The sequence below is a fragment of the Pseudobutyrivibrio ruminis DSM 9787 genome (genome assembly GCF_900218035.1).
GTDB lineage: Bacteria > Bacillota > Clostridia > Lachnospirales > Lachnospiraceae > Pseudobutyrivibrio > Pseudobutyrivibrio ruminis.
The window spans coordinates 1-57,671 of record NZ_OBMR01000002.1 but is presented as its reverse complement, the minus strand read 5'-3'; the positions used below and the strand labels follow the sequence as shown (position 1 = coordinate 57,671).

Genomic DNA, 57,671 nt, shown 5'->3' with positions numbered 1-57,671 from the left:
GAGAATCTAAGTACTGCAGATTGATTAAGGAAGCACATCATAAGTGCATAAAAAGCATTAGCAATGATTACAGCATAGATGTGTAATTTAAATACTTCCATCAATACAAACAAAAGTGCCACATGAGCAACAAGTGCAATAAGCGCATTTTTTACTGGAATAGTCATTTTATCAATTCCCTGAAGAATTCCATTAGAAAGAGTTGAAAGGGAATAGAAAACAACTGAGCATCCACCAATAATAAGCATTAATGCAGATGAGCTTTCAGCATCATTGAATAACAAAAGCATAATTGGTGAAGCAAGTACCATTAGACCTACAGCACATGGGAAGGCAATTACCATAACAAATCTATTAGCCGCATTAATCTGTCTTTTAACTACATCTTTATCATTTGAATTGAAAGCAGCAGTCAAACTAGGAACTGTAGATGCAGCCATTGATGATGCAATTGCTAAAGGTACATTTATAAGAACCTTATACTGACCAGTGAACACACCCCATGATTCACTGGTAACCTTTGCGTCATAGCCCTGCAACAAAGCAAGATTTTTGAAAATCCCCTGATCAATTATAGAGCTTATATTGTAAACCGTTGTACTAAGCAGTACTGGGATTATTGTCATAATTAAAACTGGGAAAATATCCCCATAGGTTTCGAAGTGCTTATGTCTATCCTTTTTAATCATTTTCTTAAGGACTTTCTTGAATGCAAAGAAAATGAACAGAATAAAACAAAGTGCAAAGAAAGCACCTGTAGATGTTCCAAGTGTTCCACCAGCCGCACCAAAAGCAGCAGCATAATCTGAAACATTGCCTAAAACACCGCCAACCTTTTTTCCGTAGCTAAATAGTATAGTTGCTGCCACTACAGAAACAACAGCGTTAACCAACTGCTCTCCTATCTGAGAAATAGCACTTGGAATCATTGTACCAAGGCCTTGGAAAAAGCCTCGAAATACACCAAGAATAGCAACTACAAGTAATGTAGGTGCTAAAACCTTTAATGCAATAGCCGCAAGAGGGGTCTTTAATACAGTGCCTGTAAAGAACTCTGCTCCAAAGAATACAACTATGGATGCAATACCACCACTTATAAACGCAAAAAGAAGGGCGCCATGTAAAACCTTAGTTGCGTCCTTAATGTGCCCTTTGGCTATTCTCGCTGAAACTAGCTTTGATACCGCGAGAGGTATGCTATAAGAAGATATAAGTAATATTATGTTGTAAATTTCATAAGCGGTACCGTAGTAATCATTTCCTGTCTTACCAATAGTAGCCGTAAGTGGGACTCTATAAATAAGTCCCACAATACGACTGATAATTGAAGCCATAGCAAGAATTGATCCCTGCATTAAAAAACCGGTATCGCTACGCCTTTTTTTAGCATTCATAAACTAATTAATTTGCCTTACTAAATTCTGATTTATCTGCATAATATACAGTTTCATCTGTGTAATCACGCTGGCATGCCTGAATCCAAGTTACACCAACATTAAGCTGAATTTCTTCACCTGAGTTTAAGTCATAATAATGTGTGATATCTGTATCACCATCTTTTGACCAAACAATATCAATCATCTTTCCGTTAGAGATGTACTTACCAGTACCTGTGTTGTATGAAAGGAGGTATCCAAGATACTGAGATCCTTCATATGTCCACCACTCTACATTCTGAATAATGATGTTCTTAGCTGTAAGCTGCTCGCCTGTAATAGCGTCAACCTGCTTCTGATTGAACTCATATCTGTAGTATAATCCATCATCCTCGTTGTAAATCCAATAAGGCTTGTTTGTGTAGTAGTAAAGCTGGATAGCCTGACAATCCTCGCCGCTTGAAAGATCATTACCATCAGCTGCGAATGTGAAATGAGGCTCATAGTTTGCTGGAAGCTCTGTGTCATATCCAAGCTTTTCAATACCCTTAGCAATACCGTCAGAATTTGTATAAAGTGTATGCTCACCCTTACCTGTTCTGAAAGCAGCTGCCTTACCCTTTGTACCTTCTACTGTAAGAGCATTGATGTTGTCTACAAGATTCTTGTCATCAATAAGCTCAAATGCTGCTGGGTTACCACCTGCATGCATGTAAATAGCATCATACTCACTTGCAAAATATACGTAATAAGGACGTGAACTACGGATATTACCAATCTGGTCTAATCCTGAATAATCATCAAAGATAGCCATCATACGTGTGATTCCACCTTCAACAACGCATTCATAGATAACGCCAGCATTACCAATACCATACTGTGGTAAACATGCCTTTGTGTTCTCAATCATGACTGCAACTGGGCGCTGTCTGCCGTATCCGGCATCAACCCAATCTCCAGTTAAGTAGCTTCGAACCTTTCCATCTTCAGAAACCTGCTCCCAAAATGCAGCAGAATCATCAACTGGTTCAACTACCTCCTGTACTGTATTGCTTGCTGTATCATCAGCCGCTGTATCGTCTGCTTCATCTTTACCGCAGGCAATCAATGATGTGCACATAGTCAAAACAAGCAATGCGGATACTAATTGTTTTTTCATAGATTAGTGTCTCCTTTTCATTAATCTCGAGAAATATTTAGTATGTTTAATATCTCCCTTTGTTTTTCTTCCATAACAGAAGCTTCCTCCTCTGTCATGTGATCAAACCCCATTAAATGTAACATACTATGGGCTATAAGAAAAGCATACTCTCTGAGATTTGAATGCTGATATTCCTCTGCTTGCGCATGAATACGAGGAATATTAAGAACTATATCTCCAAGAATTACTTCTCCTGTCTCAGGATTAAATAAATCATCATCCTCCTCGATTTTTGAAAAATCACCAGGATTTTCATACTCAATCATTGGGAATGATAATACATCGGTAGGTGAATCAATACCTCTAAATTCTTTATTGATCACCTGTATACCATCGTTGTCTGTCAGAGTGATGCTCACTTCGGTTTCGAAAGGAAATTTCATATAATCCAAAGCAGTGTTCACCACATCTTTTGCAACTTTCTCGTAATCGAAGTCGAAATCAACTTCTGTTTCGCTTTCCATTAAAATTGTCATGCTAAAATATCCTCATTTGCTAAAATCTCACGAATCTTCAAGAACTGATTCATGGTCAGTCCTGAGTTGTCGTAGAAGCCTTTTTGTGAAAGCTCATTAATAGTTTGATATATAACCATATTTTGATTCCAACTACTGCTCATTGAATCAGAATCAAAAAGCTCTACCTTTGTTACAACTGAATCCACCATATGAACAATGGCCGATTCTTTTGAGCTAGGCAAAATAACTATTCCGCCATACTCAGCCAGGATTTGAATAACCTCAGCTGGGAAACAATGATTATTTGCAATTTTGATTGCGTTATCAATCATTGGCTCACCTTCGATTTTGCCAAGGCGATAATAAAGTCCTGCACAAGCAGCAAGATTTTCGTTGGCATTAATTGCCGCGGCACACTTTCTAGATAATCTGGAAAGCCTCATTGCATGCTGGTATTCGATGTAGGATAGCTTACGGATTTCATTGCATAGAGTGTAATCCGGATCCAAGAAGGTGTCGTATATCAATACCTGTTCTCTATCCACGAATCTGCTAATTACAGGGAAGATAGTCGCTATAATTAAGCATGCCACCACGCCATCAAGCAAGCCATAAAATAACACTGAAAATGATAACTCAAGATAATTAAAGTAATAAAAAACTATAGACACTAGTGTTGTAATTGCAAAAACCATAATTAGCGCATACAACTTTTGAAGTGTCTCTCCCTTTCTAAGAAATGCGGATAGCACACCGCCAAAAAGAATCAGCGTAATATAACAAAGAATAGTGTAACTATTGTAATCCCAGCAAAGAGATGTAAGCACCACCAAATAAAGACTGAACGCATTTGAAAGACTATCCTCAAAAACACTACTGGAAATGATAGGAAGCACTATGAATGGAGCAAAAAAATCAGGTGCCCACAACGACATAGCAATAACCAAAATCCATTCTACCAAAATAACGAATGTAATTTTTCCGTATGATATATAGTTTTTTTCTGGAAGCTTTTGCTCTAAACGTCTTCTGATGATAAGTAAAAACTGTAAACAAAAGAAACAAATATTAATTGCAACTAAGCAAATATATTTGTCCATAAGTACAGAGGCAAATGAACACATTAAAGTGTTGGCAATAATAAAAACAAACGCCATGCCTATTGCATACCATAATCTTGTAGTGGAAAAACGATTAGTCCATTTCATTATTTCGCCTTTTTATTCTTGCTTTGTAATTTTTTGTCGTGTACTTCATAAGCATTTACAATCTTTTGAACAAGTGGATGTCTAACAACATCCTTTGCGTCAAGATTGCAAATCTTTATATCATCAATGTTCTTCAAAACTGCCATGGCATCATCAAGACCTGATTTAACTCCTGTAGGTAAATCCTTCTGAGTCTTATCACCTGTGATTACAGCCTTTGAACCGAAGCCAATTCTTGTAAGGAACATTTTCATTTGGGCTGGCGTAGTATTTTGTGCCTCATCCAAAATGATGAAGGCATTATCCAAAGTACGACCTCTCATATAAGCAAGAGGGGCTACTTCTATAAGTCCCTTTTCCATGTTGCGCTGAAATGCTTCGGCGCCCATTATCTGATACAGAGCATCATATAATGGTCTAAGATAAGGGTCGACCTTGCTTTGTAAATCACCAGGAAGGAAGCCTAGCTTCTCTCCTGCCTCAATAGCTGGACGAGTAAGAATGATTCTAGAAACCTCCTCATTTTTAAAGGCTGTAATAGCCTTTGCCATAGCAAGATATGTTTTACCAGTACCTGCTGGGCCCACGCCAAATACAATCATGTTGTTAGTGATTGCATCTACATATTTCTTTTGTCCTAGTGTCTTAGGAGCTACAGGCTTACCTGTGGTTGTATGGCAAATTATCTCGCCTCTAGCTTCTGAAACATCATGATTTTCTATTTTTTCCTGCTCAATTGACATAATATAATTAACATCCTGTGTAGTTATAATACTGCCCTTTTTTGAAAGGGATAAAAGCTCATCCACAACAACGATTCCATGTTCAACATGGGATTTTTCACCTACTACTTTGATAACATCATCCCTAAGAATGAAGGAAATTCCCATCCCCTTTTCTATGGTTTTGATATTTTTATCAAACTGGCCAAAAATATTGTCGATGTGCTCAGCCGGAATACTAATACTTAAAGAAAAATCGCTCATTTTATTCAACAATATCAATAATCAAGTCCATGTGGTTACATTTTTCTGGAGCAATAACTGTAGCTGAGTTAATCATCTCCATTGCATTTTTAATCTTGCTCTCGTCATTTGCGTGAATATAACAAATAGGCTCGCCCTTTTTGATTTCATCCCCAACCTTTTTGTTAAGAACAATACCAACAGCCATATCAATAACATCTTCGAATGTCTCGCGACCTCCGCCAAGAGACATAGAAGCAAGACCAAATGCCTCTGCTTTCAATGCGTGAACATATCCATCAGCCTGAGCCTCAACTGGCACTACATATTTAGCCGGCTCAAATTTACTAATATCAGTTGCAAAGCTTGAATCGCCACCTTGCGCCTGAATGAACTCTACAAATTTGTTAAATGCACTACCATCTGCTACTGCATTTTCCATAAGCTTTCTAGCTTTAGCTTTATCAGTCTCAATTTCTGAGAAAACAATCATCTGAGAACCAAGCTCATAAACAACTTCCATTAAGTCCTCTGGACCATTTCCCTTTAAGGCATTGATTGCTTCAATAACTTCGAGATTGTTTCCTACTGCAAAACCAAGTGGCTCATCCATATTTGTGAGAACTGCAGCGATTTTCTTGTCTGCACGCTTTCCAATATCAACCATAGATTTTGCAAGCTCTAAGGCCTTTTCCTTTGTCTTCATGAAGGCACCATCACCAACTGTAACATCCAGAACAATAGCATCTGTACCAGCAGCAAGCTTTTTAGACATGATAGAACCTGTGATAAGAGAAATCTCATCAACTGTGGCTGTAACGTCTCTAAGTGCATAAAGCTTTTTATCTGCAGGAGCAAGATTTTTAGACTGGCCAGTAACTGCAATTTTAATATTATTAACCTGATTTATGAAAGCCTCCTCAGAAAGAGCTCCATTAAAGCCAGGAAAAGCTTCAAGCTTATCGATTGTGCCACCAGTATGGCCTAAGCCTCTACCACTCATCTTTGCAACAGGCACACCAATAGATGCGATGATTGGTCCAAGGACAAGTGTAACCTTGTCGCCAACACCACCTGTAGAGTGTTTATCAATTTTAACACCGTCAATTGAAGACAAATCAAGGATATCGCCAGAATCACGCATAGCCATAGTAAGATCATAGCGTTCTCTAACATTCATGCCTCTGAAATAGATAGCCATAAGAAGTGCAGAAATCTGATAATCAGGTATCTCACCATTTGTATATCCATTAACAATATGATAAATCTCCTGGGTAGAAAGCTCCTCTCCAAGTTTCTTTTTTTCAATTAAGTCGTACATTCTCATAGTAACAAAACCCCTTATATTTATTGCCTATTTATGATAAGGCTCGTTATTCATAATTCGCATTCCCCGATATATCTGCTCAAGTAAAACCACACGCATTAATTGATGAGGGAAAGTCATCTCAGAAAAAGAAATTTGATAATCGCTGCGCTTCATAACTTCATCAGAAAGCCCTAAAGAGCCACCAATAACGAAAGCTATGCTGCTATGTCCAGAGATTCCAAGATTCTCTATATATTTAGAAAAAGCAACAGAATCCAGTTGCTTTCCAAGTATTGCAAGAGCTATAACAAAATCTTTTTCTTTAATGTGCTTTAAAATTCTTTCGCCTTCTTTGGATTTTACAAGTGATATTTCAGTATCAGATGCATTCTCTGATGTCTTTTCATCAGAGACCTCTATTATCTCTAAATTGCAGTATTTCGAGAGCCTCTTTGAGTACTCTGAAATTGCATCTCTAAAGAATTTCTCTTTGATTTTACCTACGCATAGAATTTTAACATTCATAGGTTATATTTTAGCCCATTTGAATGATTTAGACAACATAAAAGACACGCCTGCGGTGACGTGTCTTTCAAAGGGAGAATAATGTTATGAAAAATGTATCTCTTAATGAGATGATGTAATGATACTAATTAATTATGTAAAAAATTCGGAAATCTTGTGAACATTCTGTTAAACATAAATTAGTTAGTAACATCAATTGTCATATCCTCTCCCGTACCTTCTTCTGGTTCCTCAACTTCAGGGTAAGTAATAGTGTATGTAGCACTAACAATATCAGAATATTCTCCTGCATCGTTCTGTGCTACAGCCTTTATTTCTGTAGTTCCCTCAGTCAAAGGGATTGGTTTTGTGTATTGTTTACCTGTTGTGATTGGGCTTTTGCCATTCAAGGTATAAAAGATTTTATAATCTCCGCTAACAGTAATCTGGATAAGAAGGTCCTCCTCATAATTACCACCAGCTAAATTAAATGTAGGTGCTGAAAGGAAATATGAATTAATCATCTCTGTAATTTCATCACTAGGTGATGTCTCCAGCAAAGCAGATATACCATCCATATCACCATTTGCATATAAAGCATCCAAAAGATATGAATATATCTTTTTGTTCGTAGGATCACTATCTAAAGCAAGATACAACATCTCTATGGCATCATCATAATCCTTAACCATGTAATACATACGGCCCAAACCATAAATAACCTCAAATGATGTAGGGTCGATTTCATATGCCTCTTCATAGTAACCTAAAGCCTTTGCATATTGCTCATTAGATTCTGCTTCTACAGCTTGATTCATGATATTGTCATAAGTGTGCGTTCCCATATAAGGAATAAACATACAAACACCTATCATGGCAACAAGCAAGCACGCTACCAAAAGAAAAGCCTTTATCTTTTTGGTAAAAACCTTTGGCTCAGCCTTAGATTGAGGTTGAGTCTTGGATGGTGTATTTGCAGCAGGTGCTTCTTCTTGAATTTGATAAACACCTGTAGCAAACTTATCATCCTTTGATTTGTTTTTATCTTCTACAACTTTTGAAAGTAATTCTTCTTCTAAAACATTGTAATCAGGCACAAGCTGAATAGACTCCCCACATGATGGGCAGTACATAAGACCATTTTCAATTTCAGCTCCACATTTTTTACATTTCATTTTAGAACAATCCTGTAATTACTCCATCGTCAGTAACATCGATATTATTGGCTGCTGGCTGCTTTGGAAGTCCTGGCATTGTCATAATACTTCCTGTTACAGCAACTACAAAGCCTGCACCAGCTGAAGCGTATACTTCACGAACATTTAAAGTAAAGTCTGTAGGACGTCCAAGCTTAGTAGCATCGTCAGACAATGAATACTGAGTCTTAGCCATACAAACAGGGAAATTACCCATTCCAAGCTCTTCTATTCTCTTTAATTCGCGTTCAGCTGCAGCTGAGTATGCCACATCCTTTGCGCCGTAAATCTCTGTTGCAACGGTTTTAATTTTATCTTTAAGTGAAAGTGAATCATCGTAAAGTGGCTTGAAATTGCTTTCTTTATTTTCTAGAACATAAAGAACCTTCTTTGCAAGCTCTACGCCGCCTTGTCCACCTTTCTCCCAAACCTCAGAAAGTGCAAATTCACATCCTCGAGACTCGCAGAATTCTCTAACGAAGTTAGTCTCGGCTTCTGTATCGGTAATAAATGAGTTAAGAGTAACTACTACTGGTACATTATATTTCTGAAGGTTTTCAATATGCTTTTCAAGGTTAACAATACCCTTCTTTAAAGCATCTAAGTTTTCTGTAGTAAGCTCTGTTTTAGGAACACCACCATTATATTTTAAAGCACGAACAGTTGCTACTAAAACAACAGCATCAGGCTTCAAGCCAGCCATTCTACATTTAATATCAAAGAACTTTTCAGCACCAAGATCAGCACCAAAACCAGCCTCAGTGATTGTGATATCAGCAAGCTTCATTGAAGCCTTAGTAGCTCTAACAGAGTTACATCCATGTGCAATATTTGCAAATGGGCCACCATGAACTATAGCTGGTGTGTGCTCAAGTGTCTGAATCATATTAGGCTTTAAGGCATCCTTAAGTAGGGCTGCCATAGCACCCGTAGCCTGTAAATCATTAGCTGTAACAGGCTTTCCGTCAAAACTATAAGCAACGATGATTCTTCCAAGTCGCTCTTTCAAATCTTTCATGTCGTTTGCAAGGCAAAGAATAGCCATGATTTCTGAGGCTACAGTAATAACAAAATGATCCTCGCGAACCATTCCGTCTGCCTTTGCTCCAAGACCTACGACAATATTTCTAAGGGCTCTGTCATTCATATCAAGACATCGCTTCCATACAATCTGTCTAGGATCAATTCCTAGTGAATTTCCCTGCTGAATATGATTATCAAGCATAGCTGCAAGCAAATTATTTGCAGATGTAATAGCATGAAAATCACCAGTAAAGTGAAGGTTCAAGTCTTCCATAGGAACAACCTGAGCATATCCACCACCTGCGGCACCACCCTTGATACCAAAGCAAGGTCCAAGTGAAGGCTCTCTCAATGCAAGACATGCCTTCTTACCAAGAACTCCCATTGCCTCACCTAAGCCAACAGAAGTTGTAGTTTTTCCTTCTCCAGCTGGTGTTGGATTGATTGCAGTTACAAGCACAAGCTTGCCGTCTTTATTATCCTGAATTTCGGATAACAATTCATCGGATAATTTAGCCTTATATTTTCCATAAAACTCTAAATCATCCTCCCTAATATCAAGTGAAGCTGCTACCTCCTTGATATTGACCATTTGTGCTTCCTGAGCGATTTGAATGTCTGACTTCATTTGAAATGACTCCCTTTTAATTTGCTTTTATTAGTTCTTCAAACTCTGAAATGGACATGCGTATTTCTCTAGGTTTAGTACCCATTTCAGGACCAACAACGCCTGCTTCCGCAAGCTGATCCATGATACGTGCCGCCCTATTAAAGCCTATCCTAAAGTTTCTTTGAAGATAGCCAATAGAACCCTTTTGATTTTCTATAACAAGACGACCTGCTTCATTGAATAGTTGATCTCTAGAATTATCAGGTTCTCCAGAGATTGACACTGAACCAGATCCAGTCTCAGAGTTTTGAATTTGAGCCTCTATATTCGAATCGTATTCTGCATTTTCGTTATTATTTTTAAGGAAATCAACTACTGCACTTACTTCATCATCACTGACAAAGGCACCCTGTACACGAATAGGCTTAGAAAGATTTTGTGGAGCATAAAGCATATCACCATTTCCAAGCAAATCCTCTGCACCATTCATATCAAGAATAACTCGTGAATCTGTTCCAGATGAAACAGAAAAAGCAATTCTTGAAGGAACATTAGCCTTGATAAGACCAGTAATAACATTAACAGTAGGCTTCTGTGTAGCGATAATCAAGTGAATACCTGCTGCTCTGGCAAGCTGAGCCAATCTAACAATTGAATCTTCTACATCGGCTGCAGCAACCATCATAAGGTCCGCAACCTCATCCAGAATAATAACAAGCTGGGACATTCTCACACGCTTTTCCTCTGGTATAGACTCAGGCAATGCATCAGAATCAACCTTTTCGTTGAACCCTTCGATATTACGCACTCCTGCCGCTGCCAAAAGCTCGTATCTATCTGTCATTTCCTTTACAGCCCAATGAAGAGCTCCTGCCGCCTTTTTAGCGTCAGTAATAACAGGTAAAAGAAGGTGAGGAATTCCATTGTATACAGAAAGCTCTACCATCTTTGGATCAACCATTATCATCTTAACCTCATCAGGTGTGGCATGATAAAGAATACTCATGATGATGGTATTGATACATACTGATTTACCAGAACCTGTAGCACCTGCAATAAGAAGGTGAGGCATCTTTTCAATATTTCCAACAACTACGCTACCTGAAATATCCTTTCCAACGCAGAAGGAAATCTTTGACTTAGCATTCTTGAATTCTTTCGAAGATACAAGCTCTTTGAAAGAAACCATTGTCTTTTCTTTATTTGGAACCTCAATACCAATAGCAGATTTGCCAGGAATTGGAGCTTCTATACGAACGTCAGTAACAGCCATATTAAGCTTAATATCATCAGAAAGGTTTACAACTTTTGATACTCTAGTACCCTCTGCGATTTCAAGCTCATATCGAGTAACTGATGGTCCCAAAGTAACCTCAGTAACATTAGCCTGAACACCAAAATTGCCAAGTGTACGCTGTAGCTTACCAGCCATCTCCTGAAGATACTCTCTAGAATCCCCTGCACCCTTCTTAGCATCCTTAAGTAATGAAATAGGTGGAAGCTTAAATGGCTTCTTAGGTTTCTTTTTATCTGACTCAATAGAAGCTCTAAGAGACTCTGAAGAATCTTCGATTTCTGCCTGAGTAGAAGCCGATGGCTTAGGCTTTCTAGTAGAAGTCACTGGTTCCATAACTGCTTCTGGCTCTGATGTAGGCTCTGGAGCAGGTGTAGGAGCCGGAGTATTAATAACAGGCTCCACTGGCTTAGGTGCAACAGCAACCTTTGGCTCAACCACTACTGGCTGCTCTGGCTCAATAAATGTAGCGGTTTCGTTTGTAGCCACAAGAGGTGTAACATTTTTGAAAGAATGTGTGCTCTTAGACTTTTTATCTCCGGAACGAAGGCGATGTCTGCTTGTGTTTGTAACTTCCACATCGGACTCTCCTTCTGCCATGTTTATCTTGATTTCGTTAACACCATCTGCAGACAATGATGCTTCTGAGAAATCTGGCATAAGTGTTGTGTTGGTAGTAACGCCAGAATGCTTTCTCTCTCTTCTTGAACCACCCTTTTGATTCATCTGCTCAAGCTCGAGAGCTTTTTCCTCGTTAATTTTATCAATAATAGCCTGACGGTCAGAATTATATCTGGTCTGATTTGCTTCACGTTCCATAAGCTGACGCTCTCTTCTTGCGCGTCTTTTAGCAGCTGCCCTATCAGCATGATATCTAGAGGATTGCTGCACTCTATCGAAAGCGAAACGCTCAATAATGATGATGGTAGAAACAACCATTGCGATAATATCTATTAAGTAAGCTCCAAACAAACCGAAGCTATCATATATTCCAAAAACGATGGCACCTCCTAAAAGGCCGCCACCATTGTGGTTATCCCTTGAATATTCAAATGTAGAAAGTGGTCCTAATACATCCTGCCCATGAATGATAAGCTCCACAAATACGCTAATAAATATAAGTAAAACAGAACCTGCAATAACTTTTGCTACTGCTACCTTGTTACCATAGTTTGAAATAATGAAAAATGCAGAAAATGCAACCATAAAAGGCAAGATAAACTGAATAATGCCAAAAATACCAAACAAGAAATCGGCAATGGCATTACCTACAACTCCACCAAGCCCAAAATTGCTAATGCAAAGTAAAATGCACAGCACTAAAGAACCCCAAAGGATGATTTCCTTTGAAGAATCCTCGAAAAATGGGTCCTCAAATTCAACCTCCATAGAAGCCTTTTTAGCTCTTGTGGAAGTAGATTTGTTGTTGCTTTTTTTAGTAGTGTTTCTGCGGGAATTATTTGATTTTCTTTTAGAATTATTCGTCCCTTTTGTTGCCAATATATAACCTCTTACAATCAAAAGAGAATAGTCAAGCTATTCTCTTTTGTAAATTACTATTTGTTAACCTATCAAATAGTTGTAAATATTTTCGTATTTTTCTTTTTGTACAGCCCAAGAATAGTTCTTGTTCATGCCACGCTCAACCATTTTATTCCACTGAGTCTTTTTATCGAAAAATACAAACTTACTGTAATTTACAGTGTTAAGAAGCTCGTCACCGTTGTAATTTGCAAATGAGAAGCCATCTCCTGTCTTTTTGTACTCATCAAAAGCTTCAACTGTATCGCTAAGACCACCAGTCTCACGAACAATTGGAACTGTACCGTATCTAAATGAAATAAGCTGTGTCAAGCCACATGGCTCGAATCTTGAAGGCATCAAAAATGCGTCCGCTGCCGCATAAAGCTTATGCGCAAGATTGTCGTCATAACAAATGTTAGCAGAAATCTTCTCTGGATACTTCCATGCATAATGCCTGAACATATTCTCGTACTTTGACTCGCCTGTACCAATAACAACAAGCTGAGTAAAATCATCAACTATTCCTTCAATGCAATAATTGATAAGATCAAGGCCTTTTTGATCTGTAAGTCTAGAAATAAGGCCGATCATGTATTTCTTAGGGTCAACCTCAAGACCTAAATCAGCCTGAAGCTTTGCCTTATTAACCTTTTTGTTTTTACGGAATGTAGAAACATCAAAGTTTTTGTAGATTTTAGAGTCCTTAGCAGGATCATATACATCGTTATCAATACCATTAACAATGCCCTGCATGTCGTAGTGACGAGCACGAAGCAAGCCATCTAGCCCCTCTCCATAGTATGGGGTCTGAATCTCGTCACAGTAGGTTGCAGAAACTGTTGTGATATAGTCTGCATAAACAAGACCGCCCTTAAGCATATTTCCGCATTTTTTGTATTCAAGCTTATCTGGTGTAAATAAATTCATAGACAAGCCAGAAATACCTGCTACTGTCTTTGTGTCCCACATACCCTGGAACTTAAGGTTATGAATAGTCATGACTGATTTCATTCCCCAGAAGAACTGGTCTCCCTGGAAATCATTCTTTAAATAAACAGGAATAAAACCTGTCTGCCAATCATGACAATGAATAAGATTTGGCTGGAATCCGATAAGTGGAAGCATTGATAAAACAGCCTTATCAAAGAATATAAACTTTTCAAGATCCCATCTATCCTCAGAATAAGGATAGAAACAATCGAAATAATCATGATTATCGATGAAGTAATAAGTAACCCCATCTAACTCATATTCAAAAACGCCAACATATCTAGTACCTACAAGTGGTCCCATGTTCATTTGGAAGCTAGTTAAAAACTTGAAGTCCTTCTTGTATTTCTCTGGAATAAATGTGTAGTATGGCAAAACCACCCTTACATCAAAGTACTCCTTTGAGAATTCCTTAGGAAGTGCTCCACAAACATCTGCCAATCCGCCGGTTTTGACAAATGGTACGCACTCGCTGGCAGCGAAAAGTATCTTATTCATAATTATAAACCCCTCAATTTTTATTTACTCATTCCAGTTGTGATATACGTTCTGAACATCATCGTCATCATCAAGAAGATCAAGAATCTTATTGATTTTGTAGAGATCCTGCTCATCTGTAAGATCAACGTATGTCTGAGGAATCATTGTAACCTCAGCATCAGCCATAGGAATGTTTTCAGCCTCAAGAGCTTCTCTAACTGCTGAGAAATCCTCTGGAGCTGTATAGATTTCGAAGCAATCCTCTTCCTCAGAGAAATCTTCTGCACCTGCATCAAGTGCAATCATCATAAGATCATCAGCTTCCATAGAGCAATCCTCTTTAGAAACGATAATCTGACCCTTATTATCAAACATGAAAGATACGCAACCTGGTGTACCGATGCTTCCGCCGCCCTTTGTAAATGCTGAACGAACGTTAGCAGCTGTACGGTTACGGTTGTCTGTAAGGCAGTCAACGATAATAGCTGTACCGTTAGGACCATATCCTTCGTATGTAACAGACTCGTAATTTACAGCATCTGCGTTACCAGCAGCCTTCTTGATACCATTTTCAATTGTTGCATTTGGTACGTTGTTAGCCTTAGCCTTAGCGATAACATCACGAAGCTTAGAATTATTATTAGGGTCTGGGCCGCCTTCCTTAACTGCTACAGCGATCTCACGACCAATTATTGTAAAAATCTTACCCTTTGCAGCATCATTCTTTTCTTTTTTGTGCTTAATATTTGCGAACTTTGAATGTCCTGACATAAAATTATTTACCTCTTTTCTATTCTAAATCTCAAAAAATTATAACAAATCACGGCCTTTTATTCAACGTGCCTTTTGCGTCTAACATATACGCTATCTATGACTTTATCGGATACATTTTTAATATAAAAAACGTAATTATCATCCTCCAAAGTAAAGGAACTACCGTCTTCTGGAATCTTGCCATTTAAGGAAATTAAGTATCCATTGAGTGTTTCATAATCATCCGATAACTTTGTACCAAGAATTTCTTCAACCTCTTCAAGAGAAGTTCCTCCATCCATCACAAAGGAATCCTCTGTCTTAACCTCTATAGAGTTTTCTTCCTCATCATGCTCATCCTCAATATTTCCAACGATTTCCTCAAGAATATCCTCCATGGAAAGTAAGCCGGAAACCTGTCCATATTCGTCAACTACGATAACCATATGGCGCTTTTTGGACTGCATCTTAGCAAATAAAGTATTAATTCCATGTGTCTCTGGAACGAACTCAGCCACTGACATAAGTTCATGTAAATCCTTAACTTTCACATTATCAATATCCTTATCATAGTATGTGAGTAGATCCTTTATATGTAAAATGCCAATGATATTGTCTAAATCCTCAATATAAACCGGATAACGGCTCATATTATTCTCATTTATAAAATTTATAGCCTCACGCAAGGTACTATCACCGTTCACAGCAACGATGCTTTTTCGATGAGTCATGATATCCTTTGCATCGGTATCAGAAAACTCAAAGATATTCTGTATCATAGCTGCTTCGGAGGCCAAAATATTGCCATCCTCGTGCCCCTCATTTACAAGAGAAATAACATCTTCCTCGGTAATATTTTCTTGCTTAGACCTTCTGTACAAAATAATTAGCTCTATTGCTTCAATAACAACAATAGCCAATAAAAAAATAATTAAATAGGGATTGGACCCGTCTTCCATAAATACTCCTTTCTCGAAATACGTAAATTATCACACTAATAATGATACCATATATATAAGAAAAAGACTAAACATTATAGTGTTTAGTCTTTTAAAAAACAGTGAATTCTATTCGTCTGCGGAAGACTCAGCTTCCTCTGTATCTTCTTTTGATTCTTTAGAAACAGCTTCCAAATCTACCTCTTCAAGCTGAATATCAGATAAATCTGTTTTGTCGTTATCATCCTGCTTGTCTGCAGCTGCTTTAACTGGCTCGCCCTTGTCATCGATTGTGCCAATATAGAAATCTCCATTCTGCATATCAAATAGATTTAGCACTTCCATACCAAAAACATCATGCATATATGAATAAATCTCTTTATTGTTAATCTCACGATTATGCTTACGAATAACGTTTTTCTTAAGCTGAACCCTGACGTCCTTAATCCAGTTAGTGATTTCCTCGGCTTCTGTGGAATTAGTGCGAAGTTTGTCATAGCAATAATCCATGGTAGCCAACATCAATTCTCGATTAACATCATCTGTCTTCTGTGGAAGCTCACTAAGCTCGTCTTCATTTGACTCAATACGTTCTTTGCACTCTTCCAAAAGCCTTTTATCATCATCCAACTTCTTGGAAACCAAATCTGATGTTCCTTCCATATTGGACATGACTGAAGCCATTAAATTCTCTTTGACCTTCTTTAGGTCTTTAAGTTCCTTTTTAAGCTCAGCCTCACGTTTCAGTAAGTCATTTTCCTGCTTTTCAAGCTCTTTAACCTGTTCTGGCTTTCCACCTAAAGCAAAAAGTCTATGCCATTTCTGATCCAAAATAAGCATAGGAACCTTGATTTTGGAAATGGCAGTTGTAAAATCCCTGTCCGCCATATACATTCACCTACTTCTGTTGAGTAATGTTATAAGAAAGTTGCATCAAACTATCTGATAAATGAACATTCTCTATAATAACATCAGGAATATCATCTAAATCAACATGAGCAAAGTTCCAAATTGCATGAACACCAAGAGAAACAAGCTTTAAAGCTGTAGATCTGGCGTTTGACTTTGGCAATGTCAAAGCTGCAATCTCAACATCATTATGCTTAATGAATTCTGGAAGCTCGTCAAGCATCTGAACAGGAATGTCTCTAACCAACTTTCCTTTAAGCTCAGGATTAACATCGAATAATCCAATAATTTTGAAGCCTACACGCTCAAATTTAACATAACCTGCAATAGCCTGGCCTAAGTTACCAGCGCCGATAACGATAACATTATGTGTTTCGTTAACTCCCAAGATATTTCCTATTTCATCATGTAAGTATGCAACATTATATCCATAACCCTGCTGGCCAAAACCACCAAAGTTGTTAAGATCCTGTCTAATCTGAGATGCTGTAACATGCATTCTCTTGCTTAAATCATTTGATGAAATTCTTTCAACACCATCGTCTAAAAGTTCGCCCAAATATCTGTAGTACCTAGGAAGTCTTCTGATGACTGCTTGTGAAATCTGTTTATCCAAACCATATACCTCCTAATTACAATTTTCAATCTTAATTATAAAATCACACAAAAACTATGTCAAGATTTTAACAAAGACTTAATAAATGCTTAAGATAAACTTAACTCCTCCCACTGAGAATATAAATCTTCCAATTTTGAATCTATTTCATTCTGTTCTGCAGTTAATTCGTTGAGTTTTGCAGAATTTGTCATATTCTCTGGCTTTAAGAATTCGTCTTGAATCTTTGCCTTTTTTTCTTCTAGTTTTTCTATCTCTTCTTCAATTTTTGAGATTTTGTTTTGAAGCTTTCTCTTTTCTGCTTCAATTCTCTTTTGTTCTTTAAAATCAAGCTTTGCAGCTGTAGCGTTAGAATCAGCTACAGATTCCTGGGTTGAGACAACATTTGCTACAGAAAGCTGTTCCTTCTTTGCAATATAATCATCGTAATTGCCAAGGTACTTTGTAAAATGACCATTTGAAAGTTCAAGAATCATATTTGCAGTACGGTTAACAAAATATCTATCGTGACTTACATAAAGCAAAGTTCCATCATATTCGTTAAGTGCTTCCTCAAGCATTTCTTTCGAATCCATATCTAGATGGTTTGTAGGCTCATCAAGGATTAAAAGATTAGACTTAGAAAGCATAAGCTTTGCAAGAGAAACACGTCCGCGCTCTCCACCTGATAACTCGCTAATGCGTTTAAAAACATCATCCTCTGTAAACATAAATGCAGCTAATGTGTTTCTAACCTGTGTCTCTGTAAGATATGGATATGCATCATGAAGCTCACTAAAGATAGTGTTTGACTCAGTAAGCCCCTGTTGCTCCTGGTCATAATATCCTACAGTAACATTTGCTCCAAAGCGAATCTCTCCAGATTCAAAATCCGTGAGACCATTGATACACTTAAGGATTGTAGTCTTTCCTGTACCATTATCACCTAAAATGGCAATTCTATCCCCTTTATGAACCTCAAAGGATAAGTCTGTAAAGATATTTTTATCATCATATGATTTTGTCACATGAGAAAAATCTAAAACATCCTTGCCACTTTCCTTTTCCACCTCAAGAGTGAGTCGCATTCTAGGCATATCCTTATCGGGAGCATCCATAATATCAATCTTATCAAGCATTTTCTTTCTGCTTTCAGCTCTTTTTATGGATTTTTCTCTGTTGAAGGATTGAAGCTTTTCAATAACAGCTTTCTGGTGTTCTATTTCCTTTTGCTGCTTTTCATAACTGCGCTCATAAGTGAGCTGATATAAAGCCTTTTGCTCAGAAAAAGCTGTATAGTTTCCTGTATATACACTAGTGCGTCCGTAGGATAAATCAACAACATGATCTACAATTTTATCAAGGAAATATCGATCATGAGCAACAATTACAACTGCGCCTTTATATGAAGATAAATATCCTTCCAACCACACGATTGAATTCAAATCCAAATGGTTTATAGGCTCGTCTAATAAGAGCAAATCTGGCGATGATGCAAGAAGACGTCCCAAACTAACACGTGTCTTTTGACCTCCAGAAAGCTCATTCATGCTTTTATTCAAATCATCCCCTTCAAAACCAAGGCCTTTTAATATGCCTACAGCTTCCGAACGGAATGTATATCCACCTAATAAATCAAATTGATGCTGTAACTTATGATAATTCTCCATAAAGGCCGCAGCATCTTTACTATCAAGATTTGACATCTCCATTTCCATGTCTGAAAGACGTTTTTCCATGGAAAGCAAATCTTCACGGGCACTAAGCACTGTATCTAAAATGCTACTACCAAAGGAATCCTCCTGATACTGAGCTAAATAGCCCATTGTAGCATCTTTCTTAAGAGTAACTTCACCACTGTCCGCTGGTAAATCTCCAACTATTATTTTTAATAGGGTCGACTTTCCTGTTCCATTGTTACCAACGATAGCTACTTTAGAACCCTCATCCACAGTAAAAGTGGCATCTTTTATAATGCCATCTTCTCCAAATGATTTAAAAATATGCGAAACATTAAGTAACATAGTTTTTCCTTAAAAAATGCGCCTGACTAATGTCAGGCGCCAAATAAAATCTAATTTTACTGAACATCCTTAATAGAGAAGCTGATGCGTCCCATCTTGTCCTTGCCAAGGCATACAACCTTAACAGTATCACCAAGAGTAAGAACATCTTCCACTCTGTCAATTCTTTCCTTAGCAATCTTAGAAATGTGAACCATTCCTTCCTTGCCTGGAGCGAACTCGATAAATGCACCGAATTCCTTGATGCTTACAACCTTACCTGTAAGAATCTGGCCCTGCTCGAAATCAGTTGTAATGATTTCGATCATTCTCTTAGCCTCATCCATCTTTGCAGCATCTGTACCACAGATTGAAACATTTCCGTCATCTGTAATATCAATCTTAACATCACATCTAGCAATGATTTCGTTGATTGTCTTTCCACGCTGACCAACAACATCACCAATCTTCTCTGGATCAATTGAAAGCTGGATAATCTTTGGAGCATACTCGCCAACTTCCTTACGTGGCTCAGCGATTGCCTTGCTCATGCAGTTGTCCATGATGAAGAATCTAGCCTCGCGGCAACGTGCGATAGCACCTTCAACGATTGGACGTGTAAGACCGTGAATCTTGATATCCATCTGGATAGCTGTGATACCTTCTTTTGTACCTGTAACCTTGAAGTCCATGTCTCCGAAGAAATCTTCAAGACCCTGGATATCTGTAAGAAGAACGAAATCGTCATCTGTATCGCCTGTAACAAGACCGCAAGAAATACCAGCAACCATAGCCTTGATAGGTACACCAGCTGCCATAAGTGACATACATGAAGCACATGTTGAAGCCATTGATGTAGAACCATTTGACTCGAATGTCTCAGATACAGCACGGATTGCATATGGGAATTCTTCTGGTGTAGGAAGTACTGGAAGAAGTGCTCTCTCTGCAAGTGCACCGTGTCCAATTTCTCTACGTCCTGGTCCTCTAGAAGGCTTTGTCTCACCTACTGAGTATGCAGGGAAGTTATAGTGATGCATGTATCTCTTCTCAGTAACGAAAGCATCAAGACCATCGATCTTCTGAGCCTCTGAAAGAGGAGCAAGAGTTACAACATCGCAAATCTGTGTTTGTCCACGAGTGAACATAGATGAACCGTGAACACGTGGAATAATATCTACTTCTGCAGCAAGTGGACGAATCTGTGTGATCTCACGACCATCTGGACGCTTGTGATCCTTAAGAATCATCTTACGTACTGTCTTTTTCTCGTACTGGTAAATTGCCTCACCAAGAACAGCAAGCCATTCTTCGTTATCAGCAAATGCTTCTTCAAGACGCTCAGTAATCTGACGGATATTCTCCTCACGAACCTGCTTCTCGTCTGTGAATACAGCACCTTCCATCTCCTCAGGAGTAACGATTTCCTTCATCTTTACGAAGAGCTCCTCAGGAATTGCGCATGATGTATACTCATGCTTTGGCTTACCGCATTCCTTAACCATCTCGTCGATGAATGCGATAACTGTCTGGTTAACATCATGACACTTGTAGATAGCTTCAATCATCTTATCCTCTGGGATGATGTTTGCGCCAGCTTCAATCATAATAACCTTTTCTCTTGTAGAAGCAACTGTAAGCTTAAGGTCGCCCTTATCCCACTGCTCCTGTGAAGGGTTTACGATAAACTCTCCATCGATCATACCCATCTGTGTCATAGCGCAAGGGCCATCAAATGGGATATCTGAAATACATGTAGCAATAGCTGCACCGAGCATAGCAACAAGCTCAGGACGGCACTGTGGATCTACTGCCATAACCATGTTGTTAAGTGTTACATCATTACGATAATCCTTTGGGAAAAGTGGACGCATAGGTCTATCAATAACACGAGATGTAAGAACTGAGTTCTCAGATGCCTTACCCTCTCTCTTATTGAAACCACCAGGGATTTTACCAACAGCGTATGTCTTTTCTTCAAACTCAACAGAGAGTGGGAAGAAATCGATACCATCCCTAGGCTTGTCTGATGCAGTTGCAGTTGAAAGAACTGTAGTCTCACCATACTGAATAAATGCTGCTCCATTAGCCTGTGCAGCAACTCTGCCGATATCAACACGAAGTGTTCTACCAGCCAAATCCATTGTAAATGTCTTCATGGTTTTCTCCTTCAAATATTTTATTATTTAAGCATCAACCCGAAACTACTGAAAACGAAGAGTTATACTCTCCTAATTCAGTGGCTTCGGATCTTGCTTGAAATCGAAAAACAAATAAGAAAATGAGCGGAGTAAGCAATACTCCGCTCTTATAGATTACTTTCTTAAGCCAAGACGCTCAATGATTGAACGATATCTCTCAATGTCAGTATTCTTAAGGTATGCAAGAAGGTTTCTTCTCTTACCAACCATCTTCATCATACCACGACGTGAATGATGGTCACCTGGGTTAGCCTTAAGGTGCTCTGTGAGCTCAGAAATACGAGCTGTAAGAACAGCGATCTGAACCTCTGGAGAACCTGTGTCACCAGCTGTTCTAGCATACTCATTGATAATTGCCTGCTTCTTCTCTTTTGTAATCATTTTAACTACCTCCTAAAAACTTTTAATATGCCGTAACTAAGGAAAAGGTCGGAGTGTCCAAAACCTGAGTTACAGTAAATTTCGTACCGATATATAATAACACAGCTATAAAAATATGTAAACTATGTATAAATAGGCTTTTTAAACTGTTACTGTATTAAATCTTCGATTGCATATTTATTAACACCTGCTAGTTTTCCACTATTTACATAAACAGTAGAAAAATCATAGTTTAATGCAAAGTAAACCTGACCAGTCTTATCATCAGTTTTACCTATTGAAATAAATGTTGAATAGCCGTTTGCATCTTTTATAGTGTATACAGGTGAGTCCTGATTCAAACCATATTCATCACCATCTCCATCTTCACTATCATTAACAATTACATCCACGAATCGAACATCGGTAATATAATTTAACAGCTTTTCTATTCTTTCTTCATTTATATCAATGGTGGAATCATCTGGATAAACCCAGTCATCGCCATCTCTTTCGAAGGTCAGCATAATATTATTACTATCAGTAATCTGGAAGCTATAAACTTCTTCATTATCAAGCAATATAACATTCTCGCCTTCATCTTCTATTTCACTAGCTTCATCCAAAACTTCAGCAGTATCTTCAGAGTTATCAAGATTTTGTATCATTTTTACTGGGTTTTTAGAATACAAAGTAATAATCAAAACCACAATAAGCAAAACAATGGCCAGTGCAAGAAATATGCCTTTATAATTCTTTGAAATAAACTTCTTCATCATTTCCTCCAAGAAAATATTCTTTATTTAGTATAACAAAAAAGTATTAACAAACAAAGAAGCCAGAGCCATAAGCTCCAGCTTCGAAATAATTATCTGTAGATGATATCATCTCTTCCAGGACCGTTTGAAACCATTGTGATTGGGAATCCAATTTCTTTCTCAATAAACTCAATGTAGTTTCTGCAGTTCTCTGGGAGATCTTCGTATTTCTTAATTCCACGAATATCTGTCTTCCATCCTGGAAGTGTCTTAAGTACTGGCTTAGCCTTTTCAAGCTTGCTAGTAACAGGAAAGTCTGTAGTAACCTCACCATCGATTTCATAGCCAACGCATACAGGGATTTCATCAAGATATCCAAGCACATCAACAACTGTAAATGCTACATCTGTTGTACCCTGCATTCTACAGCCGTACTTAGACGCAACGCAATCGAACCATCCCATACGACGTGGACGACCTGTAGTAGCACCAAACTCACCGCCATCGCCACCGCGACGTCTAAGCTCATCAGCTTCATCACCGAAGATTTCAGAAACAAATGCACCTGCACCTACTGCTGAAGAGTATGCCTTACATACTGTAACAACCTGCTTAAGCTCCTGTGCTGGAATACCAGCGCCGATACAACCGTATGGAGCAAGTGTTGATGAAGATGTAACCATTGGGTAAATACCATGGTCAGGATCCTTCAAAGTACCAAGCTGGCCTTCAAGAAGGATAGTTTTATTTTCTTTAAGTGCGTTCCAAAGGAATGCTGAAGTATCGCAAACATAAGGAGCAATCATATCGCGGTATTCATGTAATGTCTCAAGGAGCTCCTCTGGATTAAGGAGTGGCTTGTGATATAAATGCTCAAGAAGAACATTCTTCTGATCACATGTACGAACAACCTTTTCCTTCAAAAGCTCATCATCAAAAAGCTCCTGAACCTGATAACCGATTTTTGCGTATTTATCTGAGTAGAAAGGAGCTATACCGCTCTTTGTTGAACCGAAAGAAGCCTTTCCAAGACGTTCTTCCTCGTATTGATCAAAAAGGATGTGATATGGCATAACAATCTGTGCTCTATCAGACACAAGAATGCGAGGTGCTGGTACTCCTTTCTCTACAATAGAGTTAATCTCTTTGATAAGGATAGGAATATTCAATGCGACGCCATTTCCAATGATGCTAGTGGTGTGATTATAGAATACACCTGAAGGTAATGTGTGAAGCGCGAACTTACCATAGTTGTTTACGATAGTGTGTCCTGCATTTGCACCACCCTGAAAACGAACAATGATATCAGCATTCGCTGCCATCATGTCTGTAATCTTTCCTTTGCCTTCATCGCCCCAATTGGCACCTACAACTGCTTTAACCATAACAATCCTCCTAAATTACAATTAAATTAATTTATATCAATCAATTTCTTAGTCACTGTACAAGCAAGTGCGCCTGGTCCAATGTGACATGAAACTGAAAGTGATAACGGATCTATCCAGATTTCTTTGCCTGGGAATTCAGCTTCTAATTCTTCTTTAAATTTTTCTGCGGCTTCCTGATTCTGTGTGTGAGCTATAGAAATCACAACATCATCAAGATTGTCTGTATGAAGGACATTTTGCATATCCTTTTTTAATGCTTCAATCATAGTCTGCTTTGCAGCCTTAACTGTACGAGCCATTGAATACTTATCAAGCTTCTCTCCGTAGATTGAAAGTACTGGCTTAATCTTTAACAATGAACCGATTGCAGCAACTGCTGGAGTAAGTCTTCCGCCCTTTTTAAGGTATTCTAGTGTATCTACAGTGATGTAGATGGTAGATAAAGACTTGATTTCCATAAGAGCATCACAGATTTCCTGTGCACTCTTTCCTAAATCTGCAAGCTTTTTAGCCTCAAGCGCTGAGAGCTTCTGTGTAACTGAGATACGCTGATTATCTACAACTACAACCTTGCCATCGTAATCCTCTGCCAGCATCTTTGCTGTAGCGCAAGATGAAGATAAACCGCTAGACATAGGAATATAAACTATTTCATCATAATCTTTAAGAAGCTTATCCCATGTATCCATAAGATTTCCTGTGATAGGCATTGAAGTAGTAATCTCGCCGCCCTGTGTAAGCTTCTCATAGAACTGTTCCTGAGTTAAATCGATATCCTCGTAATATAACTCACCATCAATATAAAAAGGCATAGGTATAACAAAAACTCCATAGTCCTTGGCCTGTGCCTGTGTAATGCCACTATTGCTATCTGTAAGAATTGCAACTTTGCTCATAAATCACCTCAAAAAATACTCTGTGTTAAACAAAAACACCGAGACTTATAATACCATAAGAAATAAATAAATTAAACAAGTATTATTAAATAAAATAGACATTAAGGCTATCTTCACATTTTTAATACTGATACTATTCTCATGACTAAAAAAGTATTCTAGATAAAATAGACATTCCTGGCTATTCTCACATGTATTCGCATTTTGAACTCTTCGAGTTCATATTTTGCGCTTGCGCACAAAATTAAATGCTCATACATGTTTGATAGCCAAATCTAATAAAAATAAAAATAAGTCCTCTTTCCAAATAAATTTGGGTCGAGGACTATATTTTTATTCTTATTGAATGTCTATTTTATTTTAGTACATTCCGCCCATGCCAGCACCTGCAGCAGCGGCAGCTGCAGCATCAGCAGCAGGATCTTTAATATCTGCAACAACAGACTCTGTTGTAAGGAGTGTTGCAGCAACAGAAGCAGCATTCAAGAGAGCTGTTCTTGTAACCTTAACAGGATCAAGGATACCAGCCTTAACCATGTTTACATACTCTTCGTTGTAAGCATCGAAACCAATACCAACTTCTGACTCACGTACCTTGTTAATAATAACAGATCCCTCAAGACCTGCATTTGCAGCAATGTAGAATAATGGAGCTTCAAGGGCCTTAACGATAACATTTGCACCTGTCTTCTCATCACCAGAAAGTGTATCAGCAAGAGCTGCAACTTCCTTCTGAACGTGGATGTAAGCAGATCCACCACCCTGGATGATACCTTCCTCTACAGCAGCACGTGTAGCATTAAGAGCATCTTCCATACGAAGCTTAGCTTCCTTCATTTCTGTTTCTGTAGCAGCACCTACACGGATAACTGCAACACCACCTGCAAGCTTAGCAAGTCTTTCCTGAAGCTTTTCTTTATCGAACTCTGATGTTGTCTCATCAATCTGTCCACGAATCTGAGATACACGAGCCTCGATTGCAGCCTTATCACCAAGACCATCAACGATAACTGTGTTCTCCTTGTTAACCTTTACAGACTTAGCACGACCAAGCTGCTCAAGAGTTGCATCCTTAAGCTCAAGACCAACTTCCTCAGAAATTACCTGACCACCTGTAAGGATTGCGATATCCTGAAGCATTTCCTTACGTCTGTCACCATATCCTGGAGCCTTAACAGCAACAACGTTGAATGTTCCACGAAGCTTGTTAAGGATAAGAGTTGTAAGAGCCTCGCCCTCGATATCCTCAGCAATGATAAGAAGTCTAGCACCTGACTGAACAACCTGCTCAAGAAGTGGAAGGAGTTCCTGAATGTTAGAAATCTTCTTGTCTGTAATAAGAATATATGGATCATCAAGGTTTGCTTCCATCTTGTCCATGTCTGTGCACATGTAAGCTGAAATATAACCTCTGTCAAACTGCATACCTTCTACAAGGTCAAGCTCTGTCTGCATTGTCTTTGATTCCTCGATTGTGATAACACCATCGTTAGAAACCTTTTCCATAGCGTCAGCTACCATCTGACCTACTTCATCATCGCCAGCTGAAATTGCAGCAACACGAGCGATCTGTTCCTTGCCATCTACAGCCTTAGACATTTCAAGAATAGCCTTAACAGCACAATCTGTAGCCTTCTTCATACCCTTTCTAAGAACGATTGGGTTTGCGCCAGCAGCAAGGTTCTTCATACCTTCCTTTACCATAGCCTGTGCTAAAACTGTAGCTGTTGTTGTACCATCACCTGCTACATCGTTTGTCTTTGTAGCAACTTCCTTTACAAGCTGAGCACCCATGTTTTCGAATGCATCCTCAAGCTCAACATCCTTTGCGATTGTAACACCATCGTTAGTGATAAGTGGAGCACCGTAAGACTTTGCAAGAACAACGTTACGTCCCTTAGGTCCAATAGTAACTCTAACTGTATTTGCTAATTTATCTACGCCTGCCTCAAGAGCCTGTCTTGCTTCAGCGCCATACTTAATTTCTTTTGCCATAATAATCTACCTCTTTTCCTAAATATTATTCTACAACTGCAAGAATATCATTCTGACGAACGATAATGTACTCCTCGCCTTCAAGCTTAACTTCTGTACCAGCGTACTTTGAATATATAACCTTCTGGCCTTCCTTAACCTGCATTGTGATTTCCTTACCGTCAACAATTCCGCCAGGGCCAACAGCTATAACCATAGCTTCCTGTGGCTTCTCCTGTGCTGCGGATGCAAGAATAATACCAGACTTTGTAGTCTCTTCTGCTTCGCACTGCTTTAATACAACGCGATCTGTTAATGGAACTAATTTCATTTTATATTACCTCCTAAATTAAGTATCAGAATCATTTATTAGCACTCCATTCAGTCGAGTGCTAACCACAAAAAGTATAATAGGATTCTCTCGAATCAGTTGCAAGTAATTAAGGTTAGTAGTTTTCGAAAGAATCCTATAAAAAGCTCTTATTTTCTCTTTATTTCTCGTTTTTTCTCATTATTAAACTTTTAGGTAGCTTAGAAAGCAGAGAATGCTTAAGACTATCGCCACCTGCAGCCACAAGTTTGCCAAATACATCCAAAATCAAAGCCTGATTCTTCGGATCAAGAGTTTGTATCTCTTTTGTTAGTGACGCAATAGACCTGACTTTGCTAGATGTAATCTGTGAAAGCCTTGTAGCCCCTGATGAGCTAATAAGCGATGAAAAGAAAACATCACCAAATGCCGCCCTGGTCTCATAATCAAATTGAACAGACCATTTCTTGATGACTTCATCAATTAAAACTGAAGACGAAGCGACTGAATCTACCTGTTCAAATTTATTGCGTTTTATCTGCCAGCTCATTGGGTCATGTTGGTTAATCCCTTTTGCATCACTGACAACGACCTGCATCTTAGCCTCTGTATACATAAGCATTCCAATAATAGATTCTTCCGGAATAAACTTATGAACTCTATTAATCATAGCTTTGTAAGCAGGCTTTTTGAGGACTTCCGGAATAAATCCAGGTCCATCAAAATTGTATACTTCTAAGATACTATCCTGTATATGACCCCTGCAGAATGTGCTTCCATAAACAGCAAAATTACCACCCTTTGAGTGGCCACCAATTCGAAGCTTTTTCATTGTCCTTGCAAAATTAGTATTGAGATAATCTGCCGCCTGAAGCTGCCCTCCAGTGCCTTCAGAAAAGCACATGTTAAAATCTTCTTTCCATCCAACAAGTGTATCGTCAGTTCCTCTAAAAGCAACAAAAATAGTGCCATCAGGCAAATAAAAGCTGCAAACAGCAAACTGAGTCTGCTTTTTAGCATCAACATCATTAACAAAACCAGCAAGCTTCATTCCGCCAAATCTTTTAGATTTAGCCATTTTAGGCATAATAAAGGGAGCAAGCTTAGTCAAAGCTGTTCTTGCCATCAAACCTTCTTTTGTGAATTTTTCAAAGAATTTTTTGTTGAGATCTTCTATTGATATTTTTTCTTTTAGGCCAGGACCAGGCACTAAACCATCAAAAGGTGCATACACCAGCTCGCAAAGAGCCAGCGCATCCACCTCATTAAACGGATCTATATTGAAAGGGACATCCCCTCTCCAGTCAAGATAATCAAAGATGTTAGCCATATAACATACTATTCCTCAAATAAAGCATCTGAGCCAGCCTCAGGCTGTGACTTTGTTTCTTCTGTAAACTCAACTACAGGCTCTTCCTCAAAAATAGATTCATCTACTTTGTTTTTGCCTGAGATTGGAGAATCCTCCATGTTGCGATTAAAGTTTCTATTAGAATCCTTTTTATGATCCCTAAGACCAATCACCATAAGTAACAATGAAAATAGAGAAAATGCTCCTACCACTACTAAGTAAGCGCATGCATAAACATTTCCATCAAAAATCTTGATAGGTGTTAAGAGCAGGTAAATGCTTGCGGCAATTGTAGCTGCTCCGAGAATCAAGCTTAAGAACCAAGAACCTCTTTGAATGTGGAACAATGCAAATGACTGCTGAAGCATGATAGCACCAAAGACCACGCCAATGAGACAAACAAGGGCATCAATAAATGCTGATACAATATCCGCATTTACGATAAAAACTGCACCTATTACAACAAGGATGACCCCCATTGTAAAACCATAGCTAGTGATTCTAGTAAATTCATGATTAAAGAAATATTTAATCATGTAGTACATTCCAAAACAAATAAATAAAATACCAAAACCTAAAATAGAGAATGAATATACCACTTTTGAAATAAACTCTACATTAAGTGTGAGCAAACAAATACCAACAGCTAGGTAAGCAATCGCTCCGATAATATTGGCAATCAAGCCTGCCTTTGAGTCTTTAATTTCTTCTTGTGTGCGAGCCATAGTCTCCTCCTTAGTATTGATTAAGTGATAATAATCAGTATTTAACCAAATAATATAGCAGTAAGATTTATTAAACAGTGAGCAATAATGCACATAGATAACCGTTTATTTTTAACATACATTATTCCAAGTGCTGCCCCCATCAATACTGCATATATGAATTGTACTATATTATTGTGTAGAATTCCAAAACAAATTGAGGAAATCACTACTGCCGGAACCGAGCCGTACCATAAGCATAGCTGGCCTGTTAGAATCCCTCGCATTAATAATTCCTCCAATATCGGAATTACTAAACAGTTGCATAACACCTTCATTAATAAATCGCCATCAGTAAGTATGCTATTGGCTCTGGCAAAGCCTGCCGACGATTCAACCAAACCACTATGGGTCAGAGCTACGTTAAGTAAAACTGCCACAGCTACTGTTGCCACAACCCATATCGCATATACAAGGACTTGCTTTTTGTTTTTAACAGGCTCCGGAATAAGCTTTGGAACATTTGAATAAATAATATACATTGGCACAATGCAAACAATGCCTGCTATAAGCAGACATGAAAGCTTGCCGTATTTATCTCCTATGATATCAAGAAGCAACGATACTCCAAGCTGATATACAAAGAAATAAACAAGCAATGGATATATAATTTGAATGATTCTATTCTGTCTAATTTGCTTCAATGTATTCAAGCACCTCATTTGGATAGTCTAAAATAGTGACAGCTCCAGCATCTTCCAAATCCCACTTTGAACCAAAGCCCCAGGAAACACCAATGCAATCGATTCCTCTTTGTGCAGCACCTTCTGCATCGAACTTAGTATCGCCAACAAGAACTGTTTCTTCCTTTTTGTGCCATGGTGCACGTGAAAAACATAAGTCTATTACCTCTGCTTTTGTATCTATGGATGCATCCAATGTAGCTCCACAAATATCAGTGAAATAATGGTCTATACCAAGCTTTGCCAAAAGCTTTCTAGCAGTTGGTTCTGGCTTTGAAGTACAAACAAAAAGACAATAGCCTCGTTTGTTTAATGCAGCAAGAAGCTCTTCTATGCCAGCGTAAACCTTGGCATTGAACATACCATTTTCCTTATCATAGTACTGTCTGTAAGCGGCAACAGCACCATCAAAATCCTCATCCTTAATATGCAAAAGCTTTGGAAAAGAATATGTAAATGGTGGCCCTACGCATTTACGAAGTGTAACAAAATCCGGAATATCGTATCCGTATTTTGTAAGAGCAACCTTCAGCCCCTCAATAATACCAGGAGCTGAATCAACAAGTGTGCCGTCTAAATCAAAATAAACATTTTTTATCATTTCTTAACGCCCTTTGTGTCTCTGCTTGCGATGTGAAGTCGTCCGATTGAAACTGTTTTGTCTTTAACCTTAACATCTACATTTTCGCCTTCGCCAAGAATGTAAATATTAATAAGCTCGTCACCCTTGCCAAGTTTCATTCCACGGACACCAACTGCTGTCTTTTTCTTTTCAGGAATTGTATCTCCTTCAATTCGAAGGAACATATCCTTTGCAGACTGCATTACAACAGAGCTACCAGGATTAAGCTTGCCAACACAAATTACCTTATCGTCGTCAGCAAGTTTGGTTGCAGCAATTTGCTTTCTAGTAACATCAAATTCTGCACCCTCAACAACCTTAATCATAGATTGCTTAGTACCAAATAAAAGTCTTGATTGAATAATGTTAGCCATTGAATCTGCAAAGATTAGATTCTGCTTTGTAAGGTCAATCTTTGAGCCCTTTTCTGCTGTGTCAATTGGCTGCCCCTTATCACGGAACTTACCAAATGGAAGGCTAAGAACCTTAATCGCATGCATATCGCCATCATCTGTAAATAGACAAATCTTATCTATGTTTTTACAGAAGATTATCTTTTTAGATTCAGTCTCTGCTGCTTCTTTATTACGCTCGAATGTAGGCATATCTACTACACGAGCATATGCAAATCTGTCGATAAGTACTGCTACATCGATTTCTTCGATTGGCTTTTCTTCTACAACAGCCTCTTCTACGTTATCAATAACAGTGCGGCGCTCTCTAGCATACTCTTTCTTGATAGCCTGTAAATCCTTGATGATAACCTTTGCCATCTCAGCACGGCTTTCAAGAATCTTTGTATAATCAGCAATCTTCTGCATTGTTTCAGCATAATCACCACGCAATGCTTCGATTTCCAAACCTATTAATCTGTGGAGACGCATATCAAGAATAGCCTGAGCCTGACGCTCAGTAAACTTAAGTAAAGCTGCATCCTTTTTCGACTGCTCAGACTTGAACTTGATGCCTTCTGTGATACCTTCAACAAGACAAGCCTTAGCCTGCTTTACATCCTTTGAACCACGAAGAATTTCGATGATAAGGTCGATAACATCGCAAGCCTTAATCAAACCTTCCTGGATTTCCTTTTTCTCACGCTCTTTACCAAGTAAATGAGTGTACTTTCTCGTGCAAAGCTCATACTGGAAGTTAACATGATGTCTGATGATTGGAACGATGCCGAGAGTCTCTGGCTTTCCATCAGCAACAGCAAGCATGTTTACACCAAATGTGTCTTCAAGACGAGTCTTCTTGTAGAGAAGGTTGAGGACGTTTTGAGCATCAGCGCCCTTGCGAAGCTCAACAATAATTCGCATACCATCCTTTGAAGACTGGTTTGAAATATCTGTAATATCGTTGGTCTTTTTAGACTCAACAAGTGAATATATATCATTAAGGAACTTTCCGATATTGGCACCAATCATAGGATAAGGAATCTCCGTAATTACGATTTGTTCCTTACCACCCTTAATCTTTTCGATTTCTGCCTTACCACGGATTTTGATTTTACCAACACCTGTAGAATAAATCTCAAGCAAATCATCCTTGTTAGTGATGATGCCACCAGTTGGAAAATCTGGACCAGGAATTATTTTAAGCATCTGAGCTGTGTTAATGTCTGGATCCTTCATGTAGGCAATAACACCATCAATAACCTCACCTAGGTTGTGCTGAGGAATTGATGTTACCATACCTACGGCAATACCATCGGAACCATTGATAAGAATGTTAGGAACACGAACAGGAAGAACCTCTGGCTCCTTTTCTGTCTCATCATAGTTTGGTACGAAATCTACAACGTTTTTATCAAGGTCCCCAAGATAAACCTCCTGGGCAACCTTAGCAAGACGAGCCTCAGTGTAACGCATAGCAGCGGCACCATCACCTTCGATGGAACCAAAGTTACCATGGCCATCAACAAGTGGAAGGCTCTTCTTGAAATCCTGTGTCATAACAACAAGTGCTTCGTAGATTGAGCTATCACCATGTGGGTGATATTTACCCATGGTATCACCTACGATACGGGCACTTTTTTTATATGGTTTATTATAATCAACCTTTAACTCGTACATATCGTACAAAGTACGACGCTGTACAGGCTTAAGACCATCTCTAACATCTGGAACTGCACGTGCAAGGATAACCGACATAGAATAGTCTATAAAGGATTTCTGCATAATCTCAGAATATTCGGTTCTTATAATCTCACTAGGCATCTATCTCTGCCTCCTTTGCGTGTTTGTAAATAAAGTCTTTTCTAGGAGCAACATCGCTACCCATAAGAAGCTCTGTTACCTCGGAAGCCATAAGAGCATCCTCAATTTCAACAAGCTTAAGCTTACGACGCTCAGGATCAAGTGTAGTTTCCCAAAGCTGATCCTTGTCCATCTCACCAAGACCTTTGTATCGCTGAAGAGTGAAAGTCTTTCCATTCATCTTTTTACGATATTTATCTAGAGCAACATCATCGTAAAGGTATTCCTCCTCGCCCTTTGTAGGAATAGCCTTGTAAAGAGGAGGCATAGCGATGTATACATGTCCTTCTTTGATGAGCTCTGGCATAAATCTATAGAAAAATGTCAGAAGCAATGTACAGATGTGGGCACCATCAACGTCGGCATCGGCCATGATTACGATTTTGTCATAGCGAAGCTTTGAAATATCGAAGTCATTTCCATATCCCTCTGAAAAACCACATCCGAAAGCATTGATAAGTGTCTTGATTTCCGCATTTGCAAGAACCTTATCCATTGATGCCTTTTCAACATTAAGAATCTTTCCTCGGATAGGCATGATAGCCTGATACATACGATTTCGAGCCATCTTTGCAGAACCACCAGCGGAATCTCCCTCTACGATAAAGATTTCACACTTGCTAGCATCTCTTGATTCGCAGTTTGCAAGCTTACCATTCTGGTCAAAGGAAAACTTCTGCTTTGTAAGAAGGTTTGTCTTTGCCTTTTCTTCGGATTTACGAATCTTTGCAGATTTCTCTGCACAAGAAATAATTGCCTTTAATGTATCTAAGTTTCTATCAAAATAGAGAACAAACTCATCCTGACAAATCTTCTGAGTAGCCTTTGAAGCATCTGGATTATCAAGCTTTGTCTTTGTCTGTCCTTCGAAACGAGGATCTGGATGCTTGATAGAAACAATAGCTGTAATTCCGTTACGAACATCTGCGCCAGTGAAATTAGCATCCTTATCCTTTAAGATACCAAGCTCACGGGCATAGTTATTGATAACAGTTGTAAGAACTGTCTTGAAACCTGTGATATGTGTACCACCCTCAGAGTTGTAGATATTGTTACAGAAGCCAAGGATATTCTCCTTGAATTCGTTACAATACTGGAATGCAACCTCTAGCTCGATTCCATCAGCACTACCGCTGAAATAAATAACATCATGAAGAGCTTCTGCAGTTTTATTAATCTCCTTTACAAAGCCTTTGATTCCCTCTGGCTCATGGAAAGTGAGATACTCTGGCTCCTCGCCACGTAAATCTGCATAATTGATTGTAAGTCCTGGATTAAGGTATGCAGTCTCATGAAGACGTGACTTTATATCCTCCTCCTTGAAATAAGTCTTTTCGAAGATTTCTGGATCAGGAAGGAAGTTGATTTTTGTACCGTGCTTTGTTGTCTTGGCAATCTTTGGAAGAAGTCCATCAACAAGCTTTTCTGTAGGTACGCCTCTTTCGTATCTATCGTGGTGAACGTAACCCTCACGAGAAATATCTACAGTCATGTATGTACTAAGAGCATTTACAACTGAAGAACCTACACCGTGAAGACCGCCGGAAGTTTTATAGACACTGTCATCAAACTTACCACCTGCGTGAAGTGTAGAGAAAACAAGACGTGCAGCAGGCACACCCTTTGCATGCATTCCAACTGGAATACCACGACCATTATCCTCTACTGTACAGCTGCCGTCCTTTTCAAGAGTAACATGAATAGTGTCGCACTCACCGGCCAAATGCTCATCTACTGAGTTGTCCACTATCTCATATATAAGATGGTTCAAGCCCTTTCGTGATGTTGAACCAATATACATGCCGGGTCTTTTTCTAACCGCCTCAAGACCTTCTAAAACAGATATACTGCTGGCATCATAAGTAACTTTGTTTGCCATAAAATCATACTCTCTTTCAATATAATTTATAAAAACGCTGAAAGGCGTCTGGTACAAAACCAGGCGCCAACGTAATAAATACTAATGTTTTCCAGTGGAACCAAATCCGCCTTCTCCTCTAGCGGTATCAGATAAATTTGAAACCTCATTAAAGTCAACAGATAAAAATGGTACAACCACAAGCTGAGCAATCTTTTCAGCTGGTGTAATAACTCTAGCCTGCTCTCCATCGTTGTGAAGGGCAACCTTTATTTCTCCCCTGTAATCAGAATCTACCACGCCAACACAGTTTGCTGGTCGAAGACCTTCCTTTGCAGATAATCCGGAACGAGCAAAAATGCCTCCGAAATACCCTTCAGGAATCTCCATTGCAAGACCTGTGCCAATCATTTTGGTCTCGTGTGGCGCAATAATAACATCCTCTGCAACATCAGCAAATAAATCATAACCAGCTGCTGATACTGAGCCACGCTCAGGAAGCTTTGCAGAATCAGTCATACGCAAAATATTAATATTCATTTTTATTCTCCATTTATTAATCTACATGCAAAACGATTTGTCCAAGCTTTCTAGTCTGTGGAACATCAATAACACGCTGATTGATACTTCCTCTCCATTTTGCCTGCAAATCTATCTTATCAATTTCAAATTCTCCGTCAACCAGAACATCCAAATATTCCATAATTTCCAGAGATTTTATTTCTTCATAAGTGAAGCCTGTGTAAAGCCAGACGGTCTTGCCGGGAAATCTCTCCCTAATTTCCCGGGCAAGCTCCGTCACTTCCTGACGATTGCCAGGATAAAGTGGATCTCCGCCACTAAATGTTATGCCTGATATATAGTCGCGAGATAAGACCTCGTATAATTCATCCTTTGCAGCCTGATCAAATTTAAGTCCTCCATCAGGATCCCAAGTAACCGGGTTCTGACACTCCTTACAATGATGATCACAGCCAGCCACCCAAAGTACAGCGCGAAGGCCGTCACCGTTGAGCATGTCATCCTTTGTAATGTTATGGTAATTCATATTCTTCAAGTCCTCTACATAGATTTTCTATCAGCAATCTCTGCCATCTTTGCCTCATTCAAACGTGTATCTCCCTTTACACGTGAATATGACAAGTATCCATTCATACGGTCAATTTTTGTAAGATTCTTGCTGCCGCAAACTGGGCAAACATCCATCTCTAATTCCTCGTGTCCGCAATCATCACAGTATGAAAGGGAAAGGTTAACTCCTTCGTAGAAGCCCTTTGCCATAGCACGACGAACAAGTGTCTTTACAGCGTCGCGGTTGTAGTTGATTGGGTAACGAACGTACTGAATCTTTCCACCATTTGAAAGCTCCCAGAATCTGCCTTCCAAATCCTGCTTTTCAATTGGTGTGATGTCTTCTGTAACATGACAGTGGAATGAGTTTGAAACGTACTCTCTGTCAGATACATTTTCAACGATTCCGTATTTATTTCTAAACTGCTTTACCTGAAGTCCGCATAGGTTCTCAGCTGGTGTGCCGTAGATAGCATAAAGATTGCCATCCTCCTCCTTGAACTGATTTACTTTTTCATTGATATGCTTAAGAACTTCGATAGCAAAATCTCCGTCTTCTACAAGAGATTTGCCATTGTAAAGCTCCTGAAGCTCGTTAAATGCAGTAATACCAAATGACGCAGTTGCAGCCTTAAGAAGTGGCTTAATCTTGTCGTGGAAACCAAGGTGTCCACCGTAGAAGCCTCCCTCGCAGTATGCAAGTGGATTTGTGCTAGCACGCATTTCTCCAAGGTATGCATATGTACGAATGTGAAGCTTTCTAATCATTTCAAGATAGTAATCAAGCACTTCGTAGAAATCCTTTGATTCCTGACGAGACTTTGCAAGAATCATTGGCAAGTGGAGTGAAACTGCACCGATATTGAAACGGCCAATAAATACTGGCTCATCATTTTCATCTGCTGGCTTCATACCACCCTTTTCGTACCAAGGTGAAAGGAATGCACGACATCCCATAGGTGAAATTACCTTGCCATATTTCTTGTACATGCTGGCAATGTAGCCCTCACCTGTAAGAGAAAGCCAATCAGGATACATTGTCTTGCGTGAGCAATCGATACCTGCTTCAAAAACATCCTCAAGCTCCTTGCCAGGGCCGTGAAGATTTTCATCGTAAAGGAATACAATCTTAGGGAAAAGAACTGGCTTCTTGAAGCCTGGCTTTCCCTGGCCGATTGAACGAACCTTTAAGCATGCCTTTGATGCCATCTTTGCAAATACTGATGTACCAAGACCAATTGTAACAGTGATAAATGGATAGTCACCACGGCTAGATGCAACAGTGTTGAACTTGTACTCCCATCCCTGGAAGCCCTGCTCCATTTCTCTTTCTACTTCTGCCATTGATACTTCGTGAGCCTTTTCCTCACCAATGCCAAGGGCAATGTATTTTTCCATGTATTTATCAAATGATTTCTGAGCATATTTCTCAAGAATCTGATCAGCCTGAGGAATAGTGAAGCCACCGTACTGCTGGCTTGCAGCAGAAAGAACGATATCACCGATAACATCAAATGCTACATCCAAGCTCTTTGGCTCGTTGTAGAAAATGTTGCCCATTTCAAAGCCGCCCTCAAGAACTGACTTTACATCGAAAAGACAACAGTTCATTGTGTCTCTTCTGGCGTTCATATCGTGGATGTAGATATAGCCATCACGAATAGCCTGAACTTCCTCAGTAGTAAGGAAGAATTTCTTGTAAAGCTCTCTATTAAGCTCATTGAAAATTAAAGAACGTTTTGTGGATACAAGCGCAGAATCAGTATTTGAATTTTCCTTGTCACCAATGTACATGATGTTTTGAGACTTCTTATAAACATCATCCAACATCTGGACAAAATCCTGCTTATAATTGCGGTAATCGCGGTAAGATTTCGCAACCATAGGGTTAACACGTTCCAAAGCACCCTCAACAATGTTATGCATTTGCGCAATTTCAATTTTCTCAAGGCCAAGTTCCTCCACTCTTTCTTCAACGAATTGACAGATAAACTTTTCCTGCTCAGGAGTAAATTTTACAAGTACGCGTGTAGCAGATTTTCCAACAGCTTCTACAACTTTTTGCACATCAAATGGTTCAAGTGAGCCATCCTTTTTAACTACATATCTTTTCATGTTCCGCCTCCGGGTTTTATATAAAAATGAATCGTATTGTATATAATATTCAGTCAATATCTAGTTGATTTAAAACAAAAACTACTAGATATTGTGTTGATAGAATTATACTACCACCACATTATCTAGTAGTCAATAGACTTATGTACCACAAAATAAAGTTTCACAATTTAGTCATAATAACACCCTACATCTTTGTGATTTAAATCACCATAGATGGCATATGTAAGACATTTCAAGCCACCCTTGCAAAATGAGCTGTAATCGCAATCACTACAGTCATCAGGGGTGGTATCTGCTCTAAGCGACTTTAACACATCAGAGTTGTTGTAAAGGTCAAGCATATTGTCAGCAAGTAGATTTCCCACCACAATTGGCATACGCCTGCAAGGTACTAAGTCTCCATTTTCCATAACAGTCAAAAGAGTATTCCCGGCTGTGCAGGAATATGGCAGATTATTAGTCTTTAAAAATTGTAATGCCCTGTAAAGAGCCACCTCTGTCTTGCAGCCCTCGTGCCTTAAAGCAAAGCTTTCCCTTGTAATCAGCTTTAAATACTCTTTAGTCTGTTCCTTATCCATACAAAGATTTATATCAGGAGAATTCAATGGAATATATCTATCAGACCATACAGTGTCCACTCCATATCTTTTTGCAAACTTTACCACCTTTGGCAGTTCTTTATAATTAAGAGCTGTTGCCGTAAATGAAAGAGATACGTAAATATTGTATTTTCTCAGCAGCTTTACAGCCTTTGCCACTTTAGAATAAACGCCCTTGCCTCTTATGTAGTCATTAGTTTTCTTGCTGCCTTCCAGGCTCACCTGAACATATTCTGGGCCATAACTGGCAATCCTTTTTGCTATCTCATCAGTGATAAGAGTGCCATTTGTAAGAATCGAAAAACTATATAAATCTCTATCCTTCTTAAACTCTTCTAAAAGCTCAAAAAAATGAGGAGAACACAGTGGTTCCCCTCCTGTTATATTAATATGCCCTTTTATTTTCTGCTCCTTAAGAAGCTGTCTGTATTGATTTAAAATGTCAAAAAGCTGCTCACTATTAAGTGAAACAGGTACATGACCTCCTTGATAACAATGTAAGCATTTAAGATTGCAGCTTTCACTGATATGCCATTGCAATACAAATTCTCTTACCATGAGCCTCCTCCACCGCAAGAAGAACATCCACCACCACAAGATGAGCATCCGCCGCCACATCCTGAGCTAGAACCAGAGCTAGAACTGCTGCTTGTATATGTATCTGTATAATACACAGAGCTTGTTATATTATCTGTATACTTTCGATATCTGTTTGTTGCATCTGCAGTGTAATCATATTTCTGCACGAGCTTTTTAGATATACCCAGAATAAAAGCGTATGGAAGAATCTCATCAAAATAATCAGGGTCTTCCTTAATCTTTGCCTCTAAATCTGCCTTTTTTATTCCAGAAAGATAATCCTTATATGCTTCAACTCTAGCTTGCAACTCTTCACCATAGGCACTCTTTTTAGGCGTATTAGCTGCAAAAAATCCTATAGCTATAATTGCAAGGAATGCAGGCAAAAAGAACCATCTAAGAGTCGGATCCATATCCTCCGACTTAATATAGGCAAATCCCCAAGCTACACAGGAAGCAAAAAACAGAAAGCTAGATATAAAAAACTCTACGTAAGATGTAATATTGTAAATTTGAGAATCAAACTTCGCTTCTAACATTTTGCAAAGCTTACCATTTAGCTTACGAACACTTTTATCCTCTGCTGGGTTCACCTCAGAACCATTTTGGAAAAGCCCTTCATATACAAGCTTCTCTGCTTCAGTCATATTACCAATACTTGTATTTACTTTATGAATCTTTAATTTTGTTTTACTACTAGGGTTCTTAATACGTATGTACCCTTTGGCAGCAAGCTGAATAATTACAGTTACCAGAAGAAGCTGTCCACTTCCCTGGTAGATATAACCCATTTCAACAGCTTCAAGGCCAGTAGGAGCTGTACCAGAAACATATTCGCCATCAAACAAATCGCTATCTTTGTTTTTATTCCAGAAGAAAAAGCTAATTAAAACACTGGCCAGGCAAATCAGACATAGTCTAAAGGCAAGGCTCTTATAATTAACTGTAGAATCTGTGAAGTACCCATCCGGCAATTCAACATCAACAGTGAGTGCTCCATTTAGATGATAATCCTTAGAAACCTCTGCTGTAATGGTATTACCATCAACTGTGTAATCTACCTGGGCAGAAATATCTTTCTTACGCTTTTTGTCCGCAAAGAATGACACTTTGCTGGATGAATCAATATCCTTAGGCAAAGTGATATTAACCTTAGCTCCATTGATTTCAGTGCCCCAATAATCGCCAAAAGCATGAAAAATCAACTCATCAAAGCCCTTGTAAACATCGCCACCCATATCATAATCGTAGGATATTACGTAGTCATAATCACCTTCATCTAAAGTATAATAAGCACTTCCTATTTTGATTCGCTTCTTTCCATGAATGGTATCAACTGTATATTCTTCGTTTTCGCACTCCAGGTTAGTAATTTCACCCTTTCTTGACATAGTTTTCTTGTCTTTTGAGGTATACTTGAGCCATTCTGGAATAAAACGAAAAATACCATGATGCCCATCTTCATAGAAATTTACAGTAATATCTTCAGTAACGTGAATTTTATTATTTTCATCCACATCAAGATTCACTTCATAAGCTTCAATTGTAAAACCATCTGCCTTGGAAGCCTTGGATGATGAGCTATTTATAATAAATCCCACTATCTGGATTCCACAGAGAATCAGGCAAATTATCCCTAAAATTAAAAAGGTTACACCGAAGAAGTGTAACCATTCCTTGCATCTTTTAAACACCACAACACTCCCACTCTAAATCTGATGTTTCATCCTTCTTAGAACGAGTCATCAGCTCATATACTGCATCCTTTGCAGCAAGTCCATCAAAAAGAACCGCATTTACGATATCTACGATTGGCATTTCGATATTGTATTTCTCTGCAAGCTTCTTAGCTGCCTTAGCAGAATATACTCCTTCTACAACCATGGCAACCTTTTCCATAGCCTCATCCTTGCTCATACCCTGGCCAATATAGTAACCAGCCATTCTGTTTCTAGAATGAATAGATGAGCATGTAACAATCAAATCACCGACACCTGTAAGACCGGATAATGTCTCAGCCTGGCCGCCCATTGCAACTGCAAGTGCAGAGATTTCCTTGATGCCACGAGTAATAAGAGCAGCCTTTGCATTGTCGCCAAAGCCAAGGCCATCTGACATACCAGCAGCAAGTGCGATAACGTTTTTCAACGCAGCACCAACCTCTATACCCTTAACATCTGGTGATGAATATACTCTGAAATATTTGTTCATGAAAAGATTCTGAACAAAAAGTGCGGTCTGGCGGTCTGTTGAGCCAGCAACTACAAGTGTAGGCTTGAATACAACAACCTCCTCAGCATGGCTTGGGCCAGATAATACGCATATACGTTTATCTTTTCCTAGCACATCCTCCAGAATTTCTGTCTGTGTGAAAAGAGTATCTTCCTCGATACCCTTTGTAACAGTAATAAAAATCTGATTTGAATTAACAAAGGATTTAATCTTTTCAGCTGTCTCTCTAGTTGCTTTTGATGGAACAGCCATCAAAATAACATCAGCGAACTTTGCTGCAGACTCAATATCTGCAGTAAACTTCATAGACTCTGGAAGCTTAACTCCCTTTATTTTGTCACTGGTATGAGTGTCGTTCATCTGATCAACCTGTGACTGACGATGTGACCAAACCTCTACTTCATGACCATTTTTCTCAAGCATTACAGCAAGGGCTATACCCCAGCTTCCTGCACCTAAAACACTAATTCTTGCCATTATGCCCTCGTTTCTGGATGGAATGAGAATTTGTTCTCTTTTCCATTGATTAGACGTCCAATATTTGCATGGTGAAGTGCAATTGAAAGTGCAGAAACAAGGCAGCAAATAACAAGTGCTTCCTTAAGCTGTGCTCCTTCAAATTTGCCATCTAAAAGTCCCATCTTGGCACCGATAAGCATCTCGATTGCAAATGAAAGCTCACCAATGATAGAACCAAGTGATACATAGCGAGTAAGTGCAACAATCGCTATAAATACACATGCTGGAATTGGGAGTCCCATTGGGAAAAGTGCGATGATAAAACCGAGTGTAGATGCAACACCCTTTCCACCTTTAAAATTCATGTAACATGGGAAATCATGACCAAGCACACAGCCAAGGCCTGCATATACCATGTAAATGTTAACGTTTTCTACAAAACGTCCAAAAATCAGCCAAACAAAAAATACCGCTACTACGCACTTAAGGCAGTCCCATGCAAGTGTAGCAAGACCTGCAGGAACTCCAAGAGTTCTCATGGTGTTAGTGGAACCAACGTTACCACTACCAACCTTTGTTAAATCAATATTCTTAGATTTACCGATGAGGTATCCCATCAAAATCATTCCAAAACAATAGCCAATAAATAAAGCTAAAATTCTCCCCAAAACAACCATTATTCGTTTTCCTTTCTCTCTCTAATGATAAATTTTAAAGATGTGCCTTCAAAACCAAAGGCATCTCTGATTCTGTTTTCCAAGTATCTAACGTAAGAGAAATGCATCAGGTATTTCTCGTTTACAAAGATAACGAATGTAGGTGGCTTAACAGCAACCTGAGTTGTGTAGTATATCTTAAGGCGCTTGCCCTTGTCTGTAGGTGGCTGCTGAAGTGCAACTGCCTCAGATACGATTTCGTTAAGAACACCTGTAGCTATACGCATTGAGTTGTTTTCAATAACTGCATCGATTGTCTCGTAGATTTTGCCAAGGCGCTGACCGCTCTTAACAGAAATAAAAAGAATTGATGCATATGGCATAAATGAAAGAATCTGACGAATCTTAGTCTCGTGCTCCTTCATAGTCTTATCATTTTTTTCGATAGCATCCCATTTGTTAACACAGATGATGATACCCTTTCCACGCTCATGAGCGATACCAGCGATTTTGGCATCCTGCTCAGTAACGCCTTCTGTAGCATCAATCATAATGATAACAACATCTGCCTTTTCAACGGATGCAACTGCACGAACTATCGAGTAACGCTCAAGGTCCTCCTTGATTTTGCTCTTACGACGAAGTCCCGCTGTATCAATAAAGATGTAATCCTTGTGATTGTAGCGAACCTTTGTATCTACAGCATCACGTGTGGTACCGGCGATGTCAGAAACGATAACACGCTCTTCACCACAAAGCTTATTAATAAGAGATGATTTACCAACATTTGGCTTTCCGATAACTGCTATACGTGGTGTGTCGTCCTCTTCTTCGTTTTCTGTAGGCTCTGGGAAATAGCTGCAAACAACATCAAGCATATCGCCAAAACCAAGACGTGAAGATGCTGAAATAGCGATTGGATCACCAATACCAAGATTGTAGAACTCGTAAACATCAGCCATATCACGCTCAAAGCTGTCTACCTTATTAACAACAAGAACAACTGGCTTGTGGCTACGTCTAAGCATATCTGCAACCTTTGAATCGCTATCCTGAAGACCTTGCTTTACATCAACAAGGAATACGATAACATCTGCTGTATCGATAGCAATCTGCGCCTGCTCACGCATCTGTGATAAGATGATATCCTTTGAATCTGGCTCAATACCGCCTGTATCAATCATAGTAAAATCGTAATTTAACCATGAAATATCTGCATATATTCTATCTCTTGTAACACCAGGGGTGTCTTTTACAATTGAAATTCGCTCTCCTGCGAGCGCATTAAATAATGTGGATTTACCAACGTTAGGGCGACCTACGATGGCCACTACTGGTCTTGCCATATTATACCTCTTTCTAATGTCCAATTATGGCGTAAACTAAATCACGCCCGTCTGATTGTACTATACGAGTTTTGACTTGTAAAGCCGACTCAAGCTCAGATAAAGTGATGTCATCAAGGAATACTTCCTCGCCACTTCTAAGCATTGTACAAGACAATAATAAACTATCTCCAAGCTCTCTATTTGAAAGCTGTTTTATTAAATCCTGTCCTGTAATTAATCCAGAAACAGTAATTTCTTCACCGAAAAATTCGTTTGTGATTGCCACAACATCAACAGTAACTCGATTAAACTTTTCTGTAATCAAATCTGCAAGCTGGCGCATAAATGGAGCTGCAAGCTTTCCTGTTGCGATTGTCACATGGCGTTTTTTCATAAATAAAGGCTTTTTAATATCCTCAAGGGCATCTAAGACCTCTTCATGAAGAAGTCTAAGCATTCCAACACCATTTTCAAGCTGGATAAAACCATCGTATCTATCAGCCTCTGGAAGTGGTCTGCCTGCAAGAATATACCACTCATCAGATGCCTGAACGAAATGATTGCCAAAACGTTCCATTGCTATCTGCTGCCAGTGCTCAATCTGATCGATTACCTTGCCAGCTTCCTCAGGTGTGTATGTTCGAAGTGGGAAAAGCCCATCTCTGAACTTTGTGACACCTACAGGAACTACTGACATAGAGCTCATAACAGGAGCAAACTGCATCAAATCAGAAATTGTTCTGTCTAATTCCGGTCCATCATTAAGCCCTGGACAAGATACAACCTGGGCATTCATAGGAATCTCTGCTTCATAAAGCTTACGAATCTTATCAAGAATATCTCCTGCAAATCGATTATGTAAAAGCTTCACTCTAAGCTCAGGATTAGTTGCATGAACGGAAATATTAATAGGACCAAGCTTATAGGCGATGATACGATCCAAATCAGCCATCTTCATGTTTGTTAAAGTAACATAGTTACCCTGTAAAAATGAAAGACGTGTATCATCATCCTTAAAGTAAAGAGTCTCTCGCATGCCTGGTGGCATTTGATCGATGAAACAAAATGCACATTTATTTGAGCATGATTTGTAATCATCCATAAGACCATTGCAGAAAATTACGCCAAGGTCTTCCCCCTCTTCCTTCTCAACAAAAACTGAAGAGGTAGTCCCATCCTCATGGAGAAGCTCAACAGTAATATCAGCATCATCTGAATAATAATGATAATCAAAAATATCAACGAGCTCTGCATTATTAATTTTTGTGATTATATCCCCAGGAATAAGTCCAGCTCTATCTGCCGGGCTGCCTTCACTTACCTGAGCAATTTTATGACTTGAATTTAACATACTGGTATATACTCAAAAGCATTTTTAATATGCTTTAAATGTCCTTCCTCAATTGCAATAACATCAAACCTAACACTTGTGCCGCCATCCATGTGACGACTATACATATAAAAATCTGCGACTCTAGAAATCTTACGCATTTTATTAAAGTTAACTGCCTCAAAGCCGGTGCCTCTTGCAGCAGATTTTCTATATTTTACTTCTACAAAAACTAAGTAGCTGCCATCCTTTGCAATAATATCTACCTCTCCCATTTTACAATAAAAATTCATTTTGAGAATAGACATTCCTTGACGCTTCAGATAGTCAGCTGCCAGCTTTTCAAAATCATTTCCTTGCGTTCTGTAATTCAATAAAACCTCAATTCTAACCTAGCTTTGATTTAATCTTTTCCATATCATTTACAAAGACCAAAATCTCAGCAACAACCTCGTATAACTCTGGTGGGATTGCATCACCAATATTTAGTTTGCTAAGTGTCTGAGCCAATTCATTATCCTGGTAAAAAGGCACATCTGCCTTCTTTGCCTCTTCGATGATTTGCTCAGCCACATAGCCCTTTCCTGAAGCCAAAATCTTTGGTGCTGTATCTCCAGCCTCGTAAGAAAGGGCAACAGCAGTTTTGTTTTTATCAAATGTCTTTTCTTCTGCCATAATTATGCCCTCATATCAAAGCTATATCTGTGAACCATGCCCTCTGCTGTGTTTTCAGTAGATACTGGCGCAGCCCCAAGAAAATCCTCTACAAAGTTTTTCTTCGGCTCACCACAGGTTACTTCAGATGTAACTGAGAAACCTTTCTTGGCAAGTCGCTCAGTAAGAATATCTAAATTGTCCTCAATAAGCTTCATAGAATCTTCGCTAGCTAGATTCCATTTGCAACCAACCTTGGACTCTTTCAAACTAATAAAAACATCTGTAGAACCTAAATACTCCATATCAAAGTGAAGAAATGCAGTGATTTCCTCGCCCTGCTCATAAGATGCCTTTTTGTTCTGGCGAACATAAAGCATACTATCAGTGTTCTGATTGTACATCTTCAGCGGAATCTGGATGAAATTATACATTTCATTTGCAGAATTCATAAAGTTGACATTCTGCTTAATCTGAGATGTCTGAGTTTTGATTGTGTCTGCAGCCTTATTATTAAAGTTTGCTACAAGACGCTCTAATGCCTCCGTCTGCTTCAAAACTCTTTCATACAGCTTTGAAATCTCGCCCGGCTTTGTAACCTCTTTTGGCTCCATAGCAAAGCTATTTGTAATTATATTTTTAAGAAGTCCTTTATATAAAGGCGCTCCAATAATATCATTGAGTGTCTGCTTAGGAATATCAGGATGATTATTAAGATAATCAGTGATTTCCCTGAAAACCTGATTCATATCTGCGTCTGCCTTGAGAGTGCCGTTTTCAGCAAATATCTCATGATTATCCTTTGGAAAATCTGGCAGAGTGTTCAATATAGTATTGAATGAATCAATCTGTTTTTCAGATGCAAATGTATTTAAAACCTGTGTACCAAGCTCATTTTCCATAACTTGAGCCTGATTAACAGTGGTGCTTTCTGTCTGATTAGAAATAATAGCCTCAGTCTCTACAATTCCTGACTGAACCTGATTAGGATTCAAGGCCTGCTCAGCGATAGCCTGCCCATTTACCTGAGGCTGCTGGCCAGCTTCTATAACAGCGGCATTTTCTGTGGCAGCAGCTGGATTGTTTGTAACATTGGTAGCATTTTCTGAAACAGCAGCTGTGGTGCTATCAGCAACTACAGAAGTGTTTTCCGCCTCAGCAGTAGCTTCTGAAACAATAGAATCATTAACGTTAACAAATATATCCCTAATAGCATTATTAATGCCAATTACATCTCCTGTAGATACCTCGCTGCTAGTCATTATCTCGTGAAGCATATCTGAAATCACATCAAAATTATCCGATAGCACAGCCTTGTCGTTAGCATAGTTTTGGAACATGCTGACGTTTTCAGGTGTAATCGGAAGATTTGATTTAGACATGGTTACAAGAGTCTGAATATCCACCCCTGGATTATTAATCATAGCACGATTCATAGCTGTCAAATTCTCAGGGCTGACTGACATAGAATTCTGCATCATTGAATTAACCATGTTGATTGTACGCTCTGTAGCAGCCAAATTGGCCATATCCAAAGCTTTTAGAAGTGTAGGATTAGCATCTAGACTAGTGAGAGAAACTGGACGAATTTGTATAAGATTCCCATCGTTGCTTTTTACTTCAAAAAACACTGACTGTCCAGGAGTAAGGCTCACTCCTGCATCCAAACGAGCCGTCATAGTCCGACCGTTGGCAAGCCCAATTGTAACCTTGCCATTGTCAATGTAATTAACAGAGCCCTCAAAAACCTCGCCTTCCTTGAGGTTGTCAGCTACTGAGCCCGTAAGGGACTGACTCTGACTAAGCTTTGTCATGTCAGCTCCGTTAACATAATTTGAGTTGTAAGGATTCAGTCCAGTGTTAATGTTCATAATTCACCTAATTATACAAAGTTTCCTATAAAGGATCTTCTATGAATTGGACAAGGGCCGTATTTCTTGAGCGCTTCAATGTGCTCTGCGCTACCATATCCCTTGTTAGATGCAAAATGATATTCAGGATAAATGCTATCGTATTCAACCATCATTCTATCCCTGGTAACCTTCGCAATAATGCTTGCTGCACCGATAGATATTGATTTAGCATCACCCTTTATGATTGGAACTTGTTTTATCTTTACCTCAGGTATGGTCACTGCATCATTTAACAATACCTGTGGCTCTACTGAGCATTCTGAAATAGCCTGGCGCATTGCTTCGTATGTAGCTTGAAGAATGTTGATTTCATCTATGCGCTGCTCCGAGCATACACCAATTCCTACTGAGACAGCCTCTTTCATAATGATTTCGTATAATTCTTCTCTTTTTGAGGCTGAAAGCTTTTTAGAATCGTTGATATAAAGGATGCTACAATCCTTTGGCAAAACAACGCAAGCTGTAACGACGGGTCCTGCAAGTGGACCTCTGCCGACTTCATCAATACCGCCGATATAATCAAACTCTGGCCAATATTGATTTTCAAATTCCTTGAGGTGCTCGATACGTTCACGCTCTATGCGAAGCTTTTCCATACGCTTCTGGGCCATGCCAATGATTTTCGAAACACCTGGACGGCCATCATTAATGTATTCCTCAATGAAATCTGGAAGTAAAAGCTCGCTAGTCTCTTTATATTCTTTTTGAATTTCTGAAATCTTCTTTTCGCTCATGTCTATTCTATATTCTCTACAAGTCCAAATGAGTTAAATGGGTAAACTCTAAGCCAAGCTCGTCCCACAATTTCTTCACCTTTAACATTTCCGACGTCTTGAAAACGCGAGTCAGTACTGTTGTTTCGATTGTCTCCTAGAACAAAGTATTCATCAGGTCCAAGAAGAATTTCGCTGCTAGCAAGGCCAGCGTTCAAAATAACATCTGTGCCATATTGCTCATCTAACACTTCACCGTTGATATAAATAGTACCTTCGCTATCGATACTAACTACCTCGCCTGGCAAGCCGATGATTCGCTTAATGTAGTATACGTCTTCCTCATATTTAGGTGGGAAAACAATAACATCAAAACGCTCAGGTTCGCTAAAACGATAGCTGATTTTGTCAACGATAAGATTATCCCCATCTGACAAAGTATCTTCCATAGATGAACCACTAACTACCGTACGCTGTCCTACAAAATGAGTAATTAGAAAAACGACGCCAAAGCAAACCAGTACATTGATGATTACGCTGATAATTTCCTTAGCTACTGATGCCTTGGTGAGAGGTTCTTCCTCATCATCCTTCTTATTCTTTTTTTCTTTTTTAGGCTTTGAATCGAAGTCCGACAAATCTTCTACTTCTTTGATATTCTGTCTAGCCCTTTCGATGTCTCTTTTGATTTCTTGCTCTTCCTCGTTAAAGTCGATAACCTTCATGCTTATGGCCTTTCAAGTGAAATTTTTCCTAGACTACCATTTCTAAATTCATCTATTAAAACTGAAGCAGCCTTGTCGAAATCTGGCTCTGAGCCCTTTTTCAAGAAGTTTCTCTTGAGGGCGATTTCAGTAATAATTTCATGATTAACTAAATCTTCATTTACTTCATAACGAGCAGCTAATGCTCCTGGATAAGTCTCTTTTATAAAATCTGCAAGCTCCATAGCAAGCTCTCTTGTTTCGATAATTGCATCGTTGATAGAGCCGATAAATGCTAAATGAAGACCAACAGTGTTATCCTCAAACTTTGGCCAAAGGATACCTGGTGTATCAAGAAGCTCCACTGATTTATTAAGCTTAATCCATTGTTTGCCCTTTGTAACACCTGGCTTGTTGCCAGTTTTAGCAACGGCCTTGCCGGCGAAAGAATTGATAAATGTAGACTTTCCAACATTAGGAATACCTACAACCATCGCTCTAACTGGGCGATTCTTAATACCACGCTTTCTGTCCTTTTCAAACTTTGCAGCGCAGACCTCATCAAGTGTGGCCTGAACGCCCTTCATGTTCTTTCTATCACGAGAATCCAGCTCAACACAATAAAAGCCCTGATCCTTGAAATAAGAAATCCATTTCTGATTAACAGATTTATCTGCAAGATCAGATTTGTTTAAAAGCACAAGACGAAGCTTGCCATTAGCAAGCCCATTTATATCAGGATTTCGGCTAGATATAGGACATCTAGCATCGATAACCTCAATAACCAAATCTATAAGTTTTATATCCTCCTGCATCTGACGCTTTGCTTTGGTCATATGCCCTGGATACCATTGAAATTCCATATTCACCTCTCGTTAGAATGGGTATTTAGCCCAAACCTTACCTAAAATATCTTCGTTGGTAACAAAGCCAACACTTTCATAACGTGAATCCTCAGAAGAATTACGATTATCTCCCAGTACAAAATACTGGTCATCCAAAAGCGTAATTGGAGTCGCTGCAATACCTGGATTTTCTATGCGCTCCACATCAAGATTTTCTTTGTATAATTCATCATTGATGTAGATACGGCCATTGCTGATATAGATAGTATCCCCTGGCACTGCAATAACACGCTTTACGCTGTAGCTAGCATTAACATTAGACTTTGGCTTGAATGCAATAACATCCCCTGCCTCTGGCTCAGAAAGCTTGTAAGCAATAGTGTTTACAAGTAATATATCGGATGTTTGATAGGTTGGCTCCATAGATGCATTGGAACATTCTACCTGTTTGCCGAATGCTGTAACAACACCAAAAGCCAAACCAATTACAAGTACTAACTCAAGCAAAAATATCAAAACATATCTGACTTTATCGAAATTTATTTTCTTGCGGCGTCTTCTAAAATTAAGTCCATCGTTTCTACGATGAAAGGTTTTATTAAATAATCGTCTAATTGATAAAAGCATACAAAAATCCCTTTAAATCTTTAGTATAAATATACCGCACTTTAGTCTAAAAATAAAGAACAGTCACAATAAAGTGACTGTTCCAGTGGATTCCGAGATTAGATTCTCTCCTTAACCTTTGCCTTCTTACCTGTGAGCTCTCTGAGGTAGAATAGCTTAGCTCTACGAACTTTACCTTTTCTAACTACTTCGATCTTCTCAACGTTAGGGCTGTGAAGTGGCCATGTCTTTTCAACGCCTACGCCGTTTGATGACTTACGAACTGTGAATGTCTCACGGTTGCTTCCACCCTGTCTCTTAATAACTGTACCCTCGAATACCTGTGTACGAGTACGGTTACCTTCAACGATACGGCCGTAAACCTTTACTGTGTCACCTACCTGAAACTCAGGTACTTCTGCCTTAAGCTCGGCAGCTTCAATGTTTCTGATAATCTCGTTTGCGTTCATTTTAATTCCTCCAAATTTAGCGACATTCTTAATATTCCCTATTGAATAACAGCGGAACATCTCTTTTTTGCAACTCATTCATAATAACATGGTTGTTTATAATAATCAACAATCATTTTCCAAATATTTAGCATATAAATCAGGCCTACGCTCTTTTGTGCGTTCAATTGACTGTTCGTGTCTCCATGCATCAACCTTTGCATGATCACCTGATAAAAGAATAGCTGGAACTCGTCTGTCGTTCCAAACCTCTGGCCTAGAATACTGAGGATATTCCAAAAGATTGTTTTCTAAAGATTCATCCTCGCCTGATTCTGAGTTTGTAAGTACTCCAGGAACCATACGTGAAATAGCATCAATCATAACAAGTGATGGAAGCTCACCGCCAGTAAGTACATAATCGCCTATTGAATAGTACTCATCTACAATTTCCTCAAGTACTCTTTCATCAATGCCCTCGTAATGTCCGCAAAGTAAACAAATATCTTCTTTTAAAGCAAGTGTCTTTGCATCTGGCTGCTTGAAAAGCTTTCCCTGTGGTGTCAAATAGATGCAATGAACCTTGTGACCTGCCTTTTCGCAGACTGCCTGATATGCGTCGTATATTGGCTGAGCCTGCATAACCATGCCGGCACCACCTCCATATGGATAATCATCCACCTTTTTATGCTTATCAAGTGTATAGTCGCGAATATTGATAGCTTCGAATGAAATAGAACCAGCCTTGCTAGCACGGCCAAGGATACTGGTATTTAACGCATCCTCAATCATTTCTGGAAAAAGGGTTAAAATATAAAACTTCATATTAATCCATCAATCCTTCCATCAAATGAATTTCCATTCTGCCACCTTCGATATCTACATCCAAGATGCACTCCTTGATAGCTGGGACAAGAACAGTTTTGCCGCTTTCAAGGGTAATCTCATAAACATCATTAGCGCCTGTTTCCATAACATCAGAAATAGTGCCAAATCTATTATCCTTGTCAGAATCAAGATAAACATCACAGCCAATAAGATCTGCGATGAAATACTCATCCTCCTTAAGGTCTACGCGATTGTCCTTTGTAACGTAAAGGCCGTGGCCCTTATATTTTTCAATATCATTGATATTATCAATGCCTTTGAACTTAAGGATAACAAGATTCTTCTGAGGACGGGCATTTTCAACCTCAAGGCTGATATAGCCCTCCTTACCTGCATCCAAAAGCAAATTCTTCATATTCTTAAATCTGGAAATATCGTCTGTAAGAGGAAAAACCTTTACCTCGCCTCTAATTCCATGAGTCTGTGTAATTGAACCAACCTGATATAAATCTTCCAAACTAATTAACTCCTAATTTTTTTCTATTAGACTATCATATACAAATAGCTCTTTGCAAATGATAGGGCTATCAATTATTTTACTCATTGGCCTTGAGGCTTGCAACCATATCTATCTTTTTAAGATTACGAGACAAAGCAATACTTGTAACAAACATGATTAAAAGTGTACCTATTATTGCAATAAGATAGGCCGATATATCTATATTTGCAAAGAAATCGTAATTGTCACCTATAGCATATTTAAACATACAGTCAGTAAATTCATACCCCAGTGGTAAACCAAGGATTATACCTACTAAAGTAAGCCAAAGATTTTGCTGGGTGTAAATAAGCGCCAGTTTATTAAACTTAAAGCCTAATACCTTAAGTGTTGCAAACTGGTACATTTTCTCGCTAAGTGCAAGAATTCCCATATTGTAAATGATAATAAACCCAAGGATAGCTGATATTGCAATTAATAAAACTATCATACTACTTATCATCTCAAGCATAACATTCATCTGCTCTTTCAATGATTCAATTGATGAAATCGTAGATACTCCATCTATATCTGAGTCAGTTAAATCACTAAGATCATCATTTGTATAAATGGTATCGCAAACATAATCCTCGCCCAGGCCTTCAAAGGCTACTCTTGTCATAGAAAACTGTTGACTCTGCGGATCTCTGTAGGCGGCTACAATCTTAGTTTCATACCAATCATCCTCCCCCATGATTCTCCATTTAACTGTATCTCCTAATGAAAATCCATTATCTTTTAGAAGTTTTTCTGTTGCAAAAAGTGCCCCCGCTTCATTTACGTCTCCATCTGTGCTTCCTGGTATTCCATCATTAATATCATAGGTGTTTGTATCATGGTCAGATACTCGTAAATATCCATCTGAATCATTTACCGTAATAGAAGAAGTTACTATATTACCCTCTGAATCCTTGTATTCGATGGCAACTGTCTGACTGGTTGCATCTCCGTATGCATCAAACAATTCATCCAATCTTTCATCTGAAACATTTTCCGAAAGATTGAGCTTGTAATTATATGCTTGTATCTTGTCGAACTCCCATACAAGATAGTGTTGAAGTGAATCCTGCATGCCAAATGCCATCACTATTAAAAGTGTAGAACCCATAACACCAACTATAGCCATGATACTTCTAGATTTACTTCTAAGAATATCCCTCAAATTCCACTTTACAGAAAATGGCAATTTTGCGCTTAGCCCTTTGCCGCCTTCCTTTGCCTTAATTTTAATGTGTGGAACTTCAAGTCTAAGAGTTTGAGCTGCAGATTCCTTCAAAATACTCTTTATTGAATAATAAGTAATTATCGTAATTACGATAACAATTAAAGCAGCAACTATATAATTCTTACTTAGAATACATCTGTGAGCGTCTGGCAAATCAAACATAGAGAGCTCCATGTTAAGGAAAGGCTGACCAAGTACAGGACCACCAATTACAATTCCAAGAATTGCAGCAATTAAGCTTACCCAAAAGCCATATGCAATATAATGTATTGTAACTTTTCTATTTCTAAATCCTAAAGCCTTCAATGTTCCAATCTGCACTCGCTGTTTTTTTACAAATCGACTCATAGTTGTAACAACAGAAAGTCCTGCTATGAAAACAAACAAAACTGTAAACATGCCTGAGTAGGTATCGCCCTCCTCCGATTCTGCCTTTAAAGCCTCATAAGATGGCCATACATCTCTACCAGTGATTGCACTTATAGAAATGTCATCAAGCTCATACAGCTCATTCTTTACTGACTTTAGCTTGTTCTCAAATTCATCAAGCTCATTAGAATTAATATATGGATTTGGAGCTACACCTGTCACATCAACTATAGCATTTGGATAGATGTAGAAATCATCCATTCCAAAATCTATAGGACACTCATTCATGGACAAATACACCCATCCGAAATCAGCAGCATCCTGGAAAATAACAGTAGGATCAGATACCGTATATACGTGATCTGGAGATGATACAATTCCGCGAACCACCTCTGTAAATTCATAGCCCTCTACATAAAATGTCAGTTTATCTCCAACTTGAATATCTCTGGCCTTAGCGAAATAATATCCAACCCAAACACCATCTTTATCAGGGCTGTATTCCTCGCCATCTCTTAAATACATGGTTGAAATATTCTTTTCATCATCCTCTGCATCCAGGAAATTCAACTCAGCTTGAATATTCTCAATTTCAGAGTTCTCACTATTCTTTACATCAACCGACCCCTGCATAGAGAGATATCTTTCCACATCTGTCACATTGTCTAACGCCTTAATTTTGTCTAAATCTTCCTCGGAAAAGTTTTCACCATACAACCATAAATCCTGCATATTATTTTTTTCATAGAATTCTACTGAAGAATACTTCAATCCATCTGAAAAAGCATTGATACCTGAAAATGCCATGATCGCCAAAAATATCATGGCAAAAATGGTAAAGAACTGTCCCAAGTTTTCCTTTATATCTCTTAATAATTTTTTTCTCAACATTTTACCATTGAACCTCATCTATGTTTGCTGGATTTGCATTCTCTTCTACACTCTTTATTTTGCCGTTTTTTACACGTATAACAACGTCGGCAATATCTGCAATAAGTGCATTATGGGTAACGATAATAACTGTATTATTACCTCTTTCCTTTGTAGTTTGCTTTTTCAAAATCTTGAGAATCATTACGCCTGTTTGAGAATCAAGGGCGCCTGTAGGTTCATCGCATAAAAGAAGTGCTGGATTCTTTGCAATAGCACGTGCGATAGAAACACGCTGCTGTTCGCCACCAGATAATTGATTTGGAAATTTATTCATATGTTCTGATAATCCCACATCCTGAAGTGCTTCTGATGCATCGAGATGATCTTTTACAATTTCATTAATCAACTCCACATTTTCTTTTACAGTAAGTGAAGGAAGAATATTATAAAATTGGAAAATAAAGCCTACCGATTTAGCTCTAAAATCGCTGAGCTTATTCTCTGAATATCCGGTAATATTTTCCCCATTTACAATTACTTCTCCTTCAGAAGGAGTATCCATTCCTCCAATGAGATTAAGTAATGTAGATTTTCCTGCTCCTGACGGACCAAGTATTACTACAAATTTTCCTTCCTCAATGTCTAAATCAACATGGTCCAAAGCTCGAAACTCTTTTTCTCCCACGTTATAAACCTTTGATACATTTCTTAAAGATACTTTATTCACCTGTCTCCTCCTTGTCTTATCTAGCCTTTTCAATCTGAATTAAATAATAGCACATTTGGTTAGTTAATTCTAACTACAATTTGTGAATTCTATCATAAATATAAAAAAGCACCTAGCCCTTATGGACTAGATGCCTGTCATTAAGAATCTATGATAGCAAGTTCATATAATTCATCATCCTGATTTAATACTGTACAATAAAGCCTCTTTCATTAGCTTCAATAGGAATCTGCTGCTTTTGCATATCGTCAATGCCTATATACCTATCATTAGCCAGCGACTTAATAAACAAGTATATAGCTTCCTCGGCTCCCTGAACTTCTACAGTGACCGAGCCATCATATTCATTTTTCACGTACCCAGTAAGGTGATACTGGTTGGCCGCATTATTAGCTGTATATCTAAAACCAACTCCCTGCACTCTACCGGTAAATACCATTCTATATCTAACCAACTGATTCACCATCGCTTTCATCCTCTTATTTCTGACCATGTAAATTATAATAATGCTAAACAGCGTTAGAATAATGACAACAAGCGTTATCACTGACATAAGAATAAACATGGTCGCCGTCATCAAACCTGTAGGATGCCCATGGGCATCTGGATTACCATGCAATTCCAATTCAAGCGTAAAATGTAAAACAAGATAATCAAAGAGTAGCTGAAACGGAATGATTATCAGCAGTATAAAAGGATTAAATTCTCTTGTAGTTTTCTTTTGGTTCATTATCCCCCCTATGTCCTCAAATGCACTTATTTAATACGTTTCCGGAATAACCAGGTTCCACTGGTCTACAATTTTGCTGCTATCCACTAGACCAAGGAAATATGCAGTTACCTCCCCAACTTCATTGTTAATTGAATCATAAAGATAATCACCTGTAGTTGCATCTGAACAGGTTAGCATCAAATCATTTGACATGTTTTCATTTACATAATTAAGGAAATCACTCGTAATGTTATACAGAGAATCTTCAACATATAAATCAGGCGCTCCAAAAGTATGCAAAATCTCGTGTGCATATACAGCTGGACCATTTAAGCATTGGCTGTCAATATTGAACAAATACACAATTTCATCATCCGATTCCATACCTTGATACCAGCTTCTTGTACATGTAATAGCTGTATTACTTTCATCAGAATCAACAAATACCATATATACAATATTATCCGCATTATACTTTTGTTTCAGCGAATCTTCATCGATATTTTTGTCGATAAAATTCCAAACAACCGTATCGCATTCTCCATTATCGATATATTCTTGATCTGTAATTTTTTTATCAAATGCCATGGAGTATTTTAGATCAGTATTTGTAGTAAAATCAGTTATGAAATCAGCAGATTTATTATAGCTAGCAACAACATTTTCTAAATAATCTCCAGCTATAGCTAGATAATTGTTGATATTAGATATCTTTTCTGCATCTTCTGTGCTGTCCCACTTTGTCTCAGTATCATCTGCAAATAAACTAACAATGATAGTCGTACCAGCAATATTTCCAGCTGATCCTTCTGCGTGATACGCTACTTTAGTATTTCTACTTCGATTGTATACAAAACCGCCTACTGTAATTATAAGAATTGCTAAAATTACTAGCAATGAAAATATTCTTTTCTTTGTCATTCTAAAAATCCTCCTAAAAAAAATCTATCCAAAAACAGCAACATATTATCATGTAAAAAAATATTATGTTGAATCTTTAGACTTCTTTAGGATTCTTTATATTTTCACCTACAGAAAAAGGAACCTGAAAACTGATATGTACCCTCTTTACTGGACAATAAAAAGTTCAGTAAGGAGGGTTATTTTTATGCGCTATAGTTATGAATTTAAAAGGAAGTGTATTGAAATGTATAGAAACGGGACTATGCCAGATGTTCCTGATGGAATATCTAAAAGTCAGTTTCAACATGAAATTCGTAAATGGGTAAGGATTGAAGAGGCTCAAGGGCCTGAAGCATTACAACATAAAAACTCAAATAAGGTTTGGACTCCTGAAGATAAGTTAGCTCTTATTTCTAAAGTATATGCTGGGGAATCAATCACATCGGTAGCGTTTAATGCAGGAATTAACGATGGTTTGCTTTAT

Annotated in this window: 52 protein-coding genes and 1 pseudogene (1 of these 53 running past the window's edge); 1 reads left to right on the top strand and 52 read right to left on the bottom strand. The window is 38.6% G+C overall.

Annotated elements, in window-relative coordinates; all coding sequences use genetic code 11:
• From CRN97_RS00270 to CRN97_RS00015, 52 genes are all read right to left on the bottom strand, one after another.
• Nucleotides 1-1,355: the 5' portion of a putative polysaccharide biosynthesis protein gene (locus CRN97_RS00270; RefSeq protein ID WP_242961978.1), read on the bottom strand. Its footprint begins 289 nt before the window's first position; 1,355 of the gene's 1,644 nt are visible here — the first part of the coding sequence; it begins with the start codon at nucleotides 1,353-1,355; its stop codon lies beyond the left edge, outside the window.
• Between the two features lie 46 nt (nucleotides 1,356-1,401).
• Nucleotides 1,402-2,535: a DUF3048 domain-containing protein gene (locus CRN97_RS00265; protein ID WP_097075429.1), complete on the bottom strand. Its 1,134-nt coding sequence runs from the start codon at nucleotides 2,533-2,535 to the stop codon at nucleotides 1,402-1,404.
• A gap of 20 nt (nucleotides 2,536-2,555) precedes the next feature.
• On the bottom strand, nucleotides 2,556-3,053 hold the full coding sequence (gene ybeY / locus CRN97_RS00260; RefSeq protein WP_074790504.1) for an rRNA maturation RNase YbeY: 498 nt from the start codon (nucleotides 3,051-3,053) through the stop codon (nucleotides 2,556-2,558).
• Nucleotides 3,050-4,243: an HD domain-containing protein gene (locus CRN97_RS00255; protein WP_097075428.1), complete on the bottom strand. Its 1,194-nt coding sequence runs from the start codon at nucleotides 4,241-4,243 to the stop codon at nucleotides 3,050-3,052. The genes ybeY and CRN97_RS00255 overlap by 4 nt, the downstream gene beginning before the upstream one ends.
• Nucleotides 4,243-5,229, bottom strand: coding sequence for a PhoH family protein (locus CRN97_RS00250; RefSeq protein ID WP_044934344.1), 987 nt, complete (start codon nucleotides 5,227-5,229; stop codon nucleotides 4,243-4,245). The genes CRN97_RS00255 and CRN97_RS00250 overlap by 1 nt, the downstream gene beginning before the upstream one ends.
• A gap of 1 nt (nucleotide 5,230) precedes the next feature.
• Nucleotides 5,231-6,535 (bottom strand): pyrimidine-nucleoside phosphorylase, encoded by a 1,305-nt coding sequence (locus CRN97_RS00245; protein WP_097075427.1) that lies wholly within the window; start codon nucleotides 6,533-6,535, stop codon nucleotides 5,231-5,233.
• A gap of 27 nt (nucleotides 6,536-6,562) precedes the next feature.
• Nucleotides 6,563-7,042 (bottom strand): 23S rRNA (pseudouridine(1915)-N(3))-methyltransferase RlmH, encoded by a 480-nt coding sequence (gene rlmH / locus CRN97_RS00240; protein WP_044934340.1) that lies wholly within the window; start codon nucleotides 7,040-7,042, stop codon nucleotides 6,563-6,565.
• Nucleotides 7,043-7,221: 179 nt separating this feature from the next.
• Nucleotides 7,222-8,196, bottom strand: a complete 975-nt coding sequence (locus tag CRN97_RS00235; RefSeq protein ID WP_097075426.1) for an FN3 associated domain-containing protein — start codon at nucleotides 8,194-8,196, stop codon at nucleotides 7,222-7,224.
• Between the two features lies 1 nt (nucleotide 8,197).
• Nucleotides 8,198-9,868, bottom strand: a complete 1,671-nt coding sequence (locus CRN97_RS00230; protein WP_097075425.1) for a formate--tetrahydrofolate ligase — start codon at nucleotides 9,866-9,868, stop codon at nucleotides 8,198-8,200.
• Between the two features lie 16 nt (nucleotides 9,869-9,884).
• Nucleotides 9,885-12,644 (bottom strand): FtsK/SpoIIIE family DNA translocase, encoded by a 2,760-nt coding sequence (locus CRN97_RS00225; RefSeq protein WP_242961977.1) that lies wholly within the window; start codon nucleotides 12,642-12,644, stop codon nucleotides 9,885-9,887.
• Nucleotides 12,645-12,707: 63 nt separating this feature from the next.
• Nucleotides 12,708-14,156: a glycogen synthase gene (locus CRN97_RS00220; protein ID WP_044934336.1), complete on the bottom strand. Its 1,449-nt coding sequence runs from the start codon at nucleotides 14,154-14,156 to the stop codon at nucleotides 12,708-12,710.
• A gap of 24 nt (nucleotides 14,157-14,180) precedes the next feature.
• Nucleotides 14,181-14,909, bottom strand: a complete 729-nt coding sequence (locus CRN97_RS00215) for a YebC/PmpR family DNA-binding transcriptional regulator (RefSeq protein ID WP_033154067.1) — start codon at nucleotides 14,907-14,909, stop codon at nucleotides 14,181-14,183.
• A 59-nt stretch (nucleotides 14,910-14,968) separates the two neighbouring features.
• A complete protein-coding gene (locus CRN97_RS00210) occupies nucleotides 14,969-15,850 on the bottom strand; it encodes a hemolysin family protein (RefSeq protein WP_097075424.1) in 882 nt (293 codons plus the stop codon).
• A 108-nt stretch (nucleotides 15,851-15,958) separates the two neighbouring features.
• Entirely contained in the window at nucleotides 15,959-16,717 is a 759-nt protein-coding gene (locus CRN97_RS00205) for a hypothetical protein (RefSeq protein ID WP_097075423.1), read from the bottom strand.
• Between the two features lie 10 nt (nucleotides 16,718-16,727).
• Nucleotides 16,728-17,354 carry a redox-sensing transcriptional repressor Rex gene (locus CRN97_RS00200; RefSeq protein ID WP_033154065.1) on the bottom strand — a complete coding sequence of 209 codons (627 nt, stop codon included), beginning with the start codon at nucleotides 17,352-17,354 and terminating at the stop codon, nucleotides 16,728-16,730.
• Nucleotides 17,355-17,443: 89 nt separating this feature from the next.
• The gene (locus CRN97_RS00195) at nucleotides 17,444-19,357 is read right to left on the bottom strand and encodes an ABC-F family ATP-binding cassette domain-containing protein (RefSeq protein WP_097075422.1); all 1,914 of its coding nucleotides are present in this window, start codon (nucleotides 19,355-19,357) and stop codon (nucleotides 17,444-17,446) included.
• Between the two features lie 56 nt (nucleotides 19,358-19,413).
• Nucleotides 19,414-21,495, bottom strand: coding sequence for a polyribonucleotide nucleotidyltransferase (locus tag CRN97_RS00190; RefSeq protein ID WP_097075421.1), 2,082 nt, complete (start codon nucleotides 21,493-21,495; stop codon nucleotides 19,414-19,416).
• 156 nt (nucleotides 21,496-21,651) lie between these two features.
• A complete protein-coding gene (gene rpsO / locus CRN97_RS00185; RefSeq protein WP_028247035.1) occupies nucleotides 21,652-21,918 on the bottom strand; it encodes a 30S ribosomal protein S15 in 267 nt (88 codons plus the stop codon).
• A gap of 149 nt (nucleotides 21,919-22,067) precedes the next feature.
• On the bottom strand, nucleotides 22,068-22,673 hold the full coding sequence (locus tag CRN97_RS00180; protein ID WP_179670629.1) for a DUF4340 domain-containing protein: 606 nt from the start codon (nucleotides 22,671-22,673) through the stop codon (nucleotides 22,068-22,070).
• 92 nt (nucleotides 22,674-22,765) lie between these two features.
• Nucleotides 22,766-24,040, bottom strand: coding sequence for an adenylosuccinate synthase (locus CRN97_RS00175; protein WP_044934328.1), 1,275 nt, complete (start codon nucleotides 24,038-24,040; stop codon nucleotides 22,766-22,768).
• 26 nt (nucleotides 24,041-24,066) lie between these two features.
• Nucleotides 24,067-24,939: a DegV family protein gene (locus CRN97_RS00170; protein ID WP_097075419.1), complete on the bottom strand. Its 873-nt coding sequence runs from the start codon at nucleotides 24,937-24,939 to the stop codon at nucleotides 24,067-24,069.
• A 360-nt stretch (nucleotides 24,940-25,299) separates the two neighbouring features.
• Nucleotides 25,300-26,934: a chaperonin GroEL gene (gene groL, locus CRN97_RS00165; RefSeq protein ID WP_074790478.1), complete on the bottom strand. Its 1,635-nt coding sequence runs from the start codon at nucleotides 26,932-26,934 to the stop codon at nucleotides 25,300-25,302.
• Nucleotides 26,935-26,959: 25 nt separating this feature from the next.
• A complete protein-coding gene (locus CRN97_RS00160) occupies nucleotides 26,960-27,244 on the bottom strand; it encodes a co-chaperone GroES (RefSeq protein ID WP_033154058.1) in 285 nt (94 codons plus the stop codon).
• A 160-nt stretch (nucleotides 27,245-27,404) separates the two neighbouring features.
• The gene (locus tag CRN97_RS00155; protein ID WP_097075418.1) at nucleotides 27,405-28,553 is read right to left on the bottom strand and encodes an Mbeg1-like protein; all 1,149 of its coding nucleotides are present in this window, start codon (nucleotides 28,551-28,553) and stop codon (nucleotides 27,405-27,407) included.
• Between the two features lie 8 nt (nucleotides 28,554-28,561).
• The gene (locus CRN97_RS00150; RefSeq protein WP_097075417.1) at nucleotides 28,562-29,299 is read right to left on the bottom strand and encodes a DUF308 domain-containing protein; all 738 of its coding nucleotides are present in this window, start codon (nucleotides 29,297-29,299) and stop codon (nucleotides 28,562-28,564) included.
• 41 nt (nucleotides 29,300-29,340) lie between these two features.
• Nucleotides 29,341-29,982, bottom strand: coding sequence for a CPBP family intramembrane glutamic endopeptidase (locus tag CRN97_RS00145; protein ID WP_179670628.1), 642 nt, complete (start codon nucleotides 29,980-29,982; stop codon nucleotides 29,341-29,343).
• Nucleotides 29,969-30,622 carry an HAD hydrolase-like protein gene (locus tag CRN97_RS00140; RefSeq protein WP_033154055.1) on the bottom strand — a complete coding sequence of 218 codons (654 nt, stop codon included), beginning with the start codon at nucleotides 30,620-30,622 and terminating at the stop codon, nucleotides 29,969-29,971. The genes CRN97_RS00145 and CRN97_RS00140 overlap by 14 nt, the downstream gene beginning before the upstream one ends.
• Nucleotides 30,619-32,859, bottom strand: a complete 2,241-nt coding sequence (locus tag CRN97_RS00135; RefSeq protein ID WP_074790468.1) for a DNA gyrase/topoisomerase IV subunit A — start codon at nucleotides 32,857-32,859, stop codon at nucleotides 30,619-30,621. The genes CRN97_RS00140 and CRN97_RS00135 overlap by 4 nt, the downstream gene beginning before the upstream one ends.
• The gene (locus CRN97_RS00130) at nucleotides 32,852-34,777 is read right to left on the bottom strand and encodes a DNA gyrase/topoisomerase IV subunit B (protein WP_090393998.1); all 1,926 of its coding nucleotides are present in this window, start codon (nucleotides 34,775-34,777) and stop codon (nucleotides 32,852-32,854) included. Before CRN97_RS00130 ends, CRN97_RS00135 begins: the two co-directional genes overlap by 8 nt.
• An 81-nt stretch (nucleotides 34,778-34,858) precedes the next feature.
• Nucleotides 34,859-35,296 carry a dUTP diphosphatase gene (gene dut, locus CRN97_RS00125; RefSeq protein ID WP_097075415.1) on the bottom strand — a complete coding sequence of 146 codons (438 nt, stop codon included), beginning with the start codon at nucleotides 35,294-35,296 and terminating at the stop codon, nucleotides 34,859-34,861.
• 16 nt (nucleotides 35,297-35,312) lie between these two features.
• Nucleotides 35,313-35,804, bottom strand: a complete 492-nt coding sequence (gene nrdG, locus CRN97_RS00120) for an anaerobic ribonucleoside-triphosphate reductase activating protein (RefSeq protein ID WP_044934312.1) — start codon at nucleotides 35,802-35,804, stop codon at nucleotides 35,313-35,315.
• Between the two features lie 14 nt (nucleotides 35,805-35,818).
• Nucleotides 35,819-37,942, bottom strand: a complete 2,124-nt coding sequence (gene nrdD, locus CRN97_RS00115; RefSeq protein WP_044934310.1) for an anaerobic ribonucleoside-triphosphate reductase — start codon at nucleotides 37,940-37,942, stop codon at nucleotides 35,819-35,821.
• 170 nt (nucleotides 37,943-38,112) lie between these two features.
• Nucleotides 38,113-39,102 (bottom strand): radical SAM/SPASM domain-containing protein, encoded by a 990-nt coding sequence (locus tag CRN97_RS00110; RefSeq protein ID WP_179670627.1) that lies wholly within the window; start codon nucleotides 39,100-39,102, stop codon nucleotides 38,113-38,115.
• A complete protein-coding gene (locus CRN97_RS00105) occupies nucleotides 39,096-40,724 on the bottom strand; it encodes a DUF2207 domain-containing protein (protein WP_179670626.1) in 1,629 nt (542 codons plus the stop codon). Before CRN97_RS00105 ends, CRN97_RS00110 begins: the two co-directional genes overlap by 7 nt.
• Before the next feature lie 85 nt (nucleotides 40,725-40,809).
• Nucleotides 40,810-41,832 (bottom strand): NAD(P)H-dependent glycerol-3-phosphate dehydrogenase, encoded by a 1,023-nt coding sequence (locus CRN97_RS00100; protein ID WP_097075412.1) that lies wholly within the window; start codon nucleotides 41,830-41,832, stop codon nucleotides 40,810-40,812.
• Nucleotides 41,832-42,491, bottom strand: coding sequence for a glycerol-3-phosphate 1-O-acyltransferase PlsY (gene plsY, locus CRN97_RS00095; protein WP_097075411.1), 660 nt, complete (start codon nucleotides 42,489-42,491; stop codon nucleotides 41,832-41,834). The genes CRN97_RS00100 and plsY overlap by 1 nt, the downstream gene beginning before the upstream one ends.
• Nucleotides 42,491-43,816 (bottom strand): ribosome biogenesis GTPase Der, encoded by a 1,326-nt coding sequence (gene der, locus CRN97_RS00090; protein WP_044934299.1) that lies wholly within the window; start codon nucleotides 43,814-43,816, stop codon nucleotides 42,491-42,493. The genes plsY and der overlap by 1 nt, the downstream gene beginning before the upstream one ends.
• Nucleotides 43,817-43,829: 13 nt before the next feature.
• Nucleotides 43,830-45,149, bottom strand: coding sequence for a DUF512 domain-containing protein (locus CRN97_RS00085; protein WP_097075410.1), 1,320 nt, complete (start codon nucleotides 45,147-45,149; stop codon nucleotides 43,830-43,832).
• On the bottom strand, nucleotides 45,143-45,502 hold the full coding sequence (locus tag CRN97_RS00080; RefSeq protein WP_033154043.1) for a YraN family protein: 360 nt from the start codon (nucleotides 45,500-45,502) through the stop codon (nucleotides 45,143-45,145). Before CRN97_RS00080 ends, CRN97_RS00085 begins: the two co-directional genes overlap by 7 nt.
• Nucleotides 45,503-45,515: 13 nt before the next feature.
• Nucleotides 45,516-45,803 carry an EscU/YscU/HrcU family type III secretion system export apparatus switch protein gene (locus CRN97_RS00075; protein WP_033154042.1) on the bottom strand — a complete coding sequence of 96 codons (288 nt, stop codon included), beginning with the start codon at nucleotides 45,801-45,803 and terminating at the stop codon, nucleotides 45,516-45,518.
• Between the two features lie 2 nt (nucleotides 45,804-45,805).
• Entirely contained in the window at nucleotides 45,806-47,653 is a 1,848-nt protein-coding gene (locus tag CRN97_RS00070; protein WP_097075409.1) for a flagellar hook-length control protein FliK, read from the bottom strand.
• A gap of 11 nt (nucleotides 47,654-47,664) precedes the next feature.
• Nucleotides 47,665-48,429: a ribonuclease HII gene (locus CRN97_RS00065; RefSeq protein WP_097075408.1), complete on the bottom strand. Its 765-nt coding sequence runs from the start codon at nucleotides 48,427-48,429 to the stop codon at nucleotides 47,665-47,667.
• 2 nt (nucleotides 48,430-48,431) lie between these two features.
• A complete protein-coding gene (gene lepB / locus CRN97_RS00060) occupies nucleotides 48,432-48,953 on the bottom strand; it encodes a signal peptidase I (RefSeq protein WP_097075659.1) in 522 nt (173 codons plus the stop codon).
• A gap of 182 nt (nucleotides 48,954-49,135) precedes the next feature.
• Complete coding sequence (ylqF, locus tag CRN97_RS00055; RefSeq protein ID WP_097075407.1) at nucleotides 49,136-49,975, bottom strand: ribosome biogenesis GTPase YlqF; 840 nt, start codon at nucleotides 49,973-49,975, stop codon at nucleotides 49,136-49,138.
• Nucleotides 49,976-49,987: 12 nt separating this feature from the next.
• Nucleotides 49,988-50,584, bottom strand: a complete 597-nt coding sequence (gene lepB / locus CRN97_RS00050; protein WP_097075406.1) for a signal peptidase I — start codon at nucleotides 50,582-50,584, stop codon at nucleotides 49,988-49,990.
• 98 nt (nucleotides 50,585-50,682) lie between these two features.
• Entirely contained in the window at nucleotides 50,683-51,033 is a 351-nt protein-coding gene (rplS, locus tag CRN97_RS00045) for a 50S ribosomal protein L19 (protein WP_033154038.1), read from the bottom strand.
• Between the two features lie 105 nt (nucleotides 51,034-51,138).
• Entirely contained in the window at nucleotides 51,139-51,837 is a 699-nt protein-coding gene (gene trmD / locus CRN97_RS00040; RefSeq protein WP_033154037.1) for a tRNA (guanosine(37)-N1)-methyltransferase TrmD, read from the bottom strand.
• A gap of 1 nt (nucleotide 51,838) precedes the next feature.
• Nucleotides 51,839-52,357, bottom strand: a complete 519-nt coding sequence (gene rimM, locus CRN97_RS00035) for a ribosome maturation factor RimM (protein ID WP_097075405.1) — start codon at nucleotides 52,355-52,357, stop codon at nucleotides 51,839-51,841.
• 79 nt (nucleotides 52,358-52,436) lie between these two features.
• Nucleotides 52,437-54,863, bottom strand: coding sequence for an FtsX-like permease family protein (locus tag CRN97_RS00030; protein ID WP_179670624.1), 2,427 nt, complete (start codon nucleotides 54,861-54,863; stop codon nucleotides 52,437-52,439).
• A 1-nt stretch (nucleotide 54,864) separates the two neighbouring features.
• Nucleotides 54,865-55,572, bottom strand: a complete 708-nt coding sequence (locus CRN97_RS00025; protein ID WP_044934276.1) for an ABC transporter ATP-binding protein — start codon at nucleotides 55,570-55,572, stop codon at nucleotides 54,865-54,867.
• Nucleotides 55,573-55,756: 184 nt separating this feature from the next.
• The gene (locus tag CRN97_RS00020) at nucleotides 55,757-56,038 is read right to left on the bottom strand and encodes an acylphosphatase (RefSeq protein WP_179670623.1); all 282 of its coding nucleotides are present in this window, start codon (nucleotides 56,036-56,038) and stop codon (nucleotides 55,757-55,759) included.
• A gap of 294 nt (nucleotides 56,039-56,332) precedes the next feature.
• A complete protein-coding gene (locus tag CRN97_RS00015) occupies nucleotides 56,333-57,205 on the bottom strand; it encodes a hypothetical protein (protein WP_097075403.1) in 873 nt (290 codons plus the stop codon).
• A 187-nt stretch (nucleotides 57,206-57,392) separates the two neighbouring features.
• On the opposite strand from CRN97_RS00015, the pseudogene CRN97_RS00010 reads away from it, so the two are divergent.
• A pseudogene (locus CRN97_RS00010) lies at nucleotides 57,393-57,671 on the top strand (hypothetical protein); the annotation flags it as partial.

What these genes read in the sequence shown, in the direction of transcription:
- CRN97_RS00130 (WP_090393998.1), bottom strand. Translation starts at nt 34,777, where the DNA reads ATGGCAAACAAAGTTACTTATGATGCCAGCAGTATATCTGTTTTAGAA.
- CRN97_RS00190 (WP_097075421.1), bottom strand. Translation starts at nt 21,495, where the DNA reads ATGAAGACATTTACAATGGATTTGGCTGGTAGAACACTTCGTGTTGAT.
- CRN97_RS00030 (WP_179670624.1), bottom strand. Translation starts at nt 54,863, where the DNA reads ATGTTGAGAAAAAAATTATTAAGAGATATAAAGGAAAACTTGGGACAG.
- CRN97_RS00070 (WP_097075409.1), bottom strand. Translation starts at nt 47,653, where the DNA reads ATGAACATTAACACTGGACTGAATCCTTACAACTCAAATTATGTTAAC.
- CRN97_RS00015 (WP_097075403.1), bottom strand. Translation starts at nt 57,205, where the DNA reads ATGACAAAGAAAAGAATATTTTCATTGCTAGTAATTTTAGCAATTCTT.
- CRN97_RS00140 (WP_033154055.1), bottom strand. Translation starts at nt 30,622, where the DNA reads ATGATAAAAAATGTTTATTTTGATTTAGACGGCACACTTGTTGATTCA.
- CRN97_RS00155 (WP_097075418.1), bottom strand. Translation starts at nt 28,553, where the DNA reads ATGGCTAACATCTTTGATTATCTTGACTGGAGAGGGGATGTCCCTTTC.
- CRN97_RS00160 (WP_033154058.1), bottom strand. Translation starts at nt 27,244, where the DNA reads ATGAAATTAGTTCCATTAACAGATCGCGTTGTATTAAAGCAGTGCGAA.
- ylqF (WP_097075407.1), bottom strand. Translation starts at nt 49,975, where the DNA reads ATGGAATTTCAATGGTATCCAGGGCATATGACCAAAGCAAAGCGTCAG.
- CRN97_RS00255 (WP_097075428.1), bottom strand. Translation starts at nt 4,243, where the DNA reads ATGAAATGGACTAATCGTTTTTCCACTACAAGATTATGGTATGCAATA.
- CRN97_RS00265 (WP_097075429.1), bottom strand. Translation starts at nt 2,535, where the DNA reads ATGAAAAAACAATTAGTATCCGCATTGCTTGTTTTGACTATGTGCACA.
- ybeY (WP_074790504.1), bottom strand. Translation starts at nt 3,053, where the DNA reads ATGACAATTTTAATGGAAAGCGAAACAGAAGTTGATTTCGACTTCGAT.
- CRN97_RS00150 (WP_097075417.1), bottom strand. Translation starts at nt 29,299, where the DNA reads ATGGCTCGCACACAAGAAGAAATTAAAGACTCAAAGGCAGGCTTGATT.
- CRN97_RS00220 (WP_044934336.1), bottom strand. Translation starts at nt 14,156, where the DNA reads ATGAATAAGATACTTTTCGCTGCCAGCGAGTGCGTACCATTTGTCAAA.
- CRN97_RS00245 (WP_097075427.1), bottom strand. Translation starts at nt 6,535, where the DNA reads ATGAGAATGTACGACTTAATTGAAAAAAAGAAACTTGGAGAGGAGCTT.
- CRN97_RS00180 (WP_179670629.1), bottom strand. Translation starts at nt 22,673, where the DNA reads ATGAAGAAGTTTATTTCAAAGAATTATAAAGGCATATTTCTTGCACTG.
- CRN97_RS00075 (WP_033154042.1), bottom strand. Translation starts at nt 45,803, where the DNA reads ATGGCAGAAGAAAAGACATTTGATAAAAACAAAACTGCTGTTGCCCTT.
- CRN97_RS00215 (WP_033154067.1), bottom strand. Translation starts at nt 14,909, where the DNA reads ATGTCAGGACATTCAAAGTTCGCAAATATTAAGCACAAAAAAGAAAAG.
- CRN97_RS00100 (WP_097075412.1), bottom strand. Translation starts at nt 41,832, where the DNA reads ATGGCAAGAATTAGTGTTTTAGGTGCAGGAAGCTGGGGTATAGCCCTT.
- CRN97_RS00085 (WP_097075410.1), bottom strand. Translation starts at nt 45,149, where the DNA reads ATGTTAAATTCAAGTCATAAAATTGCTCAGGTAAGTGAAGGCAGCCCG.
- groL (WP_074790478.1), bottom strand. Translation starts at nt 26,934, where the DNA reads ATGGCAAAAGAAATTAAGTATGGCGCTGAAGCAAGACAGGCTCTTGAG.
- CRN97_RS00250 (WP_044934344.1), bottom strand. Translation starts at nt 5,229, where the DNA reads ATGAGCGATTTTTCTTTAAGTATTAGTATTCCGGCTGAGCACATCGAC.
- dut (WP_097075415.1), bottom strand. Translation starts at nt 35,296, where the DNA reads ATGAATATTAATATTTTGCGTATGACTGATTCTGCAAAGCTTCCTGAG.
- CRN97_RS00175 (WP_044934328.1), bottom strand. Translation starts at nt 24,040, where the DNA reads ATGGTTAAAGCAGTTGTAGGTGCCAATTGGGGCGATGAAGGCAAAGGA.
- lepB (WP_097075406.1), bottom strand. Translation starts at nt 50,584, where the DNA reads ATGCTTTTATCAATTAGACGATTATTTAATAAAACCTTTCATCGTAGA.
- CRN97_RS00020 (WP_179670623.1), bottom strand. Translation starts at nt 56,038, where the DNA reads ATGGTGAATCAGTTGGTTAGATATAGAATGGTATTTACCGGTAGAGTG.
- CRN97_RS00205 (WP_097075423.1), bottom strand. Translation starts at nt 16,717, where the DNA reads ATGGCGGACAGGGATTTTACAACTGCCATTTCCAAAATCAAGGTTCCT.
- CRN97_RS00135 (WP_074790468.1), bottom strand. Translation starts at nt 32,859, where the DNA reads ATGCCTAGTGAGATTATAAGAACCGAATATTCTGAGATTATGCAGAAA.
- CRN97_RS00195 (WP_097075422.1), bottom strand. Translation starts at nt 19,357, where the DNA reads ATGTTACTTAATGTTTCGCATATTTTTAAATCATTTGGAGAAGATGGC.
- CRN97_RS00170 (WP_097075419.1), bottom strand. Translation starts at nt 24,939, where the DNA reads ATGAGCAAAGTTGCAATTCTTACAGATAGCAATAGTGGCATTACACAG.
- rplS (WP_033154038.1), bottom strand. Translation starts at nt 51,033, where the DNA reads ATGAACGCAAACGAGATTATCAGAAACATTGAAGCTGCCGAGCTTAAG.
- CRN97_RS00235 (WP_097075426.1), bottom strand. Translation starts at nt 8,196, where the DNA reads ATGAAATGTAAAAAATGTGGAGCTGAAATTGAAAATGGTCTTATGTAC.
- plsY (WP_097075411.1), bottom strand. Translation starts at nt 42,491, where the DNA reads ATGGTTGTTTTGGGGAGAATTTTAGCTTTATTTATTGGCTATTGTTTT.
- CRN97_RS00065 (WP_097075408.1), bottom strand. Translation starts at nt 48,429, where the DNA reads ATGAGCGAAAAGAAGATTTCAGAAATTCAAAAAGAATATAAAGAGACT.
- CRN97_RS00210 (WP_097075424.1), bottom strand. Translation starts at nt 15,850, where the DNA reads ATGGAAGACGGGTCCAATCCCTATTTAATTATTTTTTTATTGGCTATT.
- rlmH (WP_044934340.1), bottom strand. Translation starts at nt 7,042, where the DNA reads ATGAATGTTAAAATTCTATGCGTAGGTAAAATCAAAGAGAAATTCTTT.
- nrdG (WP_044934312.1), bottom strand. Translation starts at nt 35,804, where the DNA reads ATGAATTACCATAACATTACAAAGGATGACATGCTCAACGGTGACGGC.
- rpsO (WP_028247035.1), bottom strand. Translation starts at nt 21,918, where the DNA reads ATGATTACAAAAGAGAAGAAGCAGGCAATTATCAATGAGTATGCTAGA.
- der (WP_044934299.1), bottom strand. Translation starts at nt 43,816, where the DNA reads ATGGCAAGACCAGTAGTGGCCATCGTAGGTCGCCCTAACGTTGGTAAA.
- CRN97_RS00230 (WP_097075425.1), bottom strand. Translation starts at nt 9,868, where the DNA reads ATGAAGTCAGACATTCAAATCGCTCAGGAAGCACAAATGGTCAATATC.
- nrdD (WP_044934310.1), bottom strand. Translation starts at nt 37,942, where the DNA reads ATGAAAAGATATGTAGTTAAAAAGGATGGCTCACTTGAACCATTTGAT.
- trmD (WP_033154037.1), bottom strand. Translation starts at nt 51,837, where the DNA reads ATGAAGTTTTATATTTTAACCCTTTTTCCAGAAATGATTGAGGATGCG.
- CRN97_RS00110 (WP_179670627.1), bottom strand. Translation starts at nt 39,102, where the DNA reads ATGGTAAGAGAATTTGTATTGCAATGGCATATCAGTGAAAGCTGCAAT.